The 57,671-nt window shown below is 42.9% G+C and carries 46 protein-coding genes, 1 tRNA gene and 1 other RNA gene (2 of these 48 cut by a window edge); 16 read left to right on the forward strand and 32 right to left on the reverse strand.

Translation table 11 applies throughout. From position 1 onward, the window contains the following. The 5 genes from FQ083_RS03335 to FQ083_RS03355 all read left to right on the forward strand — a co-directional run. Positions 1 to 147 carry the 3' portion of a 3'-5' exonuclease gene (locus FQ083_RS03335; RefSeq protein WP_149408830.1) on the forward strand. It extends 669 nt beyond the left edge of the window, so only the last 147 of its 816 coding nucleotides appear in the window; the start codon falls outside the window, past its left edge; it ends in the stop codon at positions 145 to 147. 158 nt (positions 148 to 305) lie between these two features. Continuing rightward, complete coding sequence (gene rlmD, locus FQ083_RS03340; RefSeq protein ID WP_149408831.1) at positions 306 to 1,847, forward strand: 23S rRNA (uracil(1939)-C(5))-methyltransferase RlmD; 1,542 nt, start codon at positions 306 to 308, stop codon at positions 1,845 to 1,847. Positions 1,848 to 2,215: 368 nt separating this feature from the next. Further along, positions 2,216 to 4,756: a RelA/SpoT family protein gene (locus FQ083_RS03345; protein ID WP_149408832.1), complete on the forward strand. Its 2,541-nt coding sequence runs from the start codon at positions 2,216 to 2,218 to the stop codon at positions 4,754 to 4,756. A gap of 39 nt (positions 4,757 to 4,795) precedes the next feature. Further along, entirely contained in the window at positions 4,796 to 5,719 is a 924-nt protein-coding gene (mutM, locus tag FQ083_RS03350) for a bifunctional DNA-formamidopyrimidine glycosylase/DNA-(apurinic or apyrimidinic site) lyase (protein ID WP_149408833.1), read from the forward strand. Between the two features lie 299 nt (positions 5,720 to 6,018). Then, entirely contained in the window at positions 6,019 to 6,459 is a 441-nt protein-coding gene (locus tag FQ083_RS03355; protein WP_020442721.1) for a hypothetical protein, read from the forward strand. A gap of 99 nt (positions 6,460 to 6,558) precedes the next feature. On the opposite strand, the gene mscL is transcribed toward FQ083_RS03355, so the two are convergent. The 3 genes from mscL to FQ083_RS03370 form a co-directional block, all read right to left on the reverse strand. Next, complete coding sequence (gene mscL, locus FQ083_RS03360) at positions 6,559 to 6,996, reverse strand: large conductance mechanosensitive channel protein MscL (protein WP_149408834.1); 438 nt, start codon at positions 6,994 to 6,996, stop codon at positions 6,559 to 6,561. 256 nt (positions 6,997 to 7,252) lie between these two features. Beyond that, positions 7,253 to 9,100 carry a translational GTPase TypA gene (gene typA / locus FQ083_RS03365; protein WP_149408835.1) on the reverse strand — a complete coding sequence of 616 codons (1,848 nt, stop codon included), beginning with the start codon at positions 9,098 to 9,100 and terminating at the stop codon, positions 7,253 to 7,255. A 353-nt stretch (positions 9,101 to 9,453) separates the two neighbouring features. Then, entirely contained in the window at positions 9,454 to 10,623 is a 1,170-nt protein-coding gene (locus tag FQ083_RS03370) for an OmpA family protein (protein ID WP_149408836.1), read from the reverse strand. Between the two features lie 570 nt (positions 10,624 to 11,193). Between FQ083_RS03370 and FQ083_RS03375 the strand changes: the two genes are divergently transcribed. After that, positions 11,194 to 11,781: a prepilin-type N-terminal cleavage/methylation domain-containing protein gene (locus tag FQ083_RS03375; RefSeq protein ID WP_149408837.1), complete on the forward strand. Its 588-nt coding sequence runs from the start codon at positions 11,194 to 11,196 to the stop codon at positions 11,779 to 11,781. Between the two features lie 37 nt (positions 11,782 to 11,818). Here FQ083_RS03375 and FQ083_RS03380 read toward each other — a convergent pair whose 3' ends face one another. The 13 genes from FQ083_RS03380 to coaD all read right to left on the reverse strand — a co-directional run bounded on the left by FQ083_RS03380 (position 11,819) and on the right by coaD (position 23,099). Beyond that, complete coding sequence (locus FQ083_RS03380) at positions 11,819 to 12,613, reverse strand: pyridoxine 5'-phosphate synthase (RefSeq protein WP_188004061.1); 795 nt, start codon at positions 12,611 to 12,613, stop codon at positions 11,819 to 11,821. 115 nt (positions 12,614 to 12,728) lie between these two features. Then, the gene (recO, locus tag FQ083_RS03385; RefSeq protein WP_149408838.1) at positions 12,729 to 13,493 is read right to left on the reverse strand and encodes a DNA repair protein RecO; all 765 of its coding nucleotides are present in this window, start codon (positions 13,491 to 13,493) and stop codon (positions 12,729 to 12,731) included. Between the two features lie 56 nt (positions 13,494 to 13,549). Continuing rightward, positions 13,550 to 14,566, reverse strand: coding sequence for a GTPase Era (gene era, locus FQ083_RS03390; RefSeq protein WP_011512737.1), 1,017 nt, complete (start codon positions 14,564 to 14,566; stop codon positions 13,550 to 13,552). 305 nt (positions 14,567 to 14,871) lie between these two features. Beyond that, a complete protein-coding gene (gene rnc, locus FQ083_RS03395; protein WP_149408839.1) occupies positions 14,872 to 15,669 on the reverse strand; it encodes a ribonuclease III in 798 nt (265 codons plus the stop codon). Between the two features lie 153 nt (positions 15,670 to 15,822). Further along, complete coding sequence (locus FQ083_RS03400; protein WP_011512735.1) at positions 15,823 to 16,218, reverse strand: DUF4845 domain-containing protein; 396 nt, start codon at positions 16,216 to 16,218, stop codon at positions 15,823 to 15,825. Positions 16,219 to 16,377: 159 nt separating this feature from the next. Continuing rightward, positions 16,378 to 17,280: a signal peptidase I gene (gene lepB / locus FQ083_RS03405; protein WP_149408840.1), complete on the reverse strand. Its 903-nt coding sequence runs from the start codon at positions 17,278 to 17,280 to the stop codon at positions 16,378 to 16,380. Between the two features lie 79 nt (positions 17,281 to 17,359). Then, positions 17,360 to 19,156, reverse strand: coding sequence for a translation elongation factor 4 (gene lepA, locus FQ083_RS03410; RefSeq protein WP_011512733.1), 1,797 nt, complete (start codon positions 19,154 to 19,156; stop codon positions 17,360 to 17,362). A gap of 408 nt (positions 19,157 to 19,564) precedes the next feature. After that, a tRNA-Met gene (locus tag FQ083_RS03415) sits at positions 19,565 to 19,641 on the reverse strand. A gap of 175 nt (positions 19,642 to 19,816) precedes the next feature. Next, positions 19,817 to 20,180: RNase P RNA component class A (gene rnpB, locus FQ083_RS03420), an RNA gene on the reverse strand. Between the two features lie 66 nt (positions 20,181 to 20,246). Continuing rightward, on the reverse strand, positions 20,247 to 20,966 hold the full coding sequence (bioD, locus tag FQ083_RS03425; RefSeq protein WP_149408841.1) for a dethiobiotin synthase: 720 nt from the start codon (positions 20,964 to 20,966) through the stop codon (positions 20,247 to 20,249). A gap of 2 nt (positions 20,967 to 20,968) precedes the next feature. Further along, complete coding sequence (gene bioA, locus FQ083_RS03430) at positions 20,969 to 22,264, reverse strand: adenosylmethionine--8-amino-7-oxononanoate transaminase (RefSeq protein ID WP_149408842.1); 1,296 nt, start codon at positions 22,262 to 22,264, stop codon at positions 20,969 to 20,971. Between the two features lie 3 nt (positions 22,265 to 22,267). Then, positions 22,268 to 22,516, reverse strand: coding sequence for a YfhL family 4Fe-4S dicluster ferredoxin (locus FQ083_RS03435; protein ID WP_025651626.1), 249 nt, complete (start codon positions 22,514 to 22,516; stop codon positions 22,268 to 22,270). Positions 22,517 to 22,586: 70 nt separating this feature from the next. After that, positions 22,587 to 23,099 (reverse strand): pantetheine-phosphate adenylyltransferase, encoded by a 513-nt coding sequence (gene coaD / locus FQ083_RS03440; protein ID WP_020442709.1) that lies wholly within the window; start codon positions 23,097 to 23,099, stop codon positions 22,587 to 22,589. 254 nt (positions 23,100 to 23,353) lie between these two features. Between coaD and smpB the strand changes: the two genes are divergently transcribed. Further along, complete coding sequence (smpB, locus tag FQ083_RS03445) at positions 23,354 to 23,830, forward strand: SsrA-binding protein SmpB (protein WP_011512728.1); 477 nt, start codon at positions 23,354 to 23,356, stop codon at positions 23,828 to 23,830. Between the two features lie 103 nt (positions 23,831 to 23,933). Here the strand turns inward: smpB and rarD are convergent, their stop codons facing one another. Then, a complete protein-coding gene (rarD, locus tag FQ083_RS03450; RefSeq protein WP_149408843.1) occupies positions 23,934 to 24,944 on the reverse strand; it encodes an EamA family transporter RarD in 1,011 nt (336 codons plus the stop codon). 254 nt (positions 24,945 to 25,198) lie between these two features. Between rarD and FQ083_RS03455 the strand changes: the two genes are divergently transcribed. From FQ083_RS03455 to FQ083_RS03475, 5 genes are all read left to right on the forward strand, one after another. Then, entirely contained in the window at positions 25,199 to 25,666 is a 468-nt protein-coding gene (locus FQ083_RS03455) for an Lrp/AsnC family transcriptional regulator (protein ID WP_149408844.1), read from the forward strand. A 183-nt stretch (positions 25,667 to 25,849) separates the two neighbouring features. Then, the gene (locus tag FQ083_RS03460) at positions 25,850 to 28,297 is read left to right on the forward strand and encodes a YgiQ family radical SAM protein (protein ID WP_149408845.1); all 2,448 of its coding nucleotides are present in this window, start codon (positions 25,850 to 25,852) and stop codon (positions 28,295 to 28,297) included. 327 nt (positions 28,298 to 28,624) lie between these two features. Further along, complete coding sequence (locus FQ083_RS03465) at positions 28,625 to 29,035, forward strand: hypothetical protein (RefSeq protein ID WP_011512724.1); 411 nt, start codon at positions 28,625 to 28,627, stop codon at positions 29,033 to 29,035. 273 nt (positions 29,036 to 29,308) lie between these two features. After that, positions 29,309 to 29,839 carry a hypothetical protein gene (locus FQ083_RS03470; protein WP_149408846.1) on the forward strand — a complete coding sequence of 177 codons (531 nt, stop codon included), beginning with the start codon at positions 29,309 to 29,311 and terminating at the stop codon, positions 29,837 to 29,839. Positions 29,840 to 29,915: 76 nt separating this feature from the next. Continuing rightward, positions 29,916 to 31,490, forward strand: coding sequence for an RNA-directed DNA polymerase (locus FQ083_RS03475; protein WP_149408847.1), 1,575 nt, complete (start codon positions 29,916 to 29,918; stop codon positions 31,488 to 31,490). 73 nt (positions 31,491 to 31,563) lie between these two features. On the opposite strand, the gene ligA is transcribed toward FQ083_RS03475, so the two are convergent. The 3 genes from ligA to FQ083_RS03490 all read right to left on the reverse strand — a co-directional run bounded on the left by ligA (position 31,564) and on the right by FQ083_RS03490 (position 38,989). Next, complete coding sequence (gene ligA / locus FQ083_RS03480; RefSeq protein WP_149408848.1) at positions 31,564 to 33,642, reverse strand: NAD-dependent DNA ligase LigA; 2,079 nt, start codon at positions 33,640 to 33,642, stop codon at positions 31,564 to 31,566. A 179-nt stretch (positions 33,643 to 33,821) separates the two neighbouring features. Then, positions 33,822 to 34,844 carry a cell division protein ZipA C-terminal FtsZ-binding domain-containing protein gene (locus tag FQ083_RS03485; protein WP_149408849.1) on the reverse strand — a complete coding sequence of 341 codons (1,023 nt, stop codon included), beginning with the start codon at positions 34,842 to 34,844 and terminating at the stop codon, positions 33,822 to 33,824. A 188-nt stretch (positions 34,845 to 35,032) separates the two neighbouring features. Then, the gene (locus FQ083_RS03490; protein WP_149408850.1) at positions 35,033 to 38,989 is read right to left on the reverse strand and encodes an AAA family ATPase; all 3,957 of its coding nucleotides are present in this window, start codon (positions 38,987 to 38,989) and stop codon (positions 35,033 to 35,035) included. A 139-nt stretch (positions 38,990 to 39,128) separates the two neighbouring features. On the opposite strand from FQ083_RS03490, the gene FQ083_RS03495 reads away from it, so the two are divergent. Continuing rightward, on the forward strand, positions 39,129 to 39,428 hold the full coding sequence (locus FQ083_RS03495; protein ID WP_149408851.1) for a DUF4298 domain-containing protein: 300 nt from the start codon (positions 39,129 to 39,131) through the stop codon (positions 39,426 to 39,428). A 3-nt stretch (positions 39,429 to 39,431) separates the two neighbouring features. Here the strand turns inward: FQ083_RS03495 and FQ083_RS03500 are convergent, their stop codons facing one another. After that, positions 39,432 to 40,235, reverse strand: coding sequence for a sulfite exporter TauE/SafE family protein (locus FQ083_RS03500; protein ID WP_188004068.1), 804 nt, complete (start codon positions 40,233 to 40,235; stop codon positions 39,432 to 39,434). A gap of 221 nt (positions 40,236 to 40,456) precedes the next feature. On the opposite strand from FQ083_RS03500, the gene FQ083_RS03505 reads away from it, so the two are divergent. Both FQ083_RS03505 and FQ083_RS03510 read left to right on the forward strand, forming a co-directional pair. Next, entirely contained in the window at positions 40,457 to 41,419 is a 963-nt protein-coding gene (locus tag FQ083_RS03505) for a biotin--[acetyl-CoA-carboxylase] ligase (protein ID WP_149408853.1), read from the forward strand. A 37-nt stretch (positions 41,420 to 41,456) separates the two neighbouring features. Beyond that, positions 41,457 to 42,185, forward strand: a complete 729-nt coding sequence (locus FQ083_RS03510; protein ID WP_149408854.1) for a pantothenate kinase — start codon at positions 41,457 to 41,459, stop codon at positions 42,183 to 42,185. Between the two features lie 231 nt (positions 42,186 to 42,416). Here FQ083_RS03510 and FQ083_RS03515 read toward each other — a convergent pair whose 3' ends face one another. The 11 genes from FQ083_RS03515 to FQ083_RS03565 form a co-directional block, all read right to left on the reverse strand. Continuing rightward, positions 42,417 to 43,604 carry an isovaleryl-CoA dehydrogenase gene (locus FQ083_RS03515; RefSeq protein WP_149408855.1) on the reverse strand — a complete coding sequence of 396 codons (1,188 nt, stop codon included), beginning with the start codon at positions 43,602 to 43,604 and terminating at the stop codon, positions 42,417 to 42,419. A 201-nt stretch (positions 43,605 to 43,805) separates the two neighbouring features. Then, positions 43,806 to 44,726, reverse strand: coding sequence for a hydroxymethylglutaryl-CoA lyase (locus tag FQ083_RS03520; RefSeq protein WP_149408856.1), 921 nt, complete (start codon positions 44,724 to 44,726; stop codon positions 43,806 to 43,808). Between the two features lie 17 nt (positions 44,727 to 44,743). Beyond that, positions 44,744 to 46,855 (reverse strand): acetyl/propionyl/methylcrotonyl-CoA carboxylase subunit alpha, encoded by a 2,112-nt coding sequence (locus FQ083_RS03525; protein WP_149408857.1) that lies wholly within the window; start codon positions 46,853 to 46,855, stop codon positions 44,744 to 44,746. 137 nt (positions 46,856 to 46,992) lie between these two features. Then, entirely contained in the window at positions 46,993 to 47,799 is an 807-nt protein-coding gene (locus FQ083_RS03530) for an enoyl-CoA hydratase/isomerase family protein (RefSeq protein ID WP_149408858.1), read from the reverse strand. Positions 47,800 to 47,860: 61 nt separating this feature from the next. Then, complete coding sequence (locus tag FQ083_RS03535; RefSeq protein WP_149408859.1) at positions 47,861 to 49,471, reverse strand: carboxyl transferase domain-containing protein; 1,611 nt, start codon at positions 49,469 to 49,471, stop codon at positions 47,861 to 47,863. A 113-nt stretch (positions 49,472 to 49,584) separates the two neighbouring features. Continuing rightward, on the reverse strand, positions 49,585 to 51,339 hold the full coding sequence (locus tag FQ083_RS03540; protein ID WP_149408860.1) for an AMP-binding protein: 1,755 nt from the start codon (positions 51,337 to 51,339) through the stop codon (positions 49,585 to 49,587). A 341-nt stretch (positions 51,340 to 51,680) separates the two neighbouring features. Further along, positions 51,681 to 52,916, reverse strand: coding sequence for an FAD-dependent oxidoreductase (locus tag FQ083_RS03545; protein WP_149408861.1), 1,236 nt, complete (start codon positions 52,914 to 52,916; stop codon positions 51,681 to 51,683). A gap of 178 nt (positions 52,917 to 53,094) precedes the next feature. Beyond that, positions 53,095 to 53,814 (reverse strand): amino acid ABC transporter ATP-binding protein, encoded by a 720-nt coding sequence (locus tag FQ083_RS03550; RefSeq protein WP_041753349.1) that lies wholly within the window; start codon positions 53,812 to 53,814, stop codon positions 53,095 to 53,097. Positions 53,815 to 53,997: 183 nt separating this feature from the next. Next, positions 53,998 to 54,666, reverse strand: a complete 669-nt coding sequence (locus FQ083_RS03555; RefSeq protein WP_011512706.1) for an ABC transporter permease subunit — start codon at positions 54,664 to 54,666, stop codon at positions 53,998 to 54,000. Continuing rightward, positions 54,663 to 55,409 carry an amino acid ABC transporter permease gene (locus FQ083_RS03560; protein WP_011512705.1) on the reverse strand — a complete coding sequence of 249 codons (747 nt, stop codon included), beginning with the start codon at positions 55,407 to 55,409 and terminating at the stop codon, positions 54,663 to 54,665. Before FQ083_RS03560 ends, FQ083_RS03555 begins: the two co-directional genes overlap by 4 nt. A 109-nt stretch (positions 55,410 to 55,518) precedes the next feature. Further along, on the reverse strand, positions 55,519 to 56,511 hold the full coding sequence (locus tag FQ083_RS03565; protein WP_020442688.1) for a glutamate/aspartate ABC transporter substrate-binding protein: 993 nt from the start codon (positions 56,509 to 56,511) through the stop codon (positions 55,519 to 55,521). 550 nt (positions 56,512 to 57,061) lie between these two features. Between FQ083_RS03565 and FQ083_RS03570 the strand changes: the two genes are divergently transcribed. Further along, positions 57,062 to 57,671 carry the 5' portion of an Hsp33 family molecular chaperone HslO gene (locus FQ083_RS03570; RefSeq protein WP_149408863.1) on the forward strand. 371 nt of this gene lie beyond the right edge of the window, so 610 of the gene's 981 nt are visible here — the first part of the coding sequence; the start codon lies at positions 57,062 to 57,064; its stop codon lies beyond the right edge, outside the window.

Raw genomic sequence — 57,671 nt, forward strand, 5'->3', positions numbered from 1 at the left:
CTGCGTTGGCTGCGTTTGACCGGTCAGCTATCCTTGCCAGATTTTACCGTTTGGCAGCAGCAAAGCCGCGATTATTTAACCAAATTTACCCAAGTAGATGGCACGCCACGTCATCAGGCATTTTTGAATGACTGGCTTATCAGCTAGCAATTTTAGCCAGTTGATATATTGATGAACGATACATGTAAGCGGTGATTATAGTTTTATAATCACCGCTTTTTTACTTTGTGAGCGCCTAATACCTTGGCAGCTTTATATGTTAAAATTGCTATTATTTTTAACACCTTCATTTTATAGGCAGGTTTATGCAACCCACCGATTCAAAGACGCTTACCAACGTAGATGTAACCGAACAGGCAAATGAGACGCAAACGATTACGATTCCGCCTAATAAGAAAAAATCCAAGCCATCATCAAAGACGCGTCGTCGTCTAAAAGATGCTGAGCCACTCCCCTTTACTATCGATGGCTTATCGCATGATGGTCGCGGCGTTGCCGTATATGGTAATGGATTTGGTGAAGCTGACGGTCATATCACTGACAAGCATGGCAAAAAAATCTTTGTCAGCTTTGCCCTGCCAGGTGAAAGTGCGTTGGTCAAAATTACCAATAGCCGCACGAGCTTTGAAGAAGGTGATGCCGTTAGAATCACTGCCAATCCAAATCCTGAACGCGTGGTACCACCCTGCCCGCATTTTGGTGTTTGCGGTGGCTGTAATTTGCAGCATTGGCAGCCAGATGCACAAATTACATTTAAGCAATCTGTCCTTGCTGAGATGTTGGTCCATCAAGCCAATGTGGCACCTGATCACTGGCTTGAGCCGGTAGTCGGTGATCGCCTTGGTTATCGTACCAAAGCCCGACTGGGCGTACGTTATGTGGTCAAAAAAGAAACTGCTTTGGTCGGCTTTCGCGAGCGTTCAAGTAATTTCTTAGCAGAGTTAAATGAATGTCATATATTAGATCCGCGTATTGGCTTTGAGATTGAAAACTTAAAAACCCTTATTAGTACTTTAGATAGCCGTGACAAGATTGCTCAGCTTGAGTTGGCTATGGGCGAGCATTTACCAGAGCTGCCTGATGGCGATCAGCCAGTCGCGCTAATTGTGCGTAATCTTGAACCGTTATCAGATGGCGATATTGATAAGCTAAAAGTATTTTTTGCAGCACGTAATTGGCAGCTATATCTACAATCAAAGGGGGCGGATAGCATTCAACGTATCGCCTTGAAAGATACAGATGATTTAAGCGAACAGTTTGGACGTTTGTATTATCAATTACCAGAGTATGATTTGACGTTTGAATTTATCCCTACCGATTTTACCCAAGTTAATCTGTCGGTGAATCGTCAAATGACCAAGCTTGCTTGTGACTTGCTTGATTTAAAAGCAGGTGAACGCGTTCTAGATTTATTTAGCGGTTTAGGCAATTTTAGCTTGCCTCTCGCGCGCTTGGTTGGTGAAACCGGCTCGGTCGTTGGTGTTGAAGGCAGTGAAGCTATGACTGCACGCGCCGCTGATAACGCGCGCCGTAATGGCATTAATAATACTGAGTTTTATAGCCAAGATTTGACGCATGACTGTACAGACAAACCGTGGGCTAACCAAGGGTTTGATGCGCTGCTTATCGATCCACCGCGTTCTGGCGCGTGGGAGATTATGCAATATTTGCCTAAGTTTAACGCCGAGCGGATTGTCTATGTCTCCTGTAACCCTGCTACACTTGCTCGCGATACCAAAGCATTGCTCGAACAAGGTTATCGTTTGACTCACGCTGGCGTCATGGATATGTTTTGTCATACTGGTCACGTTGAGTCCATCGCGCGCTTTGAAAAAATATCTGCTTAAACTGTATGTAATGGCAGAGTATGGTATTAACCTATGATTTTTAGAGGCGTTAATAGCTGCAATTTAAGAATGATATCTGCGTTACTCGCATATGCGGCTAACGCTATCATTACAGAGCCTTGCTTGATTTGTCATCGCAACATGCGATAATAATAGTCACTGTTTTTATTATTTATAAAACATAGTGAGTCTAAGCGCTCATAATTCTATGCAAGATCCCTATAATTGATTTTATAGCTGCTAAAAAATGGATTTTTTAGCGGCTGTATTGATTTATAACTGACCATTTATCGATAGCAAGCTCATGTTTAGCTCTAGCATTGTAGATGGCGTTATTATCAAGTCAAAATAGCTAAGAGGAGTGGGCAATGGTAAAAATTCGTGAAGGATTACCGCTGGTAGATGGACAAACCACGCAAGCCGACAGTGCAACTTTGGCAGCGCAACTGGTCGCGAGTCAACGCTCGCACCAGTCTGCCAATAGCTATGCTCAAATCCCACTAGATATCAAGTATCAACTTGCCACTCATAAACTCCATACTACCTTTGATCGCTCTGTTAATTACGCCTACTACAGTCATGACTCAAATCTTGAAAATGACTATTTAAGGGATAAAATCCTTGATGAATCCGAGGCGTTTTCACAGCAAGAGCTTGAAGCGTTAGATTTAAATCAAATCAATATTGATGTACCTACTTGGCTTGATAATGTTGCAAAGCGTATTGGGCAAGATTCAGTACCCAATCTTAGCGCTGCCTGTGTATTCGTCCGTAATCACATGAATACCAGTGAATCGGAGCGTTCGGGCGCTTACGTGACTGGTATCGGCATGACTGATATCTTAACTTACCTTTATCAAGATGAAGATGCCCTTGTCGCTGCCATGCTCTATCGCAGTGCGCGCAAATCGATTATTAGTCTTAGTGAAATCGAAAAAAAGTTTGGCACCGATATCTCAACCTTGGTTAAAGATACCTTAGCGATGGGACAACTGTCTGAGATTATCGAAAGCAATAAGCGCTTAGAGGATCACTTCGTAAATAATCAGCGGGATCAATTATCAAATATTTATAGCATGCTGATCTCAGTGACAAACGATGTCCGAGTAGTACTGATTAAACTTGCTGAACGCACTTTTGCTATGCGCGAGCTGACCTTTTCCAATGAAGTTCGGCAAGCTCGCGTGGCGCGTGAAGTCATGACTATTTATGCGCCATTGGCACATCGCTTGGGTATTGCCCAGCTGAAATGGGAGCTTGAAGATTTAGCCTTTCGCTACCTTGCCCCTGATCGTTATAAAGAAATTGCCAAACTATTATCAGAAAAGCGTAGCGAGCGTGAGTCTTATATCCAGCGCGTACAAGATAGACTGAACGAGTCTTTAGCAGAATCTGGTATTGAGGGCGAAGTTTCAGGACGCGTGAAGCACATTTATTCTATTTATCGAAAAATGAAGCTTAAAGGATTGTCTTTTGATCAGCTTTACGATATCCGTGCGCTGCGAGTATTGGTCACCACTCCTTCAGACTGTTACCACGTGCTAGGATTGGTACACGGGTTATGGCGTTATATTCCTGAGCAATTTGACGATTATATTACCAATCCAAAATCTAACGGTTATCGCTCACTCCATACTGCGGTCATCGCTGAAAACAAATCGCTTGAAGTACAGATTCGTACTCAAGAGATGCATTTTGAAGCTGAGCTTGGCATGTGTGCCCATGTCAACTACAAAGAAGGGCTCAAAAACAAAAAGGACAATTACCTTAATCAGCGAATCAGTTCTTTACGTCAACTGCTGTCTATCAATAATCAGCCGCGCTCATCTTTATCAACCGGTGATGAATTAGAGGAAGTTGAATATGATGACGAAGAGCAATTGGTTGATTTTGATGAACTCGAACGTATTTACATATTTAGTCGTGATGGCGATATTACGGAGTTGCCAAAAGGCGCGACTGTGCTGGATTTCGCCTATTATGTTCATACACAGGTCGGTAACCGCGCCCAAGCAGCGCGTGTCAATCAACGTTATGTACCATTAACTTATCAGCTCAAAACGGGTGAGCAAGTTGAGATTATCACCAAATCTTCACGTGAGCCCAATCGTGACTGGCTAGTGGCTTCACTAGGCTATATTCATACCAATCGTGCCCGCTCAAAACTGCGTCAATGGTTTAACAAACAAGATCGTGATAAGAATATCGAAATCGGGCGTCAGATGCTCAGTAAAGAGCTTGAACGTCTATCGGTGCATCCGAATAGCATCGATTTAAACGATTATACGCAACATTTTAATGTCAACAATACCGACGATATTGTGGTTGGTTTGGTGACGGGTGAAATTGGTCTAAATCAGCTTACCAGTCATATCTCTCGTCAGCTGCATTTAGAGCCTGAAAGATCTGAAGAAGATTTTACTCCTATTATCGATAAAAGAGATTCGGGTAAGCTTGATGCTTACAAAATCCAAATCGATGGCTTGGATAACATTGAAGTTGGCTTGGCAGGCTGCTGTCACCCTGTGCACGGTGAGCCTATCGCGGGCTACATTACTTTATCGCGTGGTGTCAGTGTCCACAATCGCGGTTGCCCTGAATATCTGCGCCTGATTGAACGTGATCCTGAACGCGAAATCAAGGCAGCTTGGAAAATTAAATCTGGTCGCTATCAGCCAGTTGATATTCATATAGAAGCCTATGATAGGCGTGGTTTATTACGCGATTTAACCCAAATTATTGATAAAGAAAACGTCAATATTCGTCAAGTTCAAACCCTGAGCAATGATGATAATATTGCATTTTTAAAGTTTCATATTGAAGTGTCGGGGCTGGCACATTTATCCAAGTTACTTGCTAAGCTTGAACAGCAGCACGGTATCTTACATGCTCGCCGCGCTGTTGCCTGATAATACCTTTAATTCTTAATAGAGATTTTATAAAATACTATGCCTGAGTTACCAGAAGTAGAAACGACAAAAACCAGCCTGACGCCTTTATTAGGACAAAAAGTCACCAACGTACAAGTCTTTCAACCCAAGCTGCGTTGGTCGATGCCTGATAATTTAGCAGATTTGATTGATTATACATTGGACAGCGTTGAGCGACGGGCAAAGTATTTAATCCTCAATTTTATACCGTTAGTTGATAATGGCATTTCATCTTCTGTTCAACCTAGGAATTTACAGCCGAGACAGCTTCTGGTTCATCTTGGTATGTCAGGTAGCTTGCAACAACACAGTCATGCAAGCGATAAGCGCAAACATGACCATTTGGTTATGAGTTTTATCGGCGCTGACGATAGTCAAACTCAGCTACATTATTATGACCCCAGACGCTTTGGCTCTATCTTATGGCTTGAGGATTACGGGGATAAACTACTAAACCATTTAGGACCCGAGCCACTATCAGATGATTTTACGGCAGACTATTTGTATTATCTCATCCAACGTAGCGAACCATCCATCCAGACTCAAAACAGCAAATCGATTAAAAAACAGTCTATCAAACGAGCCATCAAGTCAGTCATTATGGAGCAGCAAGCTGTGGTCGGCGTTGGTAATATTTATGCCACTGAAAGCTTGTACCTCTCGGGCATCCATCCTGCTACTCCAGCGAATAAGATATCATATGACCAAATAGTAATTTTAGTCGCCCATATCAAAACGATTTTACAGAAAGCTATCAAGCTAGGTGGTTCAACACTACGTGACTTTACGGTTGCTGATGGTCAAACAGGCTATTTCCAACAAGCTTTGAACGTCTATGGTAGACAAGGTGAAACTTGTCCACACTGTGATTCAGTTTTAGAGAATATCAAGCTCAATGGACGTGCCAGTATCTACTGCCCTGTTTGTCAGCCAATTAATTAGATCTGAATTTTCCAATATTAATTTTTTATCCAATATTCACTTAAATAGACCAGTTCGCCGCTCTTTAACTACTGGTCATTAAAATAGAGCAATTAATAAACATATCCTTATATGCTGCGCATTTTTGTTGCTTATTGATCCACATATTGCTTTAATAGTGCTTGCACTTACATAAATAATGCAAATCATTTATTTACCTGTAATATATAGGCTATTTCTCGTTGCCGCGATATCTCTATTTCTGTGGAGAAATAGCAACAGCCATTTATCATTCTATTTATGAGTTTTAGGATATCATTATGACTGCTCAAGCTAACACCAAATGCACCGCAAAGTATAAGCTATTAACTGTATTGATAAGTGCCAGCTTAGCTTTTGCAAGTATGCAACCTGCTTTGGCAGCGATAGAAATTGATGAAACAGATTTTGGTCCCTCTTATGAGACTATGGCTGTAGATACCGTTGTCGGCAAGCCATTACAGTTGATAGCAGCTGTCGCAGGTACAGCCGCTTACATCGTCAGTTTGCCCTTCTCTTTGATTGGCGGTAATGCTGACCAAGCACAGCAGAAGCTCTTTGTTGAACCATGGAACGCCATGAGTCGCTGTTTAGGCTGTACGGTTGCTGAAGACAACTATTACAAATCGCAAATCGTTGATAATAACGTTGTGCGTATCGTCGTTGATCAACCATCAGAAATTATTATTAATACCAATGACTATGTTGTCGTTAGACCCTAAACATAACTACCATTAAGTAGTTATAAAAAATCCAATAAAAAGAGGCTAACATGACGTTAGCCTTTTTTATTTTTTAATCTGACGATCAGTAAAATGTATTTACTTATTAATATTGCCAAGCTTAACGCTAATTTCACGAAGCAATTGCACTTCTTCTGACGGCTCTTCTATTGCTTCTTCTACCTCATCTGCACGGCGCAATCTGTTGACCATTTTTACCATCATAAAAATAATAAACGCCAAGATTAGAAAGTTAATCAGTACGGTAATGAAGCTACCGTAAGCCAATACAGGAATGCCAGCAGCTTTGAGGGCATCATTGGTTCGTGCCACACCTTCTGGCGCATCGCCCAATATCAAAAACATATTCTTGAAATTAATTTCGCCGCCGACGATAAAAGCAACAATGGGCATGATCACGTCTTCTACTAAAGACTTTGTGATCGTAGCGAATGCTCCACCGATGATCACACCGACGGCCAGATCCATCACATTACCTTTTAAAGCAAATTCTTTAAACTCAGATACCATACTCATGATTTATCTCCTCAAAAATCTTATTGACCATAAGATAAGCGTATAAATGATGCATCCAACTTGGGATTTTAATAATAACCGTAAGATTACTCGTTTTTTTAGTAAGTGATATCCGACTATTGTCTTTTTATTCTATGTAAAATGCAACACAAAAAAAAGCAGCATAGAATAGTGGTATACCAACTATTCTATGCTGCTCACTACATATCTTTAATGCGGAACCAAATAATGGATAACCACTATTTATTGTTCAATATTACGCACCTTTCTTACGACCATAACGTTTACGCTCACTTTCAGTCAAGTAGCGTTTACGAATACGTATCGCTTTTGGCGTTACTTCTACCAATTCATCATCTTGGATGAATTCAAGTGCTTGCTCAAGCGTAAACTTAACCGCTGGAGTCAGTGTCAATGCTTCATCAGTACCACTAGCACGAACGTTGGTTAACTGCTTACCAGTCGTCGGGTTCACTGCCATGTCATCATTACGTGAGTTAAGACCAATAATCATACCTTCGTAAACTTCAAGCTGTGGCTCAGCAAATAATTTACCGCGTTTTTGTAGGTTAAATAAAGCAAAACCTAAGCAAACACCTTTCGCCATAGAAACCAAGACACCGTTTGAGCGAGCACCAACTTCACCAACTTTCTGTGGACCATAATGTGAAAAGCTTGAAGTCATAATACCTGTACCTGAAGTCAGGGTTAAGAACTCAGAGCGGAAACCAATCAAACCACGGGCAGGCATTGTCGCTTCGATACGCATACGACCTTTACCATCAAGCTCCATATTGGTCATCTCGCCTTTACGCAAGCCAACCTGTTCCATGATAGGACCTTGATGCGCATCTTCGATATCGAAGACAACATTTTCATACGGCTCTTGTAGCTTACCATCCACTTCTTTGACGATAACTTCTGGACCCGAAACGCCCATCTCAAAACCTTCACGGCGCATGTTTTCGATCAATACAGATAAATGCAGCTCACCACGACCTGATACTTTAAATTTATCAGGAGATTCTGTATCTTCGACACGTAATGCTACGTTATGAATCAATTCACGCTCAAGACGCTCACGAATATTACGTGAGGTCACAAACTTACCATCACGACCAGCAAAAGGTGAGTTATTTACTTGGAAGTTCATAGAAACGGTAGGTTCATCAACCGTTAATGCTGGTAATGCTTCGACAGCACTAGGATCACAAATCGTATCTGAGATATTAAGCGAATCAATACCAGTAATACAAACGATGTCACCAGCTTGTGCATCTTCAACATCAATACGGTCAAGACCATGATAGCCCATAATTTTCAAAATACGGCCATTACGGGTATTGCCATTTTTATCAATGACAGTTACTTGTGTATTGGTTTTTACTTTACCACGCTGAATACGACCAATACCGATAACACCAACGAAACTATTGTAGTCAAGACTTGAGATTTGCATACGGAATGGTGCATCTGCATCAACCTGTGGAGCCTGTACAACATCAACGATAGTTTTGAACAGTGGCGTCATGTCATCAGCTAAATCATCAGCTTCCAAACCTGCAATACCATTCAATGCTGACGCATAAACAACTGGGAAATCAAGCTGCTCATCAGTCGCACCTAGGTTATCGAACAAATCAAAAATTTGATCCATTACCCAATCAGGACGTGAACCAGGACGGTCAATTTTGTTGATGACAACAATAGGCTTTAGACCTTGCTCGAACGCTTTTTGCGTTACGAAACGAGTTTGTGGCATTGGACCATCAACAGCATCAACCACTAGAAGTACGCAGTCAACCATAGACATTACACGTTCAACTTCACCACCGAAATCGGCGTGACCAGGGGTATCCACAATATTAATACGATATTCAGTACTGTCAGTGTTATCTGTCCAACGAATGGCTGTATTTTTCGCCAAAATAGTAATACCACGTTCTTGCTCAATATCACCTGAATCCATTGCACGCTCAGCAATATTTGCACGGTCGCCAAAAGTACCAGACTGATGTAATAGCTTATCAACCAAAGTTGTTTTACCGTGATCAACGTGGGCAATAATTGCAATGTTACGCAGGTGTTTGATATCGTTCGCCATATAAAATGCTCGTTTCGTCTTAAAAAAATGCAGTAGCAGTAAGCACCGCTGGATAAACTTTTGCCATTAACCAGATAAGTAGTATTACGCTATGATTAAATAACCATACAATAGGTACAGCTAGATAATTAATAGAAGTAAAACATAGACTTATGGTGATGAATCCATCGTACAGATAGCTATGCTAATTACACTTTGTCAGTTTACAAAGTGTTTGGGTGGCTAGTATAGCATTATTAAATCATAAATTTATGTAATAACTTACTTTTCTCGATACATAAATAAAAAAAAGCCACCCATTGGATGACTTTTTTTGTAACTAATTAGCTTATTACACAATTAGTAGCTAGTACTTATTGAACAACCATATCTTTAGTTTGTTCAACAGTCATTGTTTTGTCACCAGTGATGATGGCATAAACACGACGGTTCATAGCACGACCTTCTTCAGTGTTGTTGTCAGCGATTGGTTGATCATAACCATAACCAACGGTTGATAGACGGTTTGGAGCAATACCAAATTCGTTAGTCAACATAGATTTCACAGCAACAGCACGGGCTTCAGACAGACGTTGGTTATAACGTGCTGATGGACCAGTTTTAGAAGCATGACCTTCAACACGAGCGGTAGAGTTAGGATACTCGCGCATCTTCTCTGCTACTTTAGCGATTTCAGGTTTGTACTGAGTTTTGATAGCTGATTTATCGTTATCAAAGAATACACGTAGTTCCATTTTCAATTCATCAGTAATATCTACTGGTACTGGGCAACCGCGCTCATCTACAACAACATTCATTGGAGTGCCTGGGCATGCATCGATGCTATCAGGTACGCCATCGCCATCAGAATCAAGATCAGATTCAACAACAACGATTGGTGGAGTCTGAACGTTAGGCTCTTGCATCGGTGGAACAGCTACTGCAGGTGCTAAATGACCACCAAGTACTACTTCTAGACCGGCTAAAGCCATGCCTTCCCACCAGTTTTCGTCAAAGTTATGAATCGCACGAGCTTCACCACGTAGGCTTAAAGCGTCGTTAATACGGTACATAGCACCTAGACCTAGGTTACCGATAGTATCTTTAGAACCAGTAACGAAGTTACCAGCAGCATCTTCAATTTCAATCTTAGAACGACCAGCACCAACCAATACATATGGCTTCAATGCACTATCAGTATAACCAGTGAATTGCTCAGTACCAATCAAGAAGTTACCAGAAATCATTTCTTGTTCAGCGTCATAAGGACCAGTCAATAATGGATTGTCACTTGCACCATCAGTATTTGAAACGCCATACTCTACTTGAAATTGAGTAGAAGGAGTAAGCTCAATACCTAATGCTGCACCAGTATATAAGCCGTTTTCTTTATAGATTCCGCCCATAGTAGCAGCTTGTTCTTCATCAGCACCTTCAGTGTAATGATAACCAAGTAGTAGTGGGCTGACAGTTACGCCAGCGTTAGCTGCTAGTGGGGCTGCTGTGATGGCAAACAAAGCCAAAGCAATTTTATTTAATTTCATGAAACTTCCTCCAAAGGATAATTTTAGTAGTGCATTAAGCAAAACTATTGCTCAAAAACAAACATCATTTACGAACTTAAAATTACAAAGCAAAACCAATTAAGACGTAGCTTAGCGATTATCAATTCAGTTTACAACTTTTTTCGTAAACCAGCTACACATTATTACACGATAATGTCATAACTAAAACACATTAGCCCGCTTAACTTACTGAGAGCTAACACACTTTACACTCTTTATCTTTTGTATGTTAGGTCGCAATAGATGATGAAACGATTCCTACCTATTGTTGCAACTCATTTTAATACAAGTAGTTAATTTTCTCTATTATTAAAAGCATCTATTCACGAATTGAAACATTCTTTGACAGTAGACATATATTTGGTTTATATTTACAATTTTAGAAACAAACAATATTCTACTTATTCCGTGTAATAGCTTTTTTTTGCTATTCACTATATTAGTAATGCAACTTGGTAAAACAAATAGTGACACGAACAACAAATTTAAAAACACAATGAACATTTAAAACCATCTTAGCTATCCCTTTCATACAGGTGGCAGTCCATTATGGCTATATCATATATAACACTTCCAATATGCTCGAAGGATTCTAGACACTATGATGAACATGGGTTTAATTTAGTAGAATTAATCGTAACCATTGCTATCTTAGCTATTATATTAACGATTGCCACACCTTATATTTTGACTCAGTTGGCAAGTATGGAAGCCAGACGTATTGCAAGCCAAATAGACACTACCTTGACTTTGGCAAAAGCTGAGAGTCATATTAGAAGACAAGATTTACTGGTTTGCTTATCTAATGGTGGTGGTCTTTGCCATAGAGACAGCTTTAAAAAGTTATTATTATTCTCGGATAAAAATGATAATAACAATTTTGATGTTGGTATTGATGATTTGTTAGAAGACCAAGCGCTGAACCCAAAATACAGTACTTTGTATTTACGGGTCGGTAATAACCGTCACTACACTAAATTTTGGGGCAATAGTGGCAGTCCTCGTGGGCATTTCGGACATATTAAATACTGTCCAACCTCAACCTATAATCACATCATGTACCAAATCTCTTTTAATCAGACAGGCGGCATTACCTACAAACCTAACGAAAACCATCCGACCGGATGTGGTACATAATGAAATAGCAATATAAGCTAAAAATAAACTGTCGTAGCTATCGGTGCATCGCTGCTTTCATCATAATAACCGCCTGCTCTATCCCCACAAATAGCGCATCCGCTATCAAAGCATGACCAATATTTAGCTCATATATACCGTCAACTTGGGCAATCGCATGAACATTATCACGTGTTAAACCGTGACCAGCATTGACCAACAGCTTACTATCAACTCGTTTAGCGGTAACCACTGCATTTTTAATACGTTCAAGCTCTACACTTACCCTATCTGTGTTACCTGCCAGACCTGCCTCAGCGTAAGAACCTGTGTGTAATTCAATTGCGTCAGCGCTACAATTAATTGCTGCCTCGATCTGCTTATCTTCTGGATCAATAAACAAAGAGACTTTGATACCTGCTGCTTGTAACTGACTGACATAATTTGTCAATGAGGCTAGCTGCCCTGCCACATCAAGCCCCCCTTCTGTAGTCAGTTCAGCACGTTTTTCCGGCACTAGGCATACCCAATATGGTTTGACTTGACAGGCTATGTCTAGCATCTCAGTCGTTGCTGCCATCTCTAGATTCATTCTCGTGGTCAGCTGCCCTGCCATCTCATATACATCGGCATCTTGAATATGACGGCGATCTTCACGCAAATGAATAGTGATACCGTCAGCACCTGCTTTCTCACATAAAAGTGCTGCAGCTAGTGGGCTTGGATAGCTCACACCGCGTGCTTGACGTAAAGTTGCCACATGGTCAACGTTGACACCTAAGAGTGGTTTTTTTGAAGTATTTTGTGGATTTTGCTCTAATGTAGTCGGCAAAATCTGCGCTGTATCCGTCATAAAAAATCCTTTTATTAATAGTTAGATCATTTACTAAAAATAGCTTATTGATGATAACTAAAAATAGCTTATTGATGATAAGTAGTTGTGAACATATTCTATTGTTAAATACGCTTTATAGTTGATAACGCTGTTGCTGCTGCCAAAGTAGACGACTTTGTAGCGGTTGATAATCAAGCATATGATCAATCAACTGCCGATGTAAACGCGACCATGCGTTCAGAGTACTAACGGACAACCCTTGCTCTACCATTATCAAAATATCATTCCCTTTAAAAACCGCATAACCAACCATACTTTCGCCATGTTCTGTATGCAAAGTCGGCACTAAGCCCATATCGGGTAAGAATCGGTAAACCTGTTCAGGCTCAATAGGGTTTTCAAGGCTGTCTTGATGTAACGTCAGTGAAAATCCCAACTCATCAAATAGATAGCTCTCAAACTGGCGCAAGCACAGACGTAGCTCGTCAGCGGTTAGAGGTTTTTTGAGCGCATCTAGGCTGTTTTGATAATGTTGCCATAATATGGGCATAGGATCTTCAGTAGGCAACAATCGCCACAATATCTCGTTCAAATACAAGGCTGCATATTGATGCTGACCTGTAATGCTTTCTTGATGTCGTATATCTACATTTGCGGCATCGTCATCTTGGACAGCTTGTGTATGGACTGAACTAAAAGAGGCTATATTGATTTGACTGAATGTTTTGAGATCACGTTTGCCAGTAGCAAAGAGTTGTAAAGGCATAAATAGTGGCGCGCCTTTTTTACCAATACCATGTATCACCCCATGCTGCTGAGAAAATAAATAATATAAGGCGCGCTTTTCTTGATAAGGGCGCTGATGTAATAAATAACCGATTAACGCTTCGTTACGCATGATTATTACCTCAGCTATAGTTCACTCAATATAAAAGAGAGTGGCTATTAATATTTTTAATAGCCTAAACTGGTCAAAGCTCGCTCGTCATCCGACCAACCGCGCTTAACTTTTACCCACAGCGTTAACATGATTTTTTTATCAAACAGCTGCTCCATATCTTTACGAGCATCCATACCCACTTGTTTGATACGTTGCCCTTTGTCACCAATCACAATCGCTTTTTGCCCGCTACGCTCGACATAAATAGTGGCATCGATAAAGGTACAGGCTTTACGTGGACGACCAGTTTTTGGGTCAGTATGAGCCGCTTCATCTTTAAAGCCGTCAATTTGTACCGTTAAATCGTAAGGTACTTCATCACCGGCACTGCGCATGATTTTTTCACGAATAATTTCACTGGCTAAGAAACGCTCTGAGCGATCAGTAATTTGTTCTGTATCATAAATTGGCGCCGCGACTGGCAAATGTGATGCGATCACTTCTTGTAGACGATCTAAGTTTTGATTCTTTAATGCAGAAACTGGGACGATATCAGCAAAATCAAAGCTGTCGTTAAAGGTTTCCATTAACGGTAAAACGCTGCCTTTATCTTTTAAGGTATCGGCTTTATTAATCACTAAAACCACATTTAAATTGGTATCACCAAGCTTCTGTAGAACCAGTAAATCATCGTCACGCCATTGATCAGAATCAACGACAAACAATACTAAGTCAACATCTACCAATGCAGAGACGGCCGCTTTATTCATGCGTTCATTGATAGCACGTACTTCGTTGCGGTGAATGCCGGGGGTATCAACAAATACTGCCTGCATCTCATCATTAGACAAGATACCGTGGATACGATGACGCGTCGTTTGTGGTTTACGTGAGGTGATGGACAGCTTTTGACCCAATAAATGGTTCATCAGCGTTGATTTGCCGACATTTGGACGACCAACAATGGCGACGTAGCCAGTTTTAAAACCTTCAGCAGCAAGCGCGCCATTATTTGGTGAAAAGAAATCTTCGATTGCTGAATCGTTATCTACTGCATTGTTTTCTGTTTCGTTGATTTCTACTTCACTCATTTCTACTGCATTGTTTGTACTTGTATTTAGGTCAGTATTTTCGGTCATATTTGTGGCATTATCTTCATTGTTTAATGGCAAGTCAGTGTGATTGCTCATAGGGTAATCCTGTGGGGTTTGTCATCAGTTAAACTGCTTTATGCGCATATGACATAAATAGCAGCACTGTTATCAAGTTATGAATATTTGATGTTGCAATACTAATTCGTTAAAGAATGAGCATTTTTCAAAATATGGAAATGATAGTCTTAAAGACATTACTATCAAGTCAGCAATATAAAACCAGAGTAATATTACAAAAACCATTAGCTGCGTTTTTTAGGCGCACTTGGCAGCTTATGAAGTTGATTAATCATCAATTCTGCTGCTTTTTGCTCAGCAATACGGCGGCTTTCACCAGATTCGGTAATATCAGGACAATTAAGAATGTTTACCTGACAGCGTACCACAAATATCTGATGCGGGGCATTACCGCGTGTTTCCATCAACTCATAATGTGGTAAGTCAAATTGCTTCGACTGCAGCCATTCTTGTAAACGGCTCTTGGCGTCTTTTAGGGCTTTCTGATCATTGACATTATCAATCAAATCACCATACCAAGACAATACACATTCTCGTGTGATATTCATATCTTGACTGTCTAGATAAATAGCACCAATTAAGGATTCGACGGCGTCCGCCAATATAGAAGCACGATTGCGTCCGCCACCTTTACGCTCACCCACACCCAATATTAGCTGATTAGACAGCTCTAGATTTTGAGCGATAATGACCAAGGATTCTTGCCTCACGAGCGTCGCTCGCATACGGGTCAGACGACCTTCATTTTGGGTTGGATAACGATGATATAGCGCTTCACCGACTATCATACCTAGCAATGCATCACCCAAAAACTCTAAGCGTTCATAGTTCTTTTTACTATCAAACGAGCGATGCGTGAGTGCCAGCTTAGGTAGACTTAAATCATTAAACACATAACCCAACTTGCGCGTTAATACTGCTAAGCGTTGAATAAATTCTGAGCTAATAACAAGCGTGTCATCAGACAGGCTATTTTTTGGTGGATTAGGAACCGCCTGAGGATACTGCGAAGTTGGTTTCATGCGTGGCTTATGATTATCCCTTTTGTTGTACTATTTAAGGTCATTAAATAGTAACGTTTAAAAATATTAAATACAAAAAACCAGCTCATAAAGAACTGTTTTCTAGAGTACTGGCTTGTTAGATCATTGCTGCTCGTATTTTAAAAAATCGAATTACTCTGCTATTGTAGGATCGATATCGCCTTCAAAGCGATTCACAATATCAATATTTCCAAAGAGCGTATTGGTTTTTTCATATTTTTTATAGATAGCCAACTGACCTGTTTTTTTATCTTTAAAGGTAAATACATCCTCTGCTTTAGTATCGTAATCAGCATTGATAGACAACTGCTTATCAACACGCTCGACGAATTGCTTGGCGGTCTCTTTCTTGTTATTAGACTCTTGAAGCTGCGCACTCAAGGTTTTGGTCAGTTGATAATCGCCAATTTGTGCTGGCACAATGGCAACAATCAATTTAACAGCAACACCCAAAGCGATGATAATAAAAACGATACTCGTGACACTAGCACCGCGCTGTGTAGATAAGCCAGATAACTGTTGCACCATAATACCTCTCAACGAAAAATAGCTATATTTGTAATTTATCTAGCTTAGAAAACACTATTTCTTAGTACATGTTTATAAGCTAGATATCATTGCATTGAATAGCCATAATATTAGCACAAAACGTTTGTCGGTAAATATATCTATAGAACACTGATGTCATTAATCGATAGCACCATTACGTTTAAAGGTAGGTAGCTGTAGACCCGGCGGCTTATGCATCCAAATATATACTGCTTTTCCTGCTAAATTATCATCAGGAACAAAGCCCCAAAAGCGTCCATCTGCACTGCGATCACGGTTATCGCCCATCACAAAATACTGACCTTCAGGCACATTAATACGCCATTCATTGCCTTCTGAGCTCACCACTTCTGGCGACTGTTGCTGTAAAAATGGTGCATATTGCGAGCTGTTCATACCATTCAAATAACGAACAACATACTCATGCTTACCTTGAGTTTCTCTAAAATACTTTGCATCGCCTTCTTCTTGCTGACCCATCACAGCAGCATTCTCTTCTGTCAGCATTTGACCCGGAGCAACTTCCCCTGAAGAATATAACTGTGACGTCAGCTCTGCATTGGCGTCAAAATCAATGGCTTGAGTAGTAACAGGCACGTCATTAATCGCAATTGTGCCTTGATTATAACTAACCGTATCACCCGGCAGACCAATGACGCGCTTAATATAATAAATACTTGGGTTCTCTGGATAACGAAAAACTGCAACATCGCCATGTTCAGGCGTGCCAGTATCGATTACTTTATTATAAGTCAGGGGCAAACGAACACCATAAGCATACTTATTGACGGCAATAAAGTCGCCCGTATATAGCGTTGGCACCATCGAGGACGACGGAATATTAAACGGCTCAATTAAGAATGAGCGCACAATAAGCACCACCGCTAATACAGGGAAAAAATCATATGCCCAGCGTACCAGTAAGCTCTCTTTACCGCGACCCCGTGTTTTACGTTGTTTAAGTGTCAGCTTATCTAATAGCCAAATAATACCCAAACCTATGGTTAATGGCACTAAAATCAAATTGAAATCAAAATCCATACTTAATTGCCTATTAGCGAGCTACTTATCCAATGATGACATCCGTAAAAACAGCAATGATGATTCATTTATTAATAATCTAATCTACCTGCAATACGGCTAAGAAGGCTTCTTGTGGAATCTCGACGTTACCCACTTGCTTCATGCGTTTTTTACCGGCTTTTTGCTTCGACAGTAGCTTTTTCTTACGTGAGACGTCACCGCCATAACACTTAGCCAAGACATCTTTACGCATGGCTTTCACAGTACTACGCCCGATAATTTGGCTACCAATTGCCGCTTGAATAGCGACATCAAACATCTGACGTGGAATCAGCTCTTTCATTTTGGTCACCAGTGCGTTACCACGGTAGCGCGACTGAGTTTCATGGACAATCATAGCAAGCGCATCGACTTTGTCACCGTTAATCAGCACGTCAACTTTAACCAATTTATCGACTTGATAACGCTCAAAATTATAATCAAGTGACGCAAAACCACGTGACACTGATTTTAGACGGTCAAAGAAGTCCATGACCACTTCACCCATCGGAATATCAAAAATGAGCTGCACTTGACGACCCATAAAGCGCATATCGACTTGAACTCCGCGGCGCTCAATACAAAGCGTCATCACGTTACCGAGATAATCCTGCGGTACTAAAATCTGACAGCGCGCAATCGGCTCACGGAACTCTTCGATATTATTCGGTTCAGGCAGTCTTGATGGATTATCAACATAGATAATGCTGCCATCTTTTTTTACAATCTCGTAAATAACAGAAGGTGCAGTAGTAATCAGATCCAAGTCATACTCACGCTCTAGGCGCTCTTGGATAATTTCCATATGCAGCATACCGAGGAAGCCACAACGGAAACCAAAACCTAGCGCGTCTGAGGTATCCGGCTCAAAGAATAATGACGCATCATTAATCTGCAGTTTTTGTAGTGCTTCACGGAACTTTTCGAAGTCGGTAGATTCTACAGGAAACATACCAGCATACACTTGCGGCGTAATCTGTTTAAATCCAGGAATACGATCGACGTCAGGCGTACTGGCATGAGTAATCGTATCACCAACTGGCGCGCCTGCAATGTCTTTAATACCCGCAATAATGAAACCCACTTCACCCGCTTCTAAGATACCCGTATCTAAAGGCTTCGGGGTAAAGACACCAATTGATCCGACTAAATGCGCATCTTTGGTCGATTTAATATAAAGTTTATCACCTTTTTTTATCGTACCTTGGCGGACACGTACTAATGATACAACGCCTAAATAATTATCAAACCATGAGTCAATAATCAACGCTTGCAGCGGTGCATCACGATCACCCGTTGGCGCAGGAATAAATTCAACCAACGCCTCAAGCAGTTTATCAACGCCGAGACCAGATTTTGCCGACACGCGCGGCGCATCAACGGCATCAATACCAATGATGTCTTCAATCTCTTGAATCACCCGCTCAGGCTCAACTTGTGGCAAGTCAATTTTATTTAAAACTGCCATGACCTCCAGACCTTGATCGACCGCGGTATAGCAGTTAGCAACCGACTGTGCTTCAACACCTTGCGCTGCATCAACAACCAATAGCGCGCCTTCACAAGCCGCTAAGGAACGAGAGACTTCATAAGAAAAATCCACGTGACCAGGCGTATCAATAAAGTTTAACTGATAGCGCTCACCATTTGGATGGTCATAATACAGCGTCACCGACTGCGCTTTGATCGTGATACCACGCTCACGCTCAATATCCATCGAATCGAGGACTTGCGCCTGCATCTCGCGATCTTGCAGCGCGCCACACATTTGAATAAAACGATCGGCAAGGGTCGACTTGCCATGATCAATGTGGGCAATAATAGAAAAGTTACGAATATTGGCTAATGCAGTCACAAAGCGCCTACTAAATAATGGAGGATTGAATAACGAATATAAATGCTGTCAGATGGCAACAATAGAATACTTACTCATAGTTAATATCGGTCAATACACCAATATCACTACATTAAGCAAACCATATTGTAGCAAGTGAAGTGCCTACAGCGCTGATTATTAGTTATAACTACGCGCAGGCACGTGAGGGTATTCTAGCAGTTTTCCACTATAAAGTAAGTGGATTTTGTCAGCAAGCCTTGGTTTTATAAATGAAGGTAAACAAGCAAGCTATAAATCAAGAATATTTACTTCGTTAGATCTGATATAGATTCTGTGAGTAGCTATTTATTTTCAGCCATAAAATAGGCAAAAAAAAACCAATCAAATAATGATTGGCATTTTTAATGTTACAGGTCTTGCTAAAAATGGTGGCGATGAAGAGACTTGAACTCTTGACCTCACGATTATGAGTCATGCGCTCTAACCAGCTGAGCTACATCGCCATTTTAGGCTCGGTATTATGCCGATATGAGTGACTTACGTCAACCCTTAAAAGGCATTTTTTGCAAAAAAATTGAATTAAATTCAAAATAAGCGCAATTTTAAAACACCAAACCGGTACTGCTGTGCTTCTTTAAAGATTAGCTAATAAAGAAACATGTTTAAAACATTGCTAAAAAGGTTGGTAAACCGATAAGCCGGGTTCTGTCGTGGACAATCATTCCTCTAGGCGTATCATCGCTAATACGCTCAAGCAACCTACCCGCATCGAACGCGGGCCGCGCCATGCCGATGCCTATTTGGTCTTGCTACGCGTGGAGTTTACCATGCCGTGAACTGTTGCCAGCCACGCGGTGCGCTCTTACCGCACCCTTTCACCCTTACCGATAGTGTCAGACACTAAAGGCGGTCTACTCTCTGCTGCACTGGTCGTCAAGTTACCCTGCCCAGCCGTTAGCTGGCACGCTGCCCTATGTAGCCCGGACTTTCCTCCCCTGCATGTCTGTTACCAGTGTGCAGCGGCGATTGCCTAGTCTACCAAGCGCGCTAGTATAGCAAAATTCATATTGCTTTCGGAAAGTTTTTTTGGCTTATTTTTAGCGGTGATTTATACAAAGTTTTGGGGGAGTATAAAATCTGTATGACTAAACCCATTATCTTCTTGTACAGGTAAGGCCACCCAATGCGCCGTTGGATGATGCTCAGCTAAATAGTTTTGCAAAAATTTTATCGTACTAGTTGCTATCTGTTCATCCGTCTGAGCAGCATTGTCGTGAATATGATTATAAATTACGCTATGAACGTCTAGACCACGAGATTTGATCGTCTCTAAGCTAAGCAAGGTATGGTTAATACTACCAAGCCGACCTGATGTGACTAGAATAACGGGATAGCCTTTATCGGCAATATAATCCAAAGTTAATAATTGCTCAGTGATGGGCACTAATAAGCCACCTGCCCCTTCTAAAAGCACCACATCATAATCCGCTTGCAAAATTTTTGTAGCGCTTGTAATCACATCAGTATTAAGAATTTCATTAGCAAGTGCGGCGGATAAATGCGGTGACGCAGGTTTCTCATAACGATACGGGCAAGTGGTTCTATCAATATCACACGGCTGTAGCGGAATCCCCATCAGCTGACGATGGGTAATAATATCATCGGCAATTCCCATTTTTCCGCTAATTAAATCTCTTGCGACGCCCGTTTGCACCAGCTTTTGGGTAATGACATTAACGCCGTGCTGCATCAGCGCTTTGGCAATCATACCGGTTGCATAAGTTTTGCCGATGTCGGTATCGATACCAGATATAAAGAGCACGCTCATCATTAATCCTTTCGCGTTAAATAACTACTGACCACATTTAATAACGCTTTGCAAAGAGTGGTAAGTTCATCATCGGTAATCACATAGGGCGGCATAATATAGACCAATTTCCCAAAGGGTCTGACCCAAATGCCGTTTTCAATCAGTAAGGATTGAAAGACTGGCATATTAACCGCATCATTTAGCTCAATGACGGCAACTGCGCCTAAACAACGCACTTCCTTAACACCTTCTAAACTCACAGCTGGCGCAAGTTGCTGCTCCATGACAGATTGCATATTTGCTGTACGCGCTTCAATATCATAGGACAGTATTAAATCAATCGACGCACAAGCAACGGCACATGCCAGCGGGTTGCCCATAAAGGTCGGACCATGCATCAGTGACGGGTAATCACTTTGGCTAATGGTGTCAGCTATTTCTCGTGTAGACAGGGTCGCGGCAAAAGTCATATAACCGCCGGTCAGTGCCTTACCAATCGTCATAATATCAGGGCTAATAGCAGCATGCTCGCAGGCAAATAATTTGCCACTACGCCCGAAACCGGTGGCAATTTCATCGGCAATTAATACCACGTTATGTTCATCACACAATTGGCGTAAGAGCTGCAAATACTGAGGACTATAAAAGCGCATGCCGCCTGCGCCTTGGATAATCGGCTCGATGATAAATCCAGCAAGCTGGTTGCTATTTTTGACAAAAAACTCAGTTAATGCCTCACGCTCACTTTGGGTTAAGTCACGCTCAAATCCCATTGGTGGCGCTGCGACAAAGTGTTGCATCGGTAATTGCTTACCATAGAGACTGTGCATACCATTAATAGGGTCGCAGACACTCATCGCATGCCATGTATCACCGTAATAACCTGAATGGGTCGAGGCAAACTGCTGCTTGGTTGGACGCTTGGCAGCAATTTGATATTGCAATGCCATCTTAAGCGCAACTTCTACCGCGATACTGCCACTATCGGCATAAAATATCGCATCCAGTCGGGCAGGCACAATTGACAGCAGTTTTTTGCCCAAGTCTATCGCTGGCTGATGGGTTAAACCACCAAACATGACGTGCGCCATTTTGCCCAATTGTTCAATCATCGCCGCATTCAATTTGGGATGATTATAACCGTGCACGCTTGCCCACCATGACGACATACCATCAATCAGGCGCGTACCATCTTCAGTAATAATATAAATACCTTCGGCACGGTCAATCACGATATTGGGATAAGTCGGTGGTAGGCTGGCATACGGATGCCAGAGATGTTGCTGATCAAAATCGTTGGTTGATACAGTTGTCATATTTTATTGACCAGTAATGCGTTTGTATTTAGACATCAAATCACTTTCGGTTTCTACATGATTGGGATCATGAGGAATACAATCGACAGGGCAAATAACCACACATTGCGGCTCATCGAAATGACCGACGCATTCAGTACATAAGTCAGGGTCGATGACATAGATATCATCGCCCTCTGAGATGGCTTCGTTTGGGCAGGCAGGCTCACACACATCACAATTGATGCATTCATCTGTAATTAACAACGCCATAGACTGCTCCTTTTTTTTATCAGGCATTTCTATTTATTAAGAAATACGCAATCTAACACAGATACGCGACCTATTTATTACCGAGCTTTTGAATAAAAGCTTCAGAGACACAAGGCGGTACAAATTTTGTCACGTCACCGCCGAGCTTAGCAATTTCGCGAATCATGGTCGACGAGATGAATGAGTAATTCTGTGAAGGCGTCAAAAATACCGCTTCAAAATTTTCATCAAGCTCGCGGTTCATATTGGCGAGTTGAAACTCATATTCAAAATCTGACATCGCACGCAAACCACGCAAGACAGCAGTAGCATTCTTTTCACGCATAAAATCGACTAGCAAGCCCTCAAAACCTATGACGGATACCTGCGGCAAATCAACAAATACGGTCTCGACCAAAGCCACACGCTCTTCAAAGTTAAATAACGGCTTTTTATGGTGACCAGATGCCACTGCAATCACCACCTCGTCAAATAATTTGGTCGCGCGCGTCACTAAGTCCACATGACCATTGGTAATGGGATCAAAGGTGCCAGGGTATAGAATCTTGGTATGCAATTTTGAAGAAGTAGCAGAAGAGCTCATAGCAGGACCAATGTGGTTGGTGATAAGATAATAAGCTATATGCTAGCAAATTTTATCCAAACTTAATACTTATCTGCTACATTTGTCCTAACAGCGCGGCTACATTTGCAGCGGAAGCTTTGTTACAATAGCCAGTTCGACTCATCTGTTTAGCATTTATAAAAAATAACCCGCATTTAAGGGTTAGGATGAGGAATTAGTAAGACTAGAAATATAGGGACAAGATATATTTAAGCAGTCCTTATGGAGACATTATGTCAAAAAAATCAAAAAAACCGGAAAATCAAATTTGTGCCAATAAAAAGGCTCGTCATGAGTACTTTATTGAAGAGACATTTGAGGCAGGTCTGTCGTTACAAGGTTGGGAAGTTAAAGCCATTCGCGCGGGCAAAATGACCATTACGGAAGCTTATATTATTTTTCGTAATAATGAGGCATTCCTATTTGGCGCGCATATTCAGCCGCTGCTATCTAGCTCGACGCATGTCAGCCCTGATAGTATCCGTACCCGTAAGCTGCTGCTTAATCGCCGCGAAATCGAAAAGCTAATGGGTGCAGTCAACCAAAAAGGCTATGCCTGCGTGCCATTATCCTGCTATTGGAAAAACTCGCTGGTAAAATGTCAAATTGGCTTGGCACTGGGTAAAAAACAGCACGACAAACGTAAAACGCTTAAAGACCGTGATTGGGAACGTGATAAGCAGCGTGGTTTTAAGAAGGATTTAGATTAAAGCCATCTTTCAACAGATTGGTGTTAATCTTAAAAAACGGACGATTCAGCATAATGTTGAATCGTCCGTTTTTATTTATTCGATTACTCTTATTGATTAATTTTCACATAACTGGTGCAATTTCTGTCGTTTGCGATTGTTGATGGGCGCGGCGTAATTGACGTACACCATGCCCAATCAGACAAGCTATCCCGACCCAAATAAGACCATAGCTATAAATCATCGCCGATTCAAAAGGATTGCCCAAAACGGTTATTGCTAAGATAAATAGTAATGCGGGCTCCAAATAACTCATCATACCATAAACGTTCATTGGCAGCATTTGACTGGCATCAACGTTGGTTTTCATGGCCAGCACGCTCATAACGCCGAGTCCTACCAGCATCGCAATAAAGAACCCAGAGCCGCTGACTAAGCTTAAACTACTTGGGGCAATAAAAAATAAGTACGCCAAAGCAAATGGTGCGAATATCGTTAAATCAACCAATAACCCAGTGACCGCGCCAATACCTTGCAAACGGCGCAAAATATAATAAATAGGATAAGTACCGCAGACCCATAGCGTTGCCCACGAGACGCTTTGCGTACGTACAATCTCACTGCCGACTCCAACTGCTGCAAAAGCAACCGCCAACCATTGTAAGCGACTTAGTTTTTCACCGAACAATACGCATCCAAACACCACCATCATGAGTGGAAATAAAAAATAACCCATCGCGGTTTGTACGCCCTGCCCATTGACGGGTGCCCACATAAATAGCCAAAACTGACTTAAGAATATCGGTGTAGGCAATAGCAACCACGCCCATTGTTTAACAGAGCATAATGCTTTTAGTTTATCCATATGCAAACCTAAACGCCCGCTGATAAGCAAATATCCTATCAGTGCGGCCCACATCGCTAGCATCCGCCAGATAAAAACTTGTGTTCCTGATAACGGTGCTAAAAAACTGCTATAAGCATACAGTACGCCAAACAATACGTTGGATAAGACTGCTAGTGCTACACCCATTATTAAAGTGCGCTGCTGCACGCTGCCTTTCGTCCACATTGCTGGCATCGGGAAACGTGACAAAGTCGACGCTACAGTATTGGTTAGGGTTGAAGTAGACATAAAGCACCTTTATTTGCATGAGCAGCGAAAACACTATTTGATAGAGATTATTATCGTTTTCTAATATATAAAGCTTAGTTTATAGCTAGTGATTGCGAAAAAATCTCTATATTTATCTCAATATGAATATATTTATCTTATAGTCGCCTATATTACTAATAATTTATTACTTTATGATTTATAGTGATAATACTTCTATAGTAAGTAAATTGTAATCATCCTCTGTTAATGTCTTCACCTTAAAGCGAAACTCTATGAATCAGTCACTAGACAATACCGATAAAGCCATTTTAAATTTGATGCAAGATGATGCGACATTGCCCTTAAAAACCCTTGCAGAACACATCAATGTGTCTATCGCTACGGCTCAACGTCGTGTGCAAGCGCTGATAGACAATGGGGTGATCACTAAACAAGTCGCTATAGTAGACCCTCATAAGGTCGGTTATAGCTTGACGGCGGTGGTGATGGTAGAGATGGAGCGCTCCAATAACTCTATGCAGCATCGATTTGAGCGTTTGATGAATGCCCAGTCGCAAGTGATGAGCTGCTATGAAGTATCTGGCGATGCTGACTTTATGCTTATGGTGAGTGCTAAAAATATGAAGGATTATCATCAGTTCACTCGCAATTTACTCACTTACGAAAATAATGTACGTAATTTTAAGAGTCAGTTTGTGATGAACTTTACTAAGAGTGGTACGAAGATTTATTTAGATTGATAGCTGCTTTTTGCCTAATTGCTATCCATAGATTACTCTGCGCTATCAATAACTTATCGCTAATACGTTTATTACATCATGAACGTTATTCATGTTAAAATGAGCGCCTTTAAATTAGCCATCAACTACCGTTATCTATAATGGCTATTATATATATGCATTTTTTCTGATTAAGGTTATCCCATGTCTGCCGATACCATCGCCCGCACCGCCTTTAAACAAGGCACCAAACCCCTTTACGACTACGACAAACATTGGGCAAGCTGCTACGAGCCTGCGCCTTATTTGCCAATGAGCCGCAAAGAGATGGATGAGCTTGGCTGGGATGCCTGTGACGTCATCATTATCTCGGGCGATGCTTATGTCGATCACCCAAGCTTTGGTATGGCGATTATTGGGCGCTTACTAGAATCACAAGGTTTCCGCGTCGGTATCATTGCTCAGCCAGATTGGAAGAGTAAAGATGCCTTTATGGAACTTGGCAAACCTGTCTATGCTTATGGTGTGACGGCGGGCAACATGGACAGCATGATTAACCGTTATACGGCTGATCGCAAAATCCGTAGTGATGACGCCTACTCTCCTGGCAACGTCGCGGACAAACGTCCTGACCGCGCCGCCATTGTCTATAGTCAGCGTTGCCGTGAAGCCTATCCTGATGTGCCAATTATCTTAGGCGGTATCGAAGGCAGTCTACGTCGTATCGCGCATTATGATTATTGGTCAGATAAAGTACGCCGTAGTATTTTGCTTGATGCCCGTGCTGATGTCTTATTGTATGGTAATGCTGAGCGCGCCATCGTCGATGTAGTGCATGGTCTATCAAAAGGCTATAGCTTTGAGCAAATGAGCAATTTGCGCGGTACAGCGTACTTGCTCACGCCGACGCGCCGTCATTGGCAAGCAGGCATGACCGAAGTTGCTAGTAATGATGTCGATACCGTTGGTCGTGTTGATCCGATTATCAACCCGTATGTGATGACCGAAGATCTTGACCAATGCTCAATCGAACAAGATAAGCCTAGCGCCTCTCCTGTTGGACAATCAATGTCAGGAATGTCAGGGCAATATCCAGGATTTGTGTCTGAACCAGTGACCAATAAAATATTGAATACTGACCAAGTCGATGAAGAGACGCAAGTTGTACAAATGCGTGGCTTTACTAAACCGATGACAGCACGTAAGCATAAAATTAAAATGCCACCGCGTGAGAAAACCGTCATTCGTCTGCCTGATTATGAGCATGTCAAATCTGACCCTGTGCTTTATGCTCATGCTAGCCGTATCTTGCATCTTGAGACTAATCCGGGTAATGCACGCGCATTGGTACAGCGTCATAGCAGTGGCGCCGGTAACTCACATACCTCTATCGATGTGTGGCTCAATCCGCCACCGATTCCTTTATCGACGGAAGAGATGGATTACGTGTTTGACTTGCCATACGCTCGCCTGCCGCATCCAAGTTATGGCGATGCGCGTATCCCTGCTTATGACATGATTAAGTTTTCGGTCAATATCATGCGCGGCTGTTTTGGTGGTTGTACTTTTTGCTCTATCACCGAGCACGAAGGACGCATTATCCAAAACCGCTCAGAAGAATCTATCCTACGTGAAGTCGAAGCGATTCGTGATACTGCTCCGAACTTTACCGGTGTTATCTCTGATCTTGGTGGTCCAACTGCCAATATGTATCGTCTAAACTGTAAAGATGAAACTATTGAGAAAAATTGCCGTAAACCGTCTTGCGTTTATCCTGATATTTGTGAAAATCTGATTACCGATCACAGCAATTTGACACAGTTGTATCGTAAAGCGCGTGATATTAAAGGCGTGAAGAAAATCCTTATTGCCTCTGGTCTACGTTATGATTTGGCGATTAAAGATCCTGAATATGTCAAAGAATTGGTCAGCCATCATGTCGGTGGTTATCTAAAAATTGCCCCTGAGCATTCAGAAGAAAACGTTTTATCAAAAATGATGAAACCGGGCATGGGTAATTATGACAAGTTCAAAGCCATGTTTGAGCAATACAGCCAAGAAGCGGGCAAAGAGCAGTATTTGATTCCTTACTTTATCGCCGCCCATCCGGGTACCAAAGATGAAGATATGATGAATCTTGCGCTATGGCTAAAAGGCAATGGCTACCGCGCTGACCAAGTACAAGCGTTTTACCCAAGCCCAATGGCGACTGCGACCACCATGTATCATACCCATAAAGACCCACTGCATAAAATCAGCCGTGACGAAGGTGATATGGATATCGTCAAATCAGGTAAGCAGCGCAAATTGCACAAAGCGTTCTTGCGCTATCATGATCCAAAAAACTGGGTAATGCTGCGTAAAGCCCTGCAAGATATGGGGCGCGGTGATTTGATTGGTAAAAATCGCGGCTGCTTAATCCCGCCATTTAATGCCAGCTTAGAAGGTCGTGATGCGGTGCAAGACAGCTATCAATCAGCGCGTAAGAAAAACAGCCGTCTGGGCAATGACTCGGTGAAACGTAGCAATAAAACAGCTGACAGCTGGTCAAATAAAGGTACTTCGAGCAAAACTACTGGCGGCAAAAAGAATGTGAGTAAAGGCAACTTCCAAACTCAGCATACCGGTCTACCACCGCGTAAAACCAAGTAATTAAATTATCAATGATCCGTTGTCATACAGTAGATCAACAGTATCTATTGTCTAATTAGATAAGCGCCTATCAGCCACACGTTGATAGGCGCTTTTTTATTTGATCTTGAAATTGATTATGCTGCTTGCTGAAAGTAAGCAAATCAGAAATTCATTAAGCATCCTTAAATCAATCGTTACAGTAAACAGTGTTTAAGTAACCAAGTGAACACGTAACAAACAATTTCTAACATTCTATAAAGTAAGTTCTGGATACTATATGCGCTATATGCTTAACGCATAGTTAATAACAAATACACGATGACTTTTATACTTTTGGAGAATGCCATGAATACCCTAACCAAACTTGCTACTGCTCTACCTGCACTTGCCCTATTAAGCGCTTGTGCGACTACTGCTCCTACTACGCCAAATACACCTGCTTCAGAAAGCGTCACTGACGCCGCTTATGACCGTATGGCACCAGCACCTTATACCTGTACTGATGGCAGTAAAATCTTAGCAAAGCAGTCAATCAATAAGAAGCAAGTGATGCTAAACGCTACCTTACCTAAAGTAAACTGGGCAAACCAGCCAATTATCTTGAATGGCGCTGTTCAAGGCGATACAGCAAGCTATGTGAATGAGTCAAATCCAGAAGTGGTCTATGCATGGCACATGAAAGACGACAAAGGTATCTTCGCTATGAAATGGGCAAATGGTAAAGAATACCAAGTAAACTGCCAAGTAGGTAGATAGTTATTTCGGTTTAATCATTCATTAATAATGGTAAATCTATAATTGTTAAGCTTAGTATTACTATAAACAGTCATCGAAAGATGGCTGTTTTTTTGTGCTTCCTCTGTTAAACGGTTTATAGAAAACTCGTCTTCTTATCTACCTTACTAGAATAAGAAATTGCTAGAGTGAAAAGCATCCTTTTTTGCATTTCGCTAGAGAAGCACACAGAAAGCTGTCAAAATAGCGCCTCTATCAAAACATCTCATGACTTATCATAAATAGGATACCTCGATGCCAAAGCGTCTTATAACTATGCTCATCATTACGACTGCCAGTATGTGGGCGCTGTCAGGCTGCGATAATAGTGCGGAGACTACGGCTAAAAAAACGGATACGGCAGTATCGACGACGGATTCAGCGGTAGCAAATACGATAGATTGGTCAGTGATGGATAGCGGCGAAAAACCAGCCGACCTCGCTAATTATAAGTATCCTTTTGCGCTCGATAGCCAAAATGTCCGTGATTATGCAGAGTATTTCAAAGTGGATAATGCTACTGCTCAGCATAATCTGACCGTAAGTATGGCAAGTAACGAGGCACTATCTAAAGCCTTGGATCAGCTCAGTGAAAGCTATGTCTCACATGAGCTGACTGATGATAAAGATATGAAGATGATCATTCATACTACGCCCGATGTCGCTGCTAGCAGCTACGATTATGTGTTGGCTGGGGAATTTGCAAAAGGGTTGGTATTGCCTATCGTGATACAGCCAGATGGTAAGAAAAGTGATGCGAAGGCGCATGGTGAGATGGCGGATTAGAAGTTAAGTTTTATTCCACTGAGCTAATAATGATTTTACTAAAAATATTATATAGATTGCATAAACAAGGAAGTCGATGTTTAAATCATATTATCAACACCATCATTCACTTAGCCCAGACGAAGTTTATGAAGGTTTATTAGGTTATGGTATGTTTAGCGACAATTTACCATCTTTCTTACAATCTATTGAATTTTCCGCTTGGTGCAAAGTACAAAAAGAAACCACATTTCAAAAAACAGAAACTATGCCGGTTTACTATGAAAGTATCAGAAATATAAACATACCTAGACTTATTACAATTCCGAATCCTATAGCATATAGAAACCTTTGTTTCAATTTGAGGAACAACTGGAACGATATTTTATTACACTTTCAAACCTATACAGATAATCAAGATTGGAAAGTCAGTAGAATACATATAAGGAAAACTAAAGAAAATAAAAAGATCTTAGTCTTAGGAAAATATGCCACTTTGAGAGTTACAAATCACCAAGTGGATAAAGATCAACTATTTGATATGGGTTTTTCGGACTATAAGGAAGACGATGATCCATTACTGAAGTTTAAAATCAAATCAAGATTTCAGGCTCATGCAGATATATCTAACTGTTTTGGGAGCATATATACCCACTCTTTGACTTGGGCAATTGCTGGTAAAGCCAATGCAAAAGTCAAACGTAGAGGATTCTGGTTTAATGAACTAGATACACTTTTGATGAATACTAACAACGGCGAAACACACGGTATTTTGATAGGTGCGCATGCATATAATTTAGTGTCTGAAATTATATTAGTAGTAGTCGACTATCAACTAGCTGAAAAGGGCTATAAATTTATAAGACATATCGACGACTATGTTTGTTTAACGAAAAACTATGAAACTGCCGAAAACTTCTTAACGGATCTGTCTAATGAATTGCGGAAATTTGGTCTAATTCTTAATGGTAAAAAAGTTTCTATAGAAGATCTACCTGCGACAAGAAACTCAAGTTGGATTGTTGATATTTCTAACCACCCAGTAAGTTTAATAGATTATCTTAATTATAACGTTATGGTTGGTTATTTAGATTTTCTATTGAGTTTACTTAAGAAAAATGACGATGACGCTACTATATTAAACTATGGCATAAAGGTTATAACTGGAAAACTAGCTTCTGCTAATGCAGTTGAATATCTTATTGATACAGTTCATCATTTAGTTATGATTTACCCATACCTTGTAGGTTTACTCGAGAACCAGTTATTCGAAAGGTATGAAGTAGATGTTTTTACAATCAAAAATGTATCTACAAACCTTCTGAACTATGGTACCGAGCGCAATAGTTATGAGCTTGTAGCATACTCAATATACTTCTCATTGAAATACGACTTTGAATTCGATATACGCTCATCTCTACTAGAAAAAATTGGTAATCTAGATGACTGCTTAACATTGCTGCTTGCATATTTATACGACAAAAGGAAATACGGAACCCGTAGCAAGGTAGTTAAACAGCATAAAGTAGTAGCTGAACATCTATATAATAATAATGAAGATGATTACTGGCTATACTATTACGAGGTTTTGCCAGCTAATAAACTGCAAAAGTACTGGAGTAAGATGAAAAAAGACAAAATTAGCTTCCTGAAGCCTGTTTTCAATATCTAACAAAGTATTCTTTCAAAAAGTAGAAATAACTAAGGTGGGGCACGCTATCGCTGATTCACCTTAGTTCCTAAATTTATGAGTTTTCTAGCAACGCCAAAAACTCTTCTTCACCCACAACCTTAACGCCCAGCTTCTCCGCCTTTGCCATTTTTGAGCCAGCCTTATCCCCTGCCAGTAGCGCCGTCGTTTTTGCAGAGATGCTACCTGAGACTTTGGCACCGAGCGCTTGTAGTTTGGCTTTGGCTTCATCACGCGCCATGCTATCGAGCGCGCCAGTGATGACCCACGTTTGCCCATCGAGTGGCAATCCTTCTGACGCTACCTGCTCAACCTTATCCCAATGCACGCCAGCTTCCCGTAATGCCGTGATGACTTCGATATTATGTGGTGCGCGGAAGAATTTATAAGCAAGTTCAGCGGTAATCGCACCGACGTCAGGCGTGAGGAGCAGTTTTTCGATACTGGCAGACATTAAGGCATCAAGGTCACCAAATTGCTGCGCCAAATTCTGCGCCGTCGTCTCACCAACACCGCGAATACCCAGCGCATAGATAAAGCGAGCCAGTGTCGTCTGCTTACTGGCTTCGATAGCGCTGAGGATATTTTGAACAGATTTTTCGCCCAGTTTCTCAAGCGTAATCAGCTCCTCTTGATGATTGTGTAACTGATAGATATCAGCAACGGTCTTGACCAAACCGTGCTCAAAAAAGCTAATCAGCCAATTTGCGCCTAAGCCATCGATATCCATCGCCCGACGCGAGACAAAGTGAATGAGCGCCTCGACCTGCTGCGCGGGACAAAATAGCCCACCAGTGCAACGCGCCAACGCTTCATCTTTGGGTAACACCACAGGCGAGTCGCATACTGGGCAGGTCGACGGTAGCTGTACTGGTTCAGAATTTTCTGGACGTTGATCTGTCCAAACGCGCGTGACTTTAGGTATCACATCCCCTGCACGGTGGACGCTCACCATATCGCCTGCACGCACATCCAAGCGCTGAATCTCACCAAAGTTATGCAAGGTAACATTACTGACGGTGACGCCGCCGACTTTCACGGGTTCTAATTTACCAACTGGTGTAATCGCGCCAGTGCGTCCGACTTGCCACTCGATAGTATGCAAGCGTGTCATGACAGTTTCGGCAGGGAATTTATAAGCAGTTGCCCAGCGCGGCTCACGCGATAAAAAACCAAGCTGTTGCTGCAACGCCAAGCTATTGACCTTAATCACCATGCCATCAATCTCGAACGGCAGCTCGCCACGTTTCTCTTTTACCGATTCATAATAGGCTTGAGCCTCACGTGGATTTTGCACTACTTCCACCGCACTGACGGTAAAGCCAATGGTTTTTAGCCAAGCAAGCGCTGCCGATTGGGTTTTGATATGCTCAGGTAACCCTTGATTGACTGAATAACAGTAAAATGCGAGCGGACGGCTAGCAGCAATGGCGGGATCTAGCTGACGTAAACTCCCAGCAGCAGCATTGCGTGGATTGGCAAAAGTCTTTTCTTCTTTTTCGGCTGCTAAGCGATTGAGGCGCTCAAATCCCGCCTTGGGCATGAGCACTTCACCGCGCACTTCTAACAGCGGAATATCAGTGGCATCAGCAAGCCAAAGCGGCAAGTTACGAATGGTTTTGGCATTTTGGGCAATATCCTCGCCCGTTTGACCGTCGCCGCGCGTGACCGCTTGAGTAAATTTACCGTAGACATATTTGAGTGATACCGCCAAACCATCCAGCTTTAGCTCCATCTCATACTCTGGGCTTTGCTGAGCCACGCTTAAGCGGTCATTAACGCGGCGCATAAAATCACGCAAATCATCGTATTCAAAGACGTTGCCAAGCGACAGCATCGGAATATCATGGGTTACTTGCGTAAATGCCGACAGCGGCATATCTCCGACTTGATTGATTGGGCTATCTGGCTGTACCAAATCGGGATACTGTTCTTCAAGCTCCAATAAAGAGCGACGCAACTGATCGTATTCGCTGTCTTCTAAGATGGGATTGTCGAGCACATAATAGGCATAATTGTGCTGCTTGAGGGCATCAATAAACGTGCGCATTTGAGCCACGATAGCATCTTCGTTTGCTGCAGATTTTGCAGTATTGATGTCTTTAGAGGTAAGCGGTGCGATAGGGTCAGTCATAGTCGGCGTCTTTTTTTTGCAATTCAAGATGTCGATATGATAACAAGTTTGCAAGATACTCGGATAAACTTTTAATGAAAATGACTGGTTTGAAAAAGTAAAAAGGCAAATAACATTATCGCTATTTGCCTTTTTTAGTACTGATACTATTTATCGATTTTAATCAACTTTGGTAGCGATCAACCTTCATAATCGCGGACTTGGTTGCGTAGCTGTTGCTTGTATTCAGGCGTGATTGGGTCGTTCTCTTCATCTAGCATCACAGCGTCCAAATCGCTTGCCATCATATAAGCGATGCTCATCATACTGTCGAAACTGCGCAGCGCTTGAGGATGCGGCAACGATAAGAAGACCACCACGCCGTTATAGTTATTGGTCGCCACGCTATGCGGATCAAAAGGCGCGATACCACTATCGGTGATGCCCATCATACTAAACCATAGCATACCGGTGCCGTCTTTTTGCTCATAGCGATGGAACATATTCATCGCGCCATAACGCAGACCATATTTATCGATCAATGCCAATAAATCACGACCGCGAATCAACGCTGCTGGACGGTCACGATATTGGTGCGGCAAGATGGTGATATTGATATTGTCTTTGGCATTGATAAGTGGTGCATTTTGCGTATCATCGACTGGCTCTGATAAATGCTGATCAAGTATCGGGCTATTATCATTGAAACTTGGCTCTTCTGCCGTATCAATAGATGGCATCAGGCTGTCGGTTGCCGATACCAAGCTTGAAAACGCATCAGGCTCTTGTTCGATATTCATTTGCTCAGCAGCAGAGGTAAATTCGCTATTATCGTTATGCTGCTCTGCCTGCCAGCGCGCATAATCTTCATCATTTACTTGGCTATAGCTATCGTTTACATCGCTACTGACATTATCGTATCCAGACATCAACTGTACATCGTCTTGCTGACGCGCTTGGCTCAAAGGTGCATCTTCAACGACTGCATTCAGATAACTGCGGTCAGGCGTGATACTGGTTTCGCCAGCGATCGTGTCGTCTAAATCTGGCTGATCGACGATATTGCGCTCATGACGCGGTATGATAGGAATACCGTTTTTATCATAATTGACCGCGGCAGCTTCTGCATTTTTGCGACGCTTAAAGCTACGCATGACCATAATTAGCCCGGCAAGCACAATCAATGCAGCAATGGCGATCAATATAAACTGAATAGCGGTCATGAGAAATAATCCTAATCTACGACAAAAGAGAATACATAAGAGGGAATAAATGGCAATAGTCTAGCATGGCTAATTAACATCGTCACCATATAGTCATTGTTTACCGTGAGGCTGACACACTTGCGTGACCTTCTGCCCTGACCCCTAACTATACCACTGACAATCGCTGTCAGTTATCACTATTTTTGCTATTCAGCAATATAAAGTGCTGCTTCATCGAGCGATACGCTGACCAAGGTAGAAATCCCTGCGCTTGGCATGGTAACACCTTTTAATTCATCAGCAATTTGCATGGTTAATTTATTATGGCTAATAAAGATAAACTGCAAATCGTCTGCTAATTCATGAATGAGACTGGTAAAACGAGCGACATTAGCATCATCAAGCGGCGCATCAACCTCATCAAGCACGCAAAATGGTGCAGGATGCTGCTTAAATATCGCAAAAATTAAGCTCAGCGCGGTCAGGGTTTTTTCACCGCCTGATAACACGGCTAATCGACTATTACGCTTACCTTTTGGCTGTGCCATCAAAGTCAGCCCTGCCCGCCACTGTTCTGATTTTGGCGCATTAGCAGGCATATCCTCAGTATTTAGCGTTAAGCTTGCTTGCCCGCCGCCAAAAACCTTGGCAAATAAGTTAGCAAGCTCATTATTGACCGCATCAAGTGTCTGCATAAATAGTGTCTTGGTCGTCTCGTCAATAGAGGCAATCGCTTCGGTCAACGTCTGCATACTGGCAGCAATGTCCGCTGTCTGCTGCGCCAGTGGCTCTAAACGTTCATTAACCTCAGCCAATTCTGCCACCGCGGCGAGATTAACTGCGCCAATTTTGCTTAATTGCTGCTCAAGCTTATTACGCTCAGATTCTAATTCTGCGATTTTGTCTGGACGCACACGGCGATCATGAGCGATAAAGTCTGCCAATAAGTTTGAGACACTCATCACTTGTTGCTGATGCTGTGGCTGCTGAGATATATCCGACTGCGCTTTATATTTATGACTCGCATTAGAGTACACATCTAGCGCTTCTTGCGTATGGCTGCTAGCATCCTCTAACCTCGCCACGCTTAGTGCCAAATCGGTCGAGTGATGGGCAAGCGCGCTTTGCTGAGTTTGCAACTTATGTTGCAGGGTATCTAGCTCGACCTGCTGCTGATTATACTCTTGTTTAAGTGCCGTTAATGCTGTCTCGCGCCCTGTTAATAATAACTGCTGCTCATCACGCGCCGTTTGCACTGTTTGCAGGGCTGCTTGCAGTTCTGGCAGCTTATTTTGCTGCTGTTCATAATTTGTCTGTAAAATTTTCTCGCTTTGCAGTGACTTATCGTGTTGCTCGGTCGCACGCCTAAGGCTACTTACGCCATGTTCTACACGTATCTCGCTCTGCTGGATACGCAGCTGCAATGCTTGCCAATCATCATCGTCTGCCTGACGGGTACGACTTAACTCACCGCGCTCAGCTTGTAATTGCTGCGTTGTCGCTCGAGCATCGGTGATTTGTGGCGTTAGCGCCGCTATTTCGCTTTGGATGTCCTGTAGCTCATTATTAAGCGTTTGTTGTTCTTGCTTAAGCTCTTGCTGCTCTTGCTCAAGGGCTATTTTATCAGCGCTTAAGCGTTGGCTGTCCGCTTGTAGACGCTCAGCATTAGCGCGTTGAGTAGTGAGCTGCTGCTGATACTTATACTGGTCACGGGTCAATTGCTCAGCTTGCGCACGGGTTTCTTCTAAGCTGACCGTTAGTGCATCATAGTTACGCTGGTTATTAGCAATAGCCTTTTGCTGATTTTGGATTTTGGCTTCAAACTCATCAAGCAGATCTTCTAACACTTGCAGACGGCTGCGCTGCTGTAAACGCTGAGTTAAAAATTGACTATTGCTATCGTTTTGACCATTTTGCGCGCCAGCAAACTTGCTTAGATTAATCGTCCCCTGACGACTAATGAGCCAGCCATCAGACGTTAGCAAAATGACGGATAGCGGCAATGCCTTTAAAATCTCAGCAAGCACTTCTAACGTTTGTTTATTATTTTTCTCAGGTTGCGCAATATATAAATAGCATTGCTGCCAAAGCGCTAAGTTCGGCGCGCTAATCAGCTCTGATAGAGGTAGTACTTTATCACTTAGAGTATCTGGCAATTCGCTAATAAATAAATGCTCTTTAATCTCATTTTGCTTAGCAGATAACCATAAGCTATGACTAGTTTCTATTAGTGACTTCTCTTTCGTACTACTATGCGCATTTTGCGCAGTCCGATAAGTAAATAAAGCTGTTAAGTCCTGCTTAAGCGCTTGCCATAAGCTGTGTGGTTTCTCAGAATCATCGCTCGCGTTATCAATGCTTGGCTGCATGGTTTGATTGCAAACCAATACATGACTATCCAACCACAACGCTAATACGCTATCGAGTAGTTGCGCATGTTGTTTGCCTTTCGCGCTTAGCTCAATCTGCTCGCGCAAGGTTGATATGGCCAGCTCTTTATAATCGCTGACTATTTCGCTTCCTAAATCGCTTCTAACATCAGCAGTTTTTGCATGAACAAGCGGTTGCGATTTTGGGATAGGTTTAGGATGCAGTATTTGATGTAGGGTATCGTACTCACTTGCCAATACGGCATGACGTTTTTCAAATTCACTTAACTCGCGCTGCTGCGTGTTCAAACGCTGCTGTAAATCATGCGCTTGCGGTTGTAGCTCTGACAGACGTTCATCAACGCTATCTTGTTGACGCTCAATTTGTTGCAGCTGTTTATTTAGCTCAGTCACTTGCGTATCTAATGTGTGCTGTAAATTGTTCGCCTCAGCTGGCTCTTGCTCGTCAGCACAATTATTTAGAGATATAGACTGTTGTAATTGCTGCCAGAGATTTTGCCAATTTTGCTGGCGGCGCTGCCACTTATCATAGTTTTGCTGCTGACGTTTTTGTGCTTGGCTATTAATCGCTTGCTGCTGTTCAAGCGAGCGCGCAGTATCTTGCAGACGTGACAGCTGATTTTGCGCGTCATGGTAGGCGCGCTGCAATGGTTGCTCGTTGCGTTTATGCACTTCACGTTTATTCGTCAATTCAATAAGCTTCGGACGCAATAATTCTAGCACCTTCTGCTGCTCAGCTTCATCAGATTTTAAGCGCTCAATTTCATCGACTGCTTGCTGACGCTGCTGCTCTAAACTGGCAAGTTGCTGCTCAATGGTGGTCAGCTGTGACTTGGCATCACTGAGCTGGTGCTCTGCTTGTTGATAGCTTAGCTGCTGTTGATAATGGCTGCTTTGGGCATCGTCTTTGAGCCACTGCTCCTGATTGATATGGGCAGCAAGCTTATCTTGTTTAGCTTTTAGAGTCTCATAGTCGGCTTGTAAGGTTGCAACCTCAGTGGCACTACACTCATGAGCGATTTTCTGCTGCTGCTGATTATGTTTGGCTTGATATAACTGTTGAGTGGCAAGCTGTTGTTTAATATCAGCAAGCGTTAACGCCAGCTCTTCATAACGCTCAGCACTGGCGGCTTGTTTAGACAAGCGTTTTTGTTGGCTGACCAGCTCGCTTTGCATATCGTGCAGACGTGCCAAATTGTCTTTAGTTTTTTCTAACTTCTTTTGCGTCTCTTCACGGCGGGCTTGATAGCGCGAAACCCCTGCCGCTTCTTCGATAAACTCACGTAGCTGCAGTGGGCTAGATTCAACAATACGCCCAATCATACCCTGCTCGATAACGGCATAACTGCGCGCGCCAAGACCCGTACCCAAGAATACATCGACCACATCACGACGACGGCAGCGCGTGCCATTGATAAAATAATCCGAGCGCCCTTCCAAATTTACCTGACGGCGAACGGACAACTCTTGATATAAATTAAACTCATGCCGAATACCGTTTTGCTCATCTTGCGTATGTTCAAAGGTTAGCTCAACACTGGCGGCACTTTTGGCGGCTTTATCTTGCGTGCCCGCAAAGATGACATCACTCATCGCCCCACCGCGTAATTGCTTGGCAGAGGTCTCACCCAGCACCCAGCGAATGGCATCAATGACGTTGGATTTGCCGCAGCCATTTGGCCCGACAATGGCGGTGATGCCATGGCGGAAGGTAAAAGTGGTAGGATTGGCAAAGGATTTAAAGCCTGCCAGCTTTAGAGATTTTAGACGCATGAATAATCAGTAAACTTAGCAAAAACAGGCGGCTATTCTACCTCAAATTGTGCTAAATTTTTAGGGTTTGTGACAGATGCTATAATAGGGCTGAAAATAATAATCATTCATATAACTATCAAAAAATAAGAGAATTAAAATGACTAACTATAATCCGCAAGAATTGCAGCAAAAATATGAGCAATGGTGCGAACTATACCGCCAGCAGCTCAAAGCGCAACAGCAGTTTTTGCAAGCTGAAGCATTGCTAAACGAGTTGAAAGATTACTATCTTAATCCACAATGGATGGCAGATCGTGAAGCGGATCTGCCCATTGAGCATTTGGGTAAAGAGCACTCTATATTTAGTGAAGATGCGCTATGGAGTATGCTCAGCGACCATGATGAGCTAGCAAGAAAGTGGATGCGTTTGGGGCTCGATGCAATTGATAAAAAGTAAAACCTAAATTACCCCAATCCCACTTAACAATAACTGTCCACCCGCAAATAACAACAATATGCCAAAGGCACGCTTAAGCGTGAGCGCAGGTAATACATGGGCAAGTTTGGCACCGACCTTTGCCATCGCAAAGCTAGCAACGGAAATACATAAAAATCCTGTGATATGAACAAAGCCTATCGTACCTTCAGGCATATTAACCACATCTTGACCAAACCATGCAAACCCTGCTGCGCCAGCCAATGCAATAGGTAAACCACAAGAGGCAGACGTACCGACCGATTGCTTCATCGGTAGCCCTGCCCAGTTTAAAAATGGTACGGTCAAGCTACCGCCGCCAATACCAAAGATAGAGGACGCCATGCCAATGCCCGTGCCCGCGCTAAACTGTACGCCAGCAGAGGGCAATGGCTTACCGAGCTGCTCTTTATTGGATAAAAAGAGCATTTTTAGCGCGACCAATAATGCGCCGATACCGATGATGGCTTGCAATACTTTACCATCAATCATGTCCGCGATACCGGCACCGACCAAACTACCGATGACCAAACCCAATGCCATCTTGCGCCATACTTCCCAACGTACCCCGCCGCGTTTATTATGGGCTGTCATTGAGCTGATTGAGGTTACAACAATCGTGGCAAGCGAGGTGCCAATTGCCAAATGGGTCACAACTTCAGGAGGAAAATTATAAGCCGCAAAAATCCAGACCAATGCTGGTACGATAATCATGCCACCGCCAACACCAAACAAACCTGCGCTGACGCCAGCAAACGCCCCTGCAATCACAAACCATACATATAACATCATCGAATCAGCCTTTTATCCTGCGTCTTTTTATTAGATTATTTTATCGTTGTATCTTTTTGGCACTTACTTATCATACGCTTAATTGCATTTGCCAAATCGTATACTGACCTTTATTCTATCTACTCTGTATTGACTATTTGTGACCATCGCTCAGTATATCAAAGATTTCCCCTGCCTCATTTATCACATTTGCTCTATTAACCACAGCGAAAAAACGTATGCTGCCACTCGACTCTTTATCTGACTGCGCCTCTAAGTCATACCTGCTTACTCATTTGCCAGAGCTTAACCATCGGCACCTATTTAGCAGCGTCTCAACCAACAGTGAGCTCATCGCAGCAGTACAGGATGGCACGCTCAATGCCCATGAAATGCATCTACTGACTGCCGAAACCCAAAGCGCAGGTCGTGGACAACATGGGCGCTCGTGGCAATCACCACGTGGCAATGTTTATCTGTCGTTATATTATCCAGTACATATGCCGATTAGCGGTTTATTGTCGTTAATAATCGGTATTGAGCTGGTAAAAATGCCTGTTATTCAAACATTAAATGCACAACTAGCTAACCAAGGTTTAACACCTATAGGGGTAAAATGGGCGAATGACTTGGGATTTTATCAGTCTCTCTCTGAAGCAGATGAAGCCGTATCAGGCACGAAAATTATTCAATTTAGCAAACTTGCTGGTATATTAATTGAGCCAGTTACCCAAGCGGGTAAATTGGTCGGCGTGGTGATGGGAGTTGGTCTTAATGTACAAGCAACTCCCAAGCTTACTGCCCAAAACTGCGAAGGTATGAGCTACCAAGCCATCAGCTTACAAGATATCGAGCAGCTGCTAGCGCCAGATAAAACAGCAAGTGCGCTGCCAAGTCTACGAGAGCTTTATCAACAAATGAGCAAAGCATTAATGGCAGCAATGACACGCTTTGAGCATTTAGGGTTAGAGAAGCCAACTGGTCAAACCTATAATTTAGACAGCTTTTTGCAGCAATTTGACTCAATGGATGCACTAGCAGGACGGTGCTTACGTATTAGCCAAGGGCACAACGGTCAAACAGAGATCCTCACTGGCTATGCTTGCGGTATTGATACACATGGATGTTTGCAATTGCGTCAAGATAACGGTAATATTTCTGCGCTTTTTACCGGACGCATCGACGTTATTGATAACGCTTAAAGCATTTACTAAATGCGCTCTATCTAAAGGGAATTTTATGCTCTGGCTTGATCTCGGCAATACTCGCCTTAAATACTGGCTGACCGATGATATCGGACAGATAGTCTCACATGATGCCAAGCAACATTTGCAAGCACCTGCCGAATTACTCATGGGTTTGACCGACCGCTTTGAGCGTTATGCCCCTGACTTTATCGGTATCTCATCGGTGCTCGGCGATGATCTCAATGTCAAAGTTTCAGAAACGCTCAGTCGCCTTAATATCCCGTTTGAATTTGTCCATGTCGATGCCAATTATCCACTTATGAAAAGCGCTTATAATGATGAGCAGCTTGGCTGTGACCGTTGGCTGCAAATGCTCGGCGCGGTGGATAGAACCAAACGTCAATGTGTGATAGGTTGTGGTACAGCAGTGACGATTGATTTGATTGACCATGCTGAGCATTTGGGCGGTTACATTTTCCCGAGTATTTACCTGCAACGCGAGTCGCTATTTTCTGGTACCAAGCAAATTACCATTTCTAACGGTACTTTTGATAATGTTAGCCAAGGTCTCACCACGCAAGATGCGGTACATCGCGGGATACTACTATCTATCGTCGGTGCTATTAACGAGATTAGCACACGTCATCCCAACTTTGAAGTGATCATGACTGGCGGTGATGCAGCTATTATCGCCCAACACGTCAATCGCCCTGTACGCCTACGCGATGATTTATTATTAAATGGTCTTGCGCGTTATTTTGATCATAGTAAACAGGCATGATGACTGAAAAATTTTTATAAGCTAGAAATTAAAAAAGCAGGACGCTTAAAACGTCCTGCTTTTTTATGTCTATTTGATCTGAGACCAATATAGAGTGCTAAAGGGATGAGCTGTTCGCAGACTCTGTCACGCCTGCGAACAGCACGCAAGAAAAATTTAGCCCATTAGCACGAGGATATTAATGTATCGATTTTATTTTGAACTTAATATCTAATGAACACTCAGTAATTTTTACTTAGTCTCGTTAAACAATTCACGACCAACCAGCATACGGCGAATCTCACTGGTACCCGCGCCAATCTCATAAAGCTTGGCATCGCGCCAGTAACGACCGAGTGGATACTCGTTGGTATAGCCATTACCACCAAAGATTTGAATGCCCTCACCTGCCATCCAAGTGGCTTTTTCAGCACACCACAAAATCACACTGGCGCAGTCTTTACGCACTTCACGGCTATGACCGGCACCGCGTTGATCTAGCATATCGAGATTTTTACCAACGGTATATAAGAAGCTGCGCCCTGCTTGCAAGATGGTATACATATCAGCAACTTTACCTTGGATTAACTGAAACTCACCAATCGCTTGCCCAAACTGCTTACGGTCATGGATATAAGGGACGACATTGTCCATCACCGCTTGCATAATACCGATAGGACCTGCGGCCAATACCGCACGCTCATAATCCAGCCCGCTCATCAATACCTTAACGCCTTCGTTTAGACCGCCCAAAATATTTTCGCTTGGTACTTCTACATTTTTAAAAGTCATCTCACCAGTATGACTACCACGCATGCCAAGCTTATCAAGCTTTTGAGCGGTGCCAAAGCCTTCCATGCCTTTTTCAACGATAAAAGCCGTCATGCCTTTAGCACCCAGCTCAGGATTGGTCTTAGCATAAACCACCATCACGTCAGCATCAGGACCATTGGTAATCCACATTTTGCTACCATTCAACACGTAACTGCCATCTTTTTCTTCGGCTTTTAGCTTCATACTAACGACATCTGACCCCGCACCAGTTTCACTCATTGCCAATGCACCGATGAATTCGCCACTGATGAGCTTAGGCAGATATTTTTGCTTTTGTTCCTCTGAACCATTACGTTTGAGCTGATTGATACACAGATTGGAATGTGCACCATAGCTCAGTGCTACAGAGGCAGAGGCACGGCTAATCTCTTCCATCGCGACCATATGTGCGACGTAGCCCATGTTGGAGCCGCCGTACTCTTCAGGAACAGTGATGCCATGTAGGCCAATATCACCCATCTTTTGCCACAAATCCATTGGGAACTCATCGCTACTGTCAATCTCGGCAGCACGTGGGGCTATTTCATTAGCCGCAAACTGTTGTACCATATCACGTAAGGCATCGATATCTTCGCCAAGCTGAAAATTCAATCCAGGTAAACTCATAACCATTCCTTGTATTTTGATGTTTAATTTTTTACTAGCGCTGTGTCAATTTAAAAATAGATGATATAGCTGGGACAAATTTTCCTCGCTTGCTGTGCAACTTCGTCACTCCAGAGGTTTCAAAAAATTTGTCCCAGCCATAAACCTATCTATCTATCTATTCATTTAGCTTATGACTAACTATATTCTTAATGAAATTCGTTAAGACTGACGTTTGTTAATTAAAGCACGTGCCACGTTTGAGCCATTAGGACGACCTAAAAACTCACTGATACGCTCACCTGCCACGACCAATTTATCCAAATCAATACCAGTACTGATACCCATGCCCTGCAACATATACACCACATCTTCAGTCGCGACATTGCCCGTTGCGCCTTTGGCATAAGGACAACCACCAAGTCCAGCGACGGAGGTATCAAATTCACTGACACCCATTTGTAGGGCAGCCAAGGTATTACCTAACGCTTGACCATAAGTATCATGAAAATGCCCTGACAACATGCTGATATCAGCATATTCTAATGCAGCTTGTAGCGCCCACTGTACTTTAAGCGGCGTACCAACGCCGATGGTATCAGCAATGCCAATCTGCTCAGCACCAATCTCAACCAAACGCTTGGTAACGTAAGCTACTTGGCTAGGGTTAATTTCGCCTTCATAAGGGCAACCTACCGTACAAGAGATGACGCCTCGTACTTTGATACCTTGCGCTTTAGCCGCAGCGGCCACGGGCGCGAAACGCTCAATACTCTTATCGATACTACAGTTAATATTCTTTTGGCTAAAGGTTTCGCTTGCTGAGCCAAAGATAACAATCTCATCAGGACGATGCACGATAGCATTGTCAAAACCGCGCATATTGGGTACCAACACCGAATAGCTCACATCACTGTGACGTGTCGCTGCAAGTGCCTCTAACAGCGAGCTATTGTCGCCCATTTGCGGTACCCATTTGGGCGATACAAAGCTAGTAGCCTCAAGCTTTTTAACCCCTGCGGCAATCAAGTCATTGATAAGCCTTTGCTTAACCGCAGTCGGTACGGTCATCGACTCGTTTTGCAAGCCATCACGTGGGCTAACATCGACGATGGTGACGTGTTTTGGGTACGAGATACTCATACAGATTGTCCTTTTTACTAATTCTCTTGGCTATCAATACGCAGCAGCTCATCACCATCAGCAACCAAGTCACCCGCGCCAAATAACAATTCTGCCACCACGCCATCTGTCGGTGCAGTAATGGTATGTTCAATTTTCATCGCTTCAATGACAGCCAATGGCTCGCCCTTTTTCACGCTATCACCGACGGCGACTTTAAAGGCCACGACCTGTCCTGGCATTGGTGATTTCAAACTGCCAACAGCGGCATTCTCTTCGCCGACATGCGCCATGATATCGACAAGGGTGATTTCATCACGCCCGTTATCAGTAAAGACATAAACGGTCTCATGGTTTGTCCAGCTTTGGGCGTTGATACGAGCACCATCTAACCATAGAGTATGATTGTGTGCGTCAATACTGCTATAGCTGACTTGACCTTCATATACAGTTTCTATCTGGGCAGCTACATTAGCGTTGCTATTATCCTGAGTGTTAGCAACTTCTTTCCCAATAACTAGCGTAAATCTACTAAGGTTATCACTGCCTTTTTTGTTATCTAAGCAATCTGCATTGTGCCAGTTACTAATACGAGCGTTATAAGATTGCTCATTATAAACTAAGCTAAACGAGCGCGTATAATCGCTAAAGGCACGGAAACCCGTAGGCTTGCTAAACGGATCTGACCCTTGCGTTGTCGCTTCACTGGCAAGCTGCTGCGCAATAGCCGTAACCACGAGCGTCGATAACTCAAGCGGATGCTGATCAAACAGCTGCTCACGCTCACGCTCAATCAGCGCCGTATCGAGATTGGCTTGGCTAAATGACTCGGTATTTATGATGTAGCGCAAAAATGCCACGTTATTTGGCAGACCGACGATGCGTGTTTGCGCGAGTGCACGATCAAGCTTCGCTAACGCTTGCTCGCGAGTAGGTGCATGCACAATAAGCTTAGCAATCATAGAGTCATAAAACGGGCTAATGACATCGCCTTCGCGTACACCGTCATCGATACGCACATCCGTGTTGTTCTTATTAATGACGAAAGTACTATGCTCAGGCTTTTGATAAGTAAATAAGGTGCCTGTTGCTGGCAAAAAACCATTGTCAGGATTTTCAGCACAAATACGTGCTTCAATCGCATGACCGTTGATAGCCAGCTCTTCCTGTTTTTTCGGCAATGGCAAACCTGCCGCGACCAATAGCTGCCATTCTACTAAATCGACGCCAGAGATAGCTTCACTGACCGGATGTTCAACCTGCAGACGGGTATTCATCTCCATAAAATAAAAGTTCATTGAACCTTCACGCTGCTCAACGATGAACTCAACCGTACCTGCACCAAAATAATTGACCGCACGTGCAGCTTCAATTGCCGCTGTTCCCATTGCTTCACGCATCGCCGCATCGACACCCGGTGCCGGCGCTTCTTCTAATACCTTTTGATGGCGACGTTGTACCGAGCAATCACGCTCAAACAGATGAACATAGTTGCCATGCGTATCACCGAATACTTGGATTTCGATATGGCGAGGTTTCAATGCGTATTTTTCGACCAATACTTGATCGTTACCGAAACTGGTAATCGCTTCACGGCGACAAGATTCTAATAAATCAATAAAGCCACTGGACTGCTCAACGATACGCATACCTTTACCACCACCACCAGCACTGGCTTTAATCAGTACAGGATAGCCAATGCTATCGGCTTGCTGCTGCAAAAATTGCGCATCTTGATTTTCACCATGATAGCCGGGTATTAGTGGCACGCCAGCCGCTTCCATCAAACGTTTGGACTCAGATTTTCCGCCCATGGCACGGATAGCGTCAGCTGATGGCCCGATAAAGACCAAACCTGCATCTTGGCAGGCTTGGGCAAAATCCGCGTTTTCACTTAAAAACCCGTAACCCGGGTGAATCGCTTGTGCGCCAGTCTCTTTGGCAATGGCAATGATAGCATCGCCTTTTAGGTAGCTGTCTTTGGGAGCCGAACCACCCAAATAGACAGCTTCATCGCAGACAGACACGTGCTTAGCCTCACGGTCAGCATCAGAATAAACAGCGACGGTACTTATACCCAGACGCTTGGCAGTCGCAGCAACACGGCAGGCAATTTCACCACGGTTGGCGATCAAAATTTTAGAAAACATAACTATCCCTGTATCTTGTCGTTTTATCGTTGATAAATAATCAAACGGTAGGATGATATTCACGTATGACTGTTTACGCTAAACTGGTTTTATTATTCATTGGCAATTTAGAAAAAATATTTTTTATTGATACATGACTATTTTGCTACTAGCCAATCAGGTTGGCGCTTTTGTAAAAATGCTTGCACCCCTTCCTTACCTTGCTCTGATGATCGGATATCAGCGATGCCCTTGACCGTATCGGCGATTAGCTCATCGGTAATCGGTGCGCCCGCGACTTCATGCAATAAGCGCTTGCAGGTTTTCACAGCCTCAGGGCTGTTTTTGACTACTTTGGCACAAAATTCTGCAACTGCATCATCAAGCGACTCTTCACTGACGCGCTCATGGATAAAGCCAAGCTGACGGGCTTTTTTGCTATCAAATACTTCCGCACTGAGAAAATAACGCTGTGAGGCTCTGGCACCTAATGCACGTATCACATAAGGGCTAATGGTTGCTGGTGCTAAGCCCAGACGTACTTCGCTAAGACAGAAATTGGCAATTCTCACCGCGATTGCTACATCACAGACAGCAACCAAACCCATGCCGCCTGCATAAACATCCCCTTGTACCGCCGCTATCGTTGGTTTTGGGCATTTATAAATAGTCTTAAGCATTTGTGCCAATTTATCCGCATCCGCTAGGTTTTCCTCATAGCTATAATCCGCCATGGCGCGCATCCAATTCAAATCGGCACCCGCACAGAACGCTTTACCGGCCGCTGCTAAAACGATAACGCGTACTTGCTCATCCTCGCCAAGCGTCTTGAAAGCATGGGTCAACTCAGCAATCATTTCATCATTAAAGGCGTTACGTATCTCAGGGCGATTCAAGGTTACTGTTGCAACGTGCTGCTCAACGTTAACCAATAGACTTTTATAATGATTCAAATTTTGTTGCATATCTTTCTCTATATTTTATGTATTGATGAGCACTAAATGACTGTCAATATACCGTTCATTGCTACATTCTAAAGACACCAAAGTTTGTCTCTTCAATCGGTGCGTTATGAGCCGCGCTAAGCGCTAATGCCAACACATTACGGGTATCAGCAGGGTCAATCACGCCATCATCCCATAAACGAGCGGTAGCATAATAAGGATGACCTTGCTCTTCGTACATCTCACGAATCGGCGCTTTAAATGCTGCTTCGTCTTCATCACTCCACGCCTCGCCTTTACGGTCAAAGTTATCACGCTTAACCGTTGCCAATACCGACGCCGCTTGCTCACCGCCCATCACAGAAATGCGCGCATTTGGCCACATCCATAAGAAGCGCGGGCTATAAGCACGTCCACACATACCGTAGTTACCAGCACCGAATGAGCCACCAACAATAACGGTGAATTTTGGTACTTTGGCATTCGCTACCGCCATCACCATCTTGGCACCATGACGGGCAATACCTTCGTTCTCGTATTTACGACCAACCATAAAGCCAGTAATATTCTGAAGGAATATTAATGGGATTTTGCGCTTACAGCACAGCTCAATAAAGTGCGTACCTTTTTGTGCAGATTCACTAAATAAGATGCCATTATTGGCAATAATACCCACTGGCATACCTTCGATATGAGCAAAACCACATACTAATGTCGTGCCAAAGCGCGCTTTAAATTCATCAAAGGCACTGTCATCGACGATACGAGTGATAATTTCTCTAATATCAAATGGCTTACGCTTATCAGTTGGAATGACGCCATATAGCTCTTTGGCATCATAGCGCGGTGGACGTGGTTTTATTTGATTTGGAATCTGTTTAGCAGAACGGTTTAAGTGGCTAACGATATTACGCGCGATTGATAACGCATGGGTATCGTTTTGCGCCAAATGATCGACCACCCCCGACAAACGCGTATGTACATCGCCGCCGCCCAAATCTTCTGCTGTGACTTCTTCACCTGTTGCGGCTTTCACCAGTGGCGGACCACCTAAAAAGATAGTTCCTTGTTCTTTAACAATAATAGACTCGTCACTCATCGCTGGTACATAAGCTCCACCAGCCGTACAGCTGCCCATGACCACCGCAATCTGTGGAATGCCAGCGGCACTCATATTCGCCTGATTAAAAAATATACGTCCGAAGTGCTCTTTATCAGGGAATACTTCATCTTGATTGGGCAAGTTCGCACCGCCAGAATCAACTAAGTAGACACAAGGCAAATTGTTTTCTTGGGCAATTTCTTGGGCACGTAGATGTTTTTTGACCGTCATTGGATAATAAGTACCACCCTTTACCGTGGCATCATTACAGACAATCATACACTCGATGCCATTGATACGACCGATACCAGCAATCACGCCCGCCGCTGGAATATCTTCGCCATACATATCGTGCGCTGCCATCGGAGCTACTTCTAAAAATGGCGTACCAACATCAAGCAAACGCTCGACACGCTCACGAGGTAATAGCTTACCACGTGCTAAATGCTTGGCGCGCGCACGCTCTGATCCACCTTGGGCGACTCTACGCAGATGCTGATATAAGTCATCGACGACCTCTTGCATGGCAGCACTGTTCTGCTGAAATTCAGCGGCATTTGGACTCAGTTTACTGGTTATGATAGCGCTCATGATATCCCTTTTCTTTAATGCGTAAATGCGAGTAGCTTTTTTATGCGAATTATTCTAACTACTGGTTATTTTAATATTTACTGAAAAATTTATTAGTAAAACGGCTCAATTTTTTATAATCCTAACTCTTCTTTCATCTGCTCAATAATTTTATATTTCTGAATTTTACCAGTGATGGTCATTGGGTATTCGGTCACAAAGCGATAATAGGCTGGCACTTTATAGTGAGCAATATGCTCACTACAGAATTGACGTACTTCTTCTTCCGTTAAGCTGCCCTCTTCCTTGGGAATAATCCAAGCCGCCAATACCTCGCCATATTTTTTATCAGGAACGCCGACAATTTGCACATCACGAATTTTAGGATGACGGTAGAGATAGTTTTCGATTTCGACAGGATAAATATTCTCACCACCGCGGATGACCATATCTTTACTACGACCGACGATTTTGACATAGCCATCTTCATCCATGGTCGCCAAATCACCGCTATGCATCCAGCCATCCTGAATGGCTTCACGGGTTTTAAAGCGACTGCCCCAATAGCCTTTCATCACTGAATAACCACGCGTCAGCAGCTCGCCAGTTTCACCTAGCGGTACAATCTCACCTGTTTCGGTATCGATGACTTTGACTTCAAGCGCAGGCTGCACCAGCCCCACGGTCGAGACTTGCTTATCAAGTGGCGTATGCTCATTGGTCTGACAAGATACTGGACTGGTTTCGGTCATGCCATAAGCAATGGTCACTTCCTTCATGTGCATCTCATCGATAACGCGGCGCATGACCTCAATCGGACAGCTAGAGCCTGCCATAATGCCAGTACGCAAGGTGGATAAATCGAAGTTTTTAAATTCAGGATGGTCAAGCTCAGCGATAAACATCGTCGGTACGCCATGCAGACCGGTACATTTCTCTTTTTCTACGGCTTTTAAGACCGATAACGGCTCAAACCCATCATTTGGATAAACGATACAACCGCCATGCGTGAGAATAGCTAAGTTACCAAGCACCATACCAAAGCAATGATATAAAGGTACTGGAATACACAGTTTATCTTCTTCAGTGAAATTCATAGCTTCACCGATAAAATAGCCGTTATTTAAGATATTACGGTGGCTTAAGGTTGCACCTTTCGGCGTGCCCGTCGTACCACTAGTAAACTGTACATTAATAGCATCGGTATTTTTAAGCTGCGCTTGACGCTCGGCGATACGCGGATCATTGGCATCCCCTTCAGCCATCCATGCAGAAAACTTCTGCATAAACCCAAACTCTTCATCACTGTCTGGCTCATCAATCCAAATGATGCGCTCAATCGTTGGTATCTCGACCAAATCCAGTTGAGTATAGTTTTTGTGGTAAATCTCAGGACACATCTCACGGATTAAACTAGCATAATCACTACTTTTAAAATGGCGCATGAGTACTAGTGCCGAGCAGCCCAATTTATTTAGCGCATATTGCAGCTCAAAGACACGATAAGCAGGATTGATATTGACTAAAATGATGCCAACCTTGGCAGTTGCTAATTGCATCAAAAGCCATTCAGCATTGTTGTGCGACCAGATACCGATACGGTCACCAATCTCAAGTCCCATTTCAATCATGCTGCTCGCTAACTGATTGACTTGCTGTTGCAGCTGTTGATATGTCCAGCGAATATTTTGATGGCAGACGACCAGCGCTTCGCGTTCAGGATATTTGGAGACAATGGCATCAAAGAAATCACCGATGGTCGCTTCAATCAGCGGCACATCAGGACCTTTATCATAGCTTTGGGTAAGTGGCGCATTTGCTGAGCGTGCACCCATATTGATGCTGGGGATATTATTTAGAATGGTATCGAAGTCAGAAACTTGAGTCATAACGAGTCCTTTCGTTTTACTTTTTATGGTGCTAATGAGTCGCCTGTCACCCATTCATTGTTCCTTGAACAGGTCTTGACGAGCGTTAGCTACTATACCGCCTTAAATCGAATGCTGTCAATAATAGTAATACAATATGTATCATTTAATTAGAATCCAATAGTAATGCTTTATTAAAGATAGCATAAAAATATGGCAGATATTTGACACAAAAAAGCCAGTCACGCTATGTATAGGTGGCTGGCTTTTTTTTAGCACTAAATTTTAGAGTATCCCCAACTTAAAAACATGATGCATGTTTAACAAACTAAAACCATAAACTACAGGCAATTTTCTAATTACTACACTGATACAATTGGCGGCGCCTTAATAGTAACAGTTGCGCTGACTTCATTATTATCATTGAGTAAATTCATAATAAGCTCGTCTTCAGTTTCAGTGGTTACTTGCCAGTTGCCGTTTGCTTGCGGTACGCCCGTTGCCATCACTGAGATGGCTTTATTCTTTAAACGAATCATCGGTGGCTTATGCTCATAACCGCTATGCTCTAAACCTAATATATCATCAGCAATCGTTGCTGCTTGCGCACGTAGTGGCGCTACATAACGGCAGGCAACACCATTGATAGACATACAATCACCAATCGCATAAATATTATTGGTATTGGTTCGTAGTGTTGGCGCATCTACCACGATACCAGTGCGATGGTTGAACTCAACTCCAGCTGCAGTTGGTAATTTACCATCAACGGTCAGACCCGTGCTGGCAATCACATGGTCGACGATTAATATCTCAGATGACTGAGCATCTGTATCTTCTCCATTAGGAGCAAATGGCTCATAGCTAACTTGCAGCTTGCCATCATCATTACGTATGACATCGGATACTTGATAACCGCCTAAAAAATTAATACCCTGCGATTGCACTGCTTTGGCAATACGAGCTGTCGCTTTTGGCGGTAGCATTTGCGATAGCGGCGCATCATTTAAATCAATTAAGGTCACCTCATGACCTGCCTTGAGCAAGTCCTCAGCAATCTCAGTGCCTACCATACCCGCACCGACAATCGCCACATGCTGACTACCAATAGCAAGCTTTTCTTGCAATTGCCCAAAACGCTCAATATGATTGACATGCCATACCAAATCTTGCGGCAAACTCTTAGGGAAAATAGGATGAGCACCCATCGCTAAGACCAGCTTGTCATAGCTGATGGTTGCATAATTGGTATAAACAGGATCTGAGCGCAGCGCTGAGATAAGCTGTACCGTTTGCGCAGCAGCATCAATATCCGTGACTTGTGTATTGGCAAGTAAGGTCACTTGTGCCGCTTCTGCCGCATCAGCGCCAGTCGCGCGTACCAAGTCTGATGCCTGCTTGTTTTGGCTGATTGCCATGGTAAGCATCGGCTTATGATAACGATCGCCATTGTCTGTGGTGATTAGAGTAATCGACACATCTTTGTCTTTGGCACGAATGGCATCAATCACGTGCCAGCCAGCCAAACCTGCACCAATGATGACAATACCTTTGGCGTCTGTTGCTGTAGTAATAGGAAATGTAGTTTCTGTGCTCATATTGACTCCATGATAGATGAGAGATTATATTGTTTTTATGATAGTGGCTGTTTATGATAGTGGCTGCCATTGTATCAGTAAACAGGTATTCACTCACGTAGGCGTTTATAAAGTCGCTTACAATAAAAAAAGCGCCTATTAATAGGCGCTCTAAATAAATCAACTCTAAATGACTGCCTTAATGATTGAGAATCTTTGATAAGAACATTTGCGCGCGGTCACTTTTCGCGCTTTCAAAAAACTCATCCTTGCTACAGTTTTCAACGATATGACCTTCATCCATAAAGATAATCCGATTGGCAACTTGACTGGCAAAGCCCATCTCATGGGTAACACACATCATCGTCATGCCCTCACGGGTTAGCTCAACCATGACATCAAGCACTTCTTGAATCATCTCAGGGTCAAGTGCTGAAGTTGGCTCATCAAAGAGCATCGCCACTGGATCCATTGCTAACGCACGTGCAATCGCGACACGCTGCTGCTGCCCACCGGACAGCTCAGCTGGATACTTTGCTGCTTGCGCCGTTAGTCCGACGCGGTCTAGATATGCCATGGCTTTTTGCTTGGCTTCCGCTTCTTTACGTCCCAATACTTTGATTTGCGCGACAGTCAAATTATCAACAATCGTCAGATGCGGGAACAGCTCAAAGTGCTGAAAGACCATACCGACACTACTACGTAATTTTGGCAAGTTGGTTTTTGGCGCGCCAACGGAGATACCGCTGACCATAATCTCGCCTTTTTGAAAAGGCTCTAGTCCATTAACCGTTTTTATTAAGGTCGACTTGCCGCTGCCCGATGGACCACAAACGACGACGACATCGCCTTTATGCACATGGGCACTACAGCCAGACAATACTTGAAAGTCACCATACCATTTGCTCACATCACTCATTTGGATGACGATTTCATCGCTTGCATGACCAGTGTTAGTGACCAGTCCGCCAAATTCATTTATATACGTGTCAGTATTATTCATTACTGGCTTATTCATCACTGGCTCCTAACCACATTATTTTCATCATTATTAAATATAGCTCTTAACGTACAGCTTCCGATATGAATTTATTAAAGATCATTAGAATCTTAAACGCTTTTGTACTTGTTGTACGCCAATAGAGGCACTCAAACTGATAATAAAATAAACAGCGCCTGCTCCTAATATATAGGGCGTTAATAAACCCATCAGCTCACCGCGTACATAAGCGGCGCGGAAAAAATCCGTCAAGCCAATTGCAAAAACCAATGTCGTATCTTGGAATAAAATAATACATTGCTGCAAAATCAGCGGTAGCATCTTGCGAAACGCCTGCGGCAAAATAATCAAGCGCATCGTTTGCCCATAGGTCATACCGAGCGCTTTGGCAGCGTTAACCTGTCCACTGCCGATAGATTGGATACCCGCACGTACCACCTCTGAAAAATATGCCGCTTCAAACATCATAAAGGCGACTACACACGAGGTAAAAGCTGTATCGAGTTGCAGATATTTACCAGCGACCCAAAAATAAATCATCGGTACGGCAAAATAAAACCAGAGAAGTACGAGCAGCAATGGCACAGAACGGAAATAATTGACGTATAGCTTTGCAGGTATCTCAAGTGCTTTGATACCAGACAAACGCATCAAAGCCAATACCGTCCCTAAGCTGAGACCGCCTAAGATTGCTAAAAATAATACTTTTAAAGTCGTCAGCATGCCACCCATCAAACCGGGATAGGCAGTTGCAAGTTCGGTCATATTCATTTTTGACTCCCTGCAATTAGCCCAGGCACACGCAATTTACGTTCAATTAGCCCCATAATGGCAATTAAAGACAGATTAAACACCAGATAAATAATGGTCGCATAGGTATAAATCTCAAGACTGTTTTGAGTATATTCACTGATGGTTTTGGTCTGACTGATCAGCTCCATTACCCCAACCAAAGACGCAACTGAGGCGTTTTTAAAGCAGTTGGTCAGCTCTGAGCTCAGTGGCGGTAAGATAATCCGAAACGCTTGTGGCAGCAGTACTTCTTTATAGGCTTGCGGGATACTAAAGCCAAGCGCGTAGGCAGCATTGATCTGCCCTTGAGGTAGTGACTCGATACCAGTACGTACTTGTTCAACAATACGAGCTGCGGTAAATAAACCAAGACCGATACTGGCTGACAGCATGGCTGAGGTATTGGGAGACAAGTCTTTATACCACCACTCTTGTATGGATGGGGTGAGCCAACCTGGAGCTATATAAAACCAGAAAAATAATTGTACCAATAAAGGGATATTGCGGAAAAACGTCACATAAGCAGTACCGATAGCACGTGCGCCTTTATTCGGCAAGGTACGCATGATGCCAAAAATAGTACCAACCACCATGGCGATTGCCCATGCAATACTGCCAATCAATAACAACCAGCCAAGACCAGTAATCATCCAATGGATATACAGCTCGCTACCGATACCGGTCTGCTCAAACAGCACACCCCAGTTCCAGCTATAATTCATAATTGTCTCTCCGAGCAACGGTTAAAAAGCCCACGCTTTCAGACTGCTATCAAACTATTTGACAAACAATCTGAACGCGTAAGCATGCTATGTTGAGGGACAAGAAGCGTTATTGCGCAGTCGCTACTTTTGGCTGATCGCTATCATGGGGATTGGCAATCAATGCTTTTAAGTTATCTGACATCTCAAACTTTAGATTGACATTTTTTGGTGGAATTGGATTTAAGAACCATTTGTCATAAATGCTATTGATCTCGCCTGACTTAAAGACATTGGCTAGTGCTTCATCGACCACGGCTTTAAACTCTGGATCGTCTTTACGCATCATACAACCATAGATCTCAAACGATTGTGGCTCACCGACAATGACCCATTCATCTGGATTTTTTGCTTTGGCTTTTTCGCCTGCTAGCAATACATCATCCATCATAAAGGCATCGGCACGACCGTTCTCTAGCATCAAGAAACCTTCGCCATGGTCTTTTGCTGAGATGACATTGATATCCATCTTTTTATCATCGTTGTATTCACGAATATAACGCTCTGAAGTTGTACCTGCAGTCGTGACTAAGGTTTTACCCTTTAAATCATCGAAACCTTGGATACCTGAATCTTTTTTGGTCAATAAACGCGTACCGATTTCAAAGAAGCCGTTAGAAAAAGCGACTTGTTTCTGACGCTCTTCATTGTTGGTTGTTGAACCACACTCAAAATCCACTGTACCATTTTGTACTAATGGGATGCGTGTTTGTGAGGTAATAAGGTTATAGCGGATTTTTAGATCTGGCATATTCAGCTTTTGTTTGACAGCTTCTACCACTTTCATCTCTAAATCATGAGCATAGCCGATCGGCTGATTTGGATCATCAGCGATGTATGAGAACGGAATAGAAGAGTCACGGTGACCGACGACGATGGTGCCTGATTCTTTGATTTTATCTAAGGTGCCGTTGGTATTTGCCGTCGCCTCGGTGGTTGCTCCATCTGCTGGCGTCGCCTCATTGCTGGTTTGGCTATTGTTGTTACAGCCTGCTAGAGCTAGTGCCATTAAGGCAACTAACGTTAATGGTTTGGATATAGAGGTAGAAAGAAAGTAAGTCATGAGATATGTCCTTTTATCACATTGCCACAAGATTGGAATGACATTTAAGTGCGATAGAAACCGTAGAAAAACGCTATAAATTTGCGTTTATGGGCCCTATTGCTATGCATCCGTGCTGTTGCTGTTGTTTATCACTATGCAACTTAATGTTACTGTACAACAAATTGACTGACGAGGGTAAACTTTTTTTACTCAGCTGACTATTTTCGGTTTTTAATTTATCTAAGATAATAATCCCTAAATAAAACAAGCTCTAACGTCATTAATATAGGTACGTATTTGATAAGGCTAATAGAGAAATTCATTTTTTATAAACATCATTTCTTACGTCAACAATCTACTATAGTCAGTCCTAAATAAAAGAAATAAAAAATTATAAGGTGCTACTGGTGTCAATTTTGCTTGCTGACTGTGCCTACGCAAAAAGAAGCTGCGAATATTAATCCCAGTGGCCCTGTACTCTTTTAAAAGTGTATCTACTATAGATACGATTGATAAATCCGAACCTATCCCCATAAAGCTAGCAACTTCTTAATCTTATAAATGACCTATGACCCAAGATACCCAAACTCCGAATGCCCCTGAACAAAATACTGATCTGATGCAAGATAACGACATTCGCCAACGCTTTTTTATTGAAGACTCTCCGGTGCGCGGTGATGTGGTGCGCCTATCGCGTAGCTATGCGACGACCATTGCGCAAAAGCCTTATCCTGAAGCACTAAAACGCTTACTCGGTGAGATGTTGACGGCTGCAAGTTTGTTGATTGGTACTGTTAAAATCAATGGTCGCTTGTCGATTCAATTGCAATCATCAGATAGCGATAGTTTGCTGAATTGGGCGATGGCTGAATGTGATCAAAACGGTATTATCCGCGCCCTTGCCAGCTGGAAAGGTGATACTGACGAGCACGTGCAAGCGTGGAATAATATGCTGCATGCTAAAGAAGCGTTTGCTGAACTGGGCGCTACTGGTCAAGGCGTATTATTTATTAATATCCAACCGGATGGCGGCGAGCCATATCAAGGTATTGTTGAACGTAGCCATGACAATTTGGCAGATTGCTTGGCGCATTATCAAAAGCAATCGGCACAGATTCCAACGCTGATTAATTTGGCATCTAACGGTTTACAAGCGGGTGGCATCTTGGTGCAAATGC

The sequence above is a fragment of the Psychrobacter sp. ANT_H59 genome (genome assembly GCF_008369225.1).
Taxonomy (GTDB): Bacteria; Pseudomonadota; Gammaproteobacteria; order Pseudomonadales; family Moraxellaceae; genus Psychrobacter; species Psychrobacter cryohalolentis.

What these genes read in the sequence shown, in the direction of transcription:
- rlmD (WP_149408831.1), top strand. Translation starts at nt 306, where the DNA reads ATGCAACCCACCGATTCAAAGACGCTTACCAACGTAGATGTAACCGAA.
- FQ083_RS03345 (WP_149408832.1), top strand. Translation starts at nt 2,216, where the DNA reads ATGGTAAAAATTCGTGAAGGATTACCGCTGGTAGATGGACAAACCACG.
- mutM (WP_149408833.1), top strand. Translation starts at nt 4,796, where the DNA reads ATGCCTGAGTTACCAGAAGTAGAAACGACAAAAACCAGCCTGACGCCT.
- FQ083_RS03355 (WP_020442721.1), top strand. Translation starts at nt 6,019, where the DNA reads ATGACTGCTCAAGCTAACACCAAATGCACCGCAAAGTATAAGCTATTA.
- mscL (WP_149408834.1), bottom strand. Translation starts at nt 6,996, where the DNA reads ATGAGTATGGTATCTGAGTTTAAAGAATTTGCTTTAAAAGGTAATGTG.
- typA (WP_149408835.1), bottom strand. Translation starts at nt 9,100, where the DNA reads ATGGCGAACGATATCAAACACCTGCGTAACATTGCAATTATTGCCCAC.
- FQ083_RS03370 (WP_149408836.1), bottom strand. Translation starts at nt 10,623, where the DNA reads ATGAAATTAAATAAAATTGCTTTGGCTTTGTTTGCCATCACAGCAGCC.
- FQ083_RS03375 (WP_149408837.1), top strand. Translation starts at nt 11,194, where the DNA reads ATGGCTATATCATATATAACACTTCCAATATGCTCGAAGGATTCTAGA.
- FQ083_RS03380 (WP_188004061.1), bottom strand. Translation starts at nt 12,613, where the DNA reads ATGACGGATACAGCGCAGATTTTGCCGACTACATTAGAGCAAAATCCA.
- recO (WP_149408838.1), bottom strand. Translation starts at nt 13,493, where the DNA reads ATGCGTAACGAAGCGTTAATCGGTTATTTATTACATCAGCGCCCTTAT.
- era (WP_011512737.1), bottom strand. Translation starts at nt 14,566, where the DNA reads ATGAGTGAAGTAGAAATCAACGAAACAGAAAACAATGCAGTAGATAAC.
- rnc (WP_149408839.1), bottom strand. Translation starts at nt 15,669, where the DNA reads ATGAAACCAACTTCGCAGTATCCTCAGGCGGTTCCTAATCCACCAAAA.
- FQ083_RS03400 (WP_011512735.1), bottom strand. Translation starts at nt 16,218, where the DNA reads ATGGTGCAACAGTTATCTGGCTTATCTACACAGCGCGGTGCTAGTGTC.
- lepB (WP_149408840.1), bottom strand. Translation starts at nt 17,280, where the DNA reads ATGGATTTTGATTTCAATTTGATTTTAGTGCCATTAACCATAGGTTTG.
- bioD (WP_149408841.1), bottom strand. Translation starts at nt 20,966, where the DNA reads ATGAGCGTGCTCTTTATATCTGGTATCGATACCGACATCGGCAAAACT.
- bioA (WP_149408842.1), bottom strand. Translation starts at nt 22,264, where the DNA reads ATGACAACTGTATCAACCAACGATTTTGATCAGCAACATCTCTGGCAT.
- FQ083_RS03435 (WP_025651626.1), bottom strand. Translation starts at nt 22,516, where the DNA reads ATGGCGTTGTTAATTACAGATGAATGCATCAATTGTGATGTGTGTGAG.
- coaD (WP_020442709.1), bottom strand. Translation starts at nt 23,099, where the DNA reads ATGAGCTCTTCTGCTACTTCTTCAAAATTGCATACCAAGATTCTATAC.
- smpB (WP_011512728.1), top strand. Translation starts at nt 23,354, where the DNA reads ATGTCAAAAAAATCAAAAAAACCGGAAAATCAAATTTGTGCCAATAAA.
- rarD (WP_149408843.1), bottom strand. Translation starts at nt 24,944, where the DNA reads ATGTCTACTTCAACCCTAACCAATACTGTAGCGTCGACTTTGTCACGT.
- FQ083_RS03455 (WP_149408844.1), top strand. Translation starts at nt 25,199, where the DNA reads ATGAATCAGTCACTAGACAATACCGATAAAGCCATTTTAAATTTGATG.
- FQ083_RS03460 (WP_149408845.1), top strand. Translation starts at nt 25,850, where the DNA reads ATGTCTGCCGATACCATCGCCCGCACCGCCTTTAAACAAGGCACCAAA.
- FQ083_RS03465 (WP_011512724.1), top strand. Translation starts at nt 28,625, where the DNA reads ATGAATACCCTAACCAAACTTGCTACTGCTCTACCTGCACTTGCCCTA.
- FQ083_RS03470 (WP_149408846.1), top strand. Translation starts at nt 29,309, where the DNA reads ATGCCAAAGCGTCTTATAACTATGCTCATCATTACGACTGCCAGTATG.
- FQ083_RS03475 (WP_149408847.1), top strand. Translation starts at nt 29,916, where the DNA reads ATGTTTAAATCATATTATCAACACCATCATTCACTTAGCCCAGACGAA.
- ligA (WP_149408848.1), bottom strand. Translation starts at nt 33,642, where the DNA reads ATGACTGACCCTATCGCACCGCTTACCTCTAAAGACATCAATACTGCA.
- FQ083_RS03485 (WP_149408849.1), bottom strand. Translation starts at nt 34,844, where the DNA reads ATGACCGCTATTCAGTTTATATTGATCGCCATTGCTGCATTGATTGTG.
- FQ083_RS03490 (WP_149408850.1), bottom strand. Translation starts at nt 38,989, where the DNA reads ATGCGTCTAAAATCTCTAAAGCTGGCAGGCTTTAAATCCTTTGCCAAT.
- FQ083_RS03495 (WP_149408851.1), top strand. Translation starts at nt 39,129, where the DNA reads ATGACTAACTATAATCCGCAAGAATTGCAGCAAAAATATGAGCAATGG.
- FQ083_RS03500 (WP_188004068.1), bottom strand. Translation starts at nt 40,235, where the DNA reads ATGTTATATGTATGGTTTGTGATTGCAGGGGCGTTTGCTGGCGTCAGC.
- FQ083_RS03505 (WP_149408853.1), top strand. Translation starts at nt 40,457, where the DNA reads ATGCTGCCACTCGACTCTTTATCTGACTGCGCCTCTAAGTCATACCTG.
- FQ083_RS03510 (WP_149408854.1), top strand. Translation starts at nt 41,457, where the DNA reads ATGCTCTGGCTTGATCTCGGCAATACTCGCCTTAAATACTGGCTGACC.
- FQ083_RS03515 (WP_149408855.1), bottom strand. Translation starts at nt 43,604, where the DNA reads ATGAGTTTACCTGGATTGAATTTTCAGCTTGGCGAAGATATCGATGCC.
- FQ083_RS03520 (WP_149408856.1), bottom strand. Translation starts at nt 44,726, where the DNA reads ATGAGTATCTCGTACCCAAAACACGTCACCATCGTCGATGTTAGCCCA.
- FQ083_RS03525 (WP_149408857.1), bottom strand. Translation starts at nt 46,855, where the DNA reads ATGTTTTCTAAAATTTTGATCGCCAACCGTGGTGAAATTGCCTGCCGT.
- FQ083_RS03530 (WP_149408858.1), bottom strand. Translation starts at nt 47,799, where the DNA reads ATGCAACAAAATTTGAATCATTATAAAAGTCTATTGGTTAACGTTGAG.
- FQ083_RS03535 (WP_149408859.1), bottom strand. Translation starts at nt 49,471, where the DNA reads ATGAGCGCTATCATAACCAGTAAACTGAGTCCAAATGCCGCTGAATTT.
- FQ083_RS03540 (WP_149408860.1), bottom strand. Translation starts at nt 51,339, where the DNA reads ATGACTCAAGTTTCTGACTTCGATACCATTCTAAATAATATCCCCAGC.
- FQ083_RS03545 (WP_149408861.1), bottom strand. Translation starts at nt 52,916, where the DNA reads ATGAGCACAGAAACTACATTTCCTATTACTACAGCAACAGACGCCAAA.
- FQ083_RS03550 (WP_041753349.1), bottom strand. Translation starts at nt 53,814, where the DNA reads ATGAGTGATGTGAGCAAATGGTATGGTGACTTTCAAGTATTGTCTGGC.
- FQ083_RS03555 (WP_011512706.1), bottom strand. Translation starts at nt 54,666, where the DNA reads ATGAATATGACCGAACTTGCAACTGCCTATCCCGGTTTGATGGGTGGC.
- FQ083_RS03560 (WP_011512705.1), bottom strand. Translation starts at nt 55,409, where the DNA reads ATGAATTATAGCTGGAACTGGGGTGTGCTGTTTGAGCAGACCGGTATC.
- FQ083_RS03565 (WP_020442688.1), bottom strand. Translation starts at nt 56,511, where the DNA reads ATGACTTACTTTCTTTCTACCTCTATATCCAAACCATTAACGTTAGTT.